This is a genomic window from Salinibacter sp. (genome assembly GCF_036626415.1).
Taxonomy (GTDB): domain Bacteria; phylum Bacteroidota; class Rhodothermia; order Rhodothermales; family Salinibacteraceae; genus Salinibacter.
This window is the reverse complement of sequence record NZ_JAZKRW010000006.1, coordinates 1-48913: the sequence shown is the minus strand read 5'-3', so window position 1 is coordinate 48913 and position 48913 is coordinate 1. Positions and strand designations below refer to the sequence as shown.

The 48913-nt window shown below is 65.1% G+C and carries 44 protein-coding genes and 1 tRNA gene; 28 read left to right on the top strand and 17 right to left on the bottom strand.

What is annotated here, in order from left to right:
* The 7 genes from accB to V5A20_RS01805 all read left to right on the top strand — a co-directional run.
* Positions 1-399 (top strand): acetyl-CoA carboxylase biotin carboxyl carrier protein (gene accB, locus V5A20_RS01835; protein WP_332326602.1); only part of this gene is annotated, 399 nt, incomplete at its 5' end.
* A gap of 240 nt (positions 400-639) precedes the next feature.
* Positions 640-2010, top strand: a complete 1371-nt coding sequence (gene accC / locus V5A20_RS01830; protein ID WP_332314802.1) for an acetyl-CoA carboxylase biotin carboxylase subunit — start codon at positions 640-642, stop codon at positions 2008-2010.
* A 154-nt stretch (positions 2011-2164) separates the two neighbouring features.
* A complete protein-coding gene (locus V5A20_RS01825; RefSeq protein ID WP_332326601.1) occupies positions 2165-3379 on the top strand; it encodes a pyridoxal phosphate-dependent aminotransferase in 1215 nt (404 codons plus the stop codon).
* 61 nt (positions 3380-3440) lie between these two features.
* A complete protein-coding gene (locus V5A20_RS01820; protein WP_332314800.1) occupies positions 3441-4685 on the top strand; it encodes a site-2 protease family protein in 1245 nt (414 codons plus the stop codon).
* Positions 4686-4763: 78 nt separating this feature from the next.
* The gene (locus tag V5A20_RS01815) at positions 4764-5297 is read left to right on the top strand and encodes a hypothetical protein (protein ID WP_332314799.1); all 534 of its coding nucleotides are present in this window, start codon (positions 4764-4766) and stop codon (positions 5295-5297) included.
* Positions 5294-6910 carry a FlgD immunoglobulin-like domain containing protein gene (locus V5A20_RS01810; RefSeq protein ID WP_332326600.1) on the top strand — a complete coding sequence of 539 codons (1617 nt, stop codon included), beginning with the start codon at positions 5294-5296 and terminating at the stop codon, positions 6908-6910. The genes V5A20_RS01815 and V5A20_RS01810 overlap by 4 nt, the downstream gene beginning before the upstream one ends.
* 44 nt (positions 6911-6954) lie before the next feature.
* Positions 6955-8022 (top strand): PorV/PorQ family protein, encoded by a 1068-nt coding sequence (locus tag V5A20_RS01805; RefSeq protein WP_332314797.1) that lies wholly within the window; start codon positions 6955-6957, stop codon positions 8020-8022.
* A 42-nt stretch (positions 8023-8064) separates the two neighbouring features.
* Here V5A20_RS01805 and V5A20_RS01800 read toward each other — a convergent pair whose 3' ends face one another.
* The 3 genes from V5A20_RS01800 to V5A20_RS01790 form a co-directional block, all read right to left on the bottom strand.
* Positions 8065-8862 carry a CPBP family intramembrane glutamic endopeptidase gene (locus tag V5A20_RS01800; RefSeq protein ID WP_332314796.1) on the bottom strand — a complete coding sequence of 266 codons (798 nt, stop codon included), beginning with the start codon at positions 8860-8862 and terminating at the stop codon, positions 8065-8067.
* Between the two features lie 86 nt (positions 8863-8948).
* On the bottom strand, positions 8949-11564 hold the full coding sequence (locus tag V5A20_RS01795) for a S9 family peptidase (protein ID WP_332326599.1): 2616 nt from the start codon (positions 11562-11564) through the stop codon (positions 8949-8951).
* Between the two features lie 28 nt (positions 11565-11592).
* Entirely contained in the window at positions 11593-12339 is a 747-nt protein-coding gene (locus V5A20_RS01790; protein ID WP_332314794.1) for an acyloxyacyl hydrolase, read from the bottom strand.
* A 58-nt stretch (positions 12340-12397) separates the two neighbouring features.
* Here V5A20_RS01790 and V5A20_RS01785 point away from each other — a divergent pair, with 58 nt between their 5' ends.
* Both V5A20_RS01785 and V5A20_RS01780 read left to right on the top strand, forming a co-directional pair.
* Positions 12398-13174 (top strand): alpha/beta fold hydrolase, encoded by a 777-nt coding sequence (locus tag V5A20_RS01785; protein ID WP_332314793.1) that lies wholly within the window; start codon positions 12398-12400, stop codon positions 13172-13174.
* A gap of 75 nt (positions 13175-13249) precedes the next feature.
* Positions 13250-14053 (top strand): SDR family oxidoreductase, encoded by an 804-nt coding sequence (locus tag V5A20_RS01780; protein WP_332326598.1) that lies wholly within the window; start codon positions 13250-13252, stop codon positions 14051-14053.
* 268 nt (positions 14054-14321) lie between these two features.
* Here V5A20_RS01780 and V5A20_RS01775 read toward each other — a convergent pair whose 3' ends face one another.
* Positions 14322-15326 carry an alpha/beta fold hydrolase gene (locus tag V5A20_RS01775; protein ID WP_332326597.1) on the bottom strand — a complete coding sequence of 335 codons (1005 nt, stop codon included), beginning with the start codon at positions 15324-15326 and terminating at the stop codon, positions 14322-14324.
* Between the two features lie 130 nt (positions 15327-15456).
* Between V5A20_RS01775 and V5A20_RS01770 the strand changes: the two genes are divergently transcribed.
* Together V5A20_RS01770 and V5A20_RS01765 are read left to right on the top strand one after the other, a co-directional pair.
* A tRNA-Arg gene (locus V5A20_RS01770) sits at positions 15457-15529 on the top strand.
* 31 nt (positions 15530-15560) lie between these two features.
* Complete coding sequence (locus V5A20_RS01765; protein ID WP_332314790.1) at positions 15561-15773, top strand: hypothetical protein; 213 nt, start codon at positions 15561-15563, stop codon at positions 15771-15773.
* A 31-nt stretch (positions 15774-15804) separates the two neighbouring features.
* Here V5A20_RS01765 and V5A20_RS01760 read toward each other — a convergent pair whose 3' ends face one another.
* The 4 genes from V5A20_RS01760 to V5A20_RS01745 all read right to left on the bottom strand — a co-directional run bounded on the left by V5A20_RS01760 (position 15805) and on the right by V5A20_RS01745 (position 21746).
* Entirely contained in the window at positions 15805-16554 is a 750-nt protein-coding gene (locus V5A20_RS01760; protein WP_332314789.1) for an exonuclease domain-containing protein, read from the bottom strand.
* A 93-nt stretch (positions 16555-16647) separates the two neighbouring features.
* Positions 16648-17115, bottom strand: coding sequence for a hypothetical protein (locus V5A20_RS01755; protein ID WP_332314788.1), 468 nt, complete (start codon positions 17113-17115; stop codon positions 16648-16650).
* Positions 17116-17140: 25 nt separating this feature from the next.
* The gene (locus V5A20_RS01750) at positions 17141-17980 is read right to left on the bottom strand and encodes a ParA family protein (protein WP_332314787.1); all 840 of its coding nucleotides are present in this window, start codon (positions 17978-17980) and stop codon (positions 17141-17143) included.
* A gap of 1639 nt (positions 17981-19619) precedes the next feature.
* Positions 19620-21746 (bottom strand): DNRLRE domain-containing protein, encoded by a 2127-nt coding sequence (locus tag V5A20_RS01745; RefSeq protein WP_332326596.1) that lies wholly within the window; start codon positions 21744-21746, stop codon positions 19620-19622.
* 524 nt (positions 21747-22270) lie between these two features.
* Between V5A20_RS01745 and folK the strand changes: the two genes are divergently transcribed.
* From folK to V5A20_RS01730, 3 genes are all read left to right on the top strand, one after another.
* Entirely contained in the window at positions 22271-22819 is a 549-nt protein-coding gene (gene folK, locus V5A20_RS01740; RefSeq protein WP_332326595.1) for a 2-amino-4-hydroxy-6-hydroxymethyldihydropteridine diphosphokinase, read from the top strand.
* An 80-nt stretch (positions 22820-22899) separates the two neighbouring features.
* Positions 22900-23553, top strand: a complete 654-nt coding sequence (locus V5A20_RS01735) for a deoxynucleoside kinase (RefSeq protein ID WP_332314784.1) — start codon at positions 22900-22902, stop codon at positions 23551-23553.
* Positions 23554-23598: 45 nt separating this feature from the next.
* On the top strand, positions 23599-23868 hold the full coding sequence (locus V5A20_RS01730; RefSeq protein ID WP_332314783.1) for a hypothetical protein: 270 nt from the start codon (positions 23599-23601) through the stop codon (positions 23866-23868).
* Positions 23869-23881: 13 nt separating this feature from the next.
* Here the strand turns inward: V5A20_RS01730 and V5A20_RS01725 are convergent, their stop codons facing one another.
* Positions 23882-24565 (bottom strand): energy transducer TonB, encoded by a 684-nt coding sequence (locus tag V5A20_RS01725; protein ID WP_332326594.1) that lies wholly within the window; start codon positions 24563-24565, stop codon positions 23882-23884.
* Positions 24566-24922: 357 nt separating this feature from the next.
* On the opposite strand from V5A20_RS01725, the gene carA reads away from it, so the two are divergent.
* From carA to V5A20_RS01690, 7 genes are all read left to right on the top strand, one after another.
* Positions 24923-26101, top strand: coding sequence for a glutamine-hydrolyzing carbamoyl-phosphate synthase small subunit (carA, locus tag V5A20_RS01720; protein ID WP_332326593.1), 1179 nt, complete (start codon positions 24923-24925; stop codon positions 26099-26101).
* Between the two features lie 130 nt (positions 26102-26231).
* Positions 26232-29060, top strand: a complete 2829-nt coding sequence (gene carB / locus V5A20_RS01715; RefSeq protein ID WP_332314780.1) for a carbamoyl-phosphate synthase large subunit — start codon at positions 26232-26234, stop codon at positions 29058-29060.
* Between the two features lie 451 nt (positions 29061-29511).
* Positions 29512-30126, top strand: coding sequence for a hypothetical protein (locus V5A20_RS01710; protein WP_332326592.1), 615 nt, complete (start codon positions 29512-29514; stop codon positions 30124-30126).
* 135 nt (positions 30127-30261) lie between these two features.
* Positions 30262-30999, top strand: a complete 738-nt coding sequence (locus tag V5A20_RS01705; protein WP_332326591.1) for a phosphatidylserine decarboxylase family protein — start codon at positions 30262-30264, stop codon at positions 30997-30999.
* Positions 31000-31015: 16 nt separating this feature from the next.
* Positions 31016-31891, top strand: coding sequence for a CDP-diacylglycerol--serine O-phosphatidyltransferase (gene pssA / locus V5A20_RS01700; protein ID WP_332314777.1), 876 nt, complete (start codon positions 31016-31018; stop codon positions 31889-31891).
* A 54-nt stretch (positions 31892-31945) separates the two neighbouring features.
* Positions 31946-32224 (top strand): phosphoribosylformylglycinamidine synthase subunit PurS, encoded by a 279-nt coding sequence (purS, locus tag V5A20_RS01695; RefSeq protein ID WP_332314776.1) that lies wholly within the window; start codon positions 31946-31948, stop codon positions 32222-32224.
* A gap of 82 nt (positions 32225-32306) precedes the next feature.
* Positions 32307-32645, top strand: a complete 339-nt coding sequence (locus tag V5A20_RS01690) for an ATP-dependent Clp protease adaptor ClpS (RefSeq protein ID WP_332314775.1) — start codon at positions 32307-32309, stop codon at positions 32643-32645.
* A gap of 30 nt (positions 32646-32675) precedes the next feature.
* On the opposite strand, the gene V5A20_RS01685 is transcribed toward V5A20_RS01690, so the two are convergent.
* Positions 32676-33872 carry a hypothetical protein gene (locus V5A20_RS01685; protein ID WP_332326590.1) on the bottom strand — a complete coding sequence of 399 codons (1197 nt, stop codon included), beginning with the start codon at positions 33870-33872 and terminating at the stop codon, positions 32676-32678.
* Positions 33873-34145: 273 nt separating this feature from the next.
* Here V5A20_RS01685 and V5A20_RS01680 point away from each other — a divergent pair, with 273 nt between their 5' ends.
* Complete coding sequence (locus tag V5A20_RS01680; RefSeq protein WP_332314773.1) at positions 34146-34355, top strand: cold-shock protein; 210 nt, start codon at positions 34146-34148, stop codon at positions 34353-34355.
* 968 nt (positions 34356-35323) lie between these two features.
* Positions 35324-35524: a hypothetical protein gene (locus V5A20_RS01675; protein WP_332314772.1), complete on the top strand. Its 201-nt coding sequence runs from the start codon at positions 35324-35326 to the stop codon at positions 35522-35524.
* Between the two features lie 287 nt (positions 35525-35811).
* On the opposite strand, the gene V5A20_RS01670 is transcribed toward V5A20_RS01675, so the two are convergent.
* The gene (locus tag V5A20_RS01670; protein ID WP_332314771.1) at positions 35812-36654 is read right to left on the bottom strand and encodes a 2,3,4,5-tetrahydropyridine-2,6-dicarboxylate N-succinyltransferase; all 843 of its coding nucleotides are present in this window, start codon (positions 36652-36654) and stop codon (positions 35812-35814) included.
* A 171-nt stretch (positions 36655-36825) separates the two neighbouring features.
* On the opposite strand from V5A20_RS01670, the gene V5A20_RS01665 reads away from it, so the two are divergent.
* Together V5A20_RS01665 and dnaG are read left to right on the top strand one after the other, a co-directional pair.
* Positions 36826-36984, top strand: a complete 159-nt coding sequence (locus tag V5A20_RS01665; protein WP_332314770.1) for a hypothetical protein — start codon at positions 36826-36828, stop codon at positions 36982-36984.
* A gap of 68 nt (positions 36985-37052) precedes the next feature.
* Complete coding sequence (gene dnaG, locus V5A20_RS01660) at positions 37053-39017, top strand: DNA primase (RefSeq protein ID WP_332326589.1); 1965 nt, start codon at positions 37053-37055, stop codon at positions 39015-39017.
* Between the two features lie 36 nt (positions 39018-39053).
* Here the strand turns inward: dnaG and V5A20_RS01655 are convergent, their stop codons facing one another.
* The 5 genes from V5A20_RS01655 to V5A20_RS01635 form a co-directional block, all read right to left on the bottom strand.
* Positions 39054-40904, bottom strand: a complete 1851-nt coding sequence (locus V5A20_RS01655) for a hypothetical protein (protein WP_332326588.1) — start codon at positions 40902-40904, stop codon at positions 39054-39056.
* A gap of 45 nt (positions 40905-40949) precedes the next feature.
* Complete coding sequence (locus V5A20_RS01650) at positions 40950-41648, bottom strand: gamma-glutamyl-gamma-aminobutyrate hydrolase family protein (protein WP_332314767.1); 699 nt, start codon at positions 41646-41648, stop codon at positions 40950-40952.
* A gap of 84 nt (positions 41649-41732) precedes the next feature.
* Positions 41733-42062, bottom strand: a complete 330-nt coding sequence (locus V5A20_RS01645) for a Smr/MutS family protein (RefSeq protein ID WP_332314766.1) — start codon at positions 42060-42062, stop codon at positions 41733-41735.
* A gap of 354 nt (positions 42063-42416) precedes the next feature.
* Positions 42417-42878 (bottom strand): SWIM zinc finger family protein, encoded by a 462-nt coding sequence (locus tag V5A20_RS01640; RefSeq protein WP_332314765.1) that lies wholly within the window; start codon positions 42876-42878, stop codon positions 42417-42419.
* A 15-nt stretch (positions 42879-42893) separates the two neighbouring features.
* Positions 42894-43634, bottom strand: coding sequence for a type 1 glutamine amidotransferase (locus V5A20_RS01635; RefSeq protein WP_332314764.1), 741 nt, complete (start codon positions 43632-43634; stop codon positions 42894-42896).
* A gap of 333 nt (positions 43635-43967) precedes the next feature.
* On the opposite strand from V5A20_RS01635, the gene V5A20_RS01630 reads away from it, so the two are divergent.
* The 3 genes from V5A20_RS01630 (at position 43968) to V5A20_RS01620 (ending at position 47479) form a co-directional block, all read left to right on the top strand.
* Positions 43968-45365: a BamA/TamA family outer membrane protein gene (locus tag V5A20_RS01630; RefSeq protein ID WP_332314763.1), complete on the top strand. Its 1398-nt coding sequence runs from the start codon at positions 43968-43970 to the stop codon at positions 45363-45365.
* 158 nt (positions 45366-45523) lie between these two features.
* Complete coding sequence (locus V5A20_RS01625; protein ID WP_332326587.1) at positions 45524-47044, top strand: hypothetical protein; 1521 nt, start codon at positions 45524-45526, stop codon at positions 47042-47044.
* A gap of 123 nt (positions 47045-47167) precedes the next feature.
* Complete coding sequence (locus V5A20_RS01620) at positions 47168-47479, top strand: hypothetical protein (protein WP_332314761.1); 312 nt, start codon at positions 47168-47170, stop codon at positions 47477-47479.
* A 204-nt stretch (positions 47480-47683) separates the two neighbouring features.
* On the opposite strand, the gene V5A20_RS01615 is transcribed toward V5A20_RS01620, so the two are convergent.
* A partial coding sequence (locus tag V5A20_RS01615; RefSeq protein ID WP_332326586.1) for a helix-hairpin-helix domain-containing protein occupies positions 47684-48913 on the bottom strand: 1230 nt, incomplete at its 5' end.

Here is a 48913-nt window from a genome sequence, read left to right as displayed (position 1 = left end):
CAGCAGCCGTCAAGTGCGCCGGCCTCCGCGGGCGCACCAGCCTCGGGCGGCGCACCGGCGGCCAACGAGGCCGCCCAGGACGACACGTCTACGGCGCCGGCGCAGGACACGACCGAGAACGGCACGGCCGAGGCGGGGGCGACGGAGGCCGCCGCGGAGGAGCACGTGGTGAAGGCCCCGATCGTGGGGACCTTCTACCGCGCCCCGTCGCCCGACGACGATCCGTTCGTCGAAGAGGGCACCAAGGTGGATGAGGGCGATGTGCTCTGCATCATTGAGGCGATGAAGCTAATGAATGAGATCGAGTGCGAGGCCTCGGGAACCGTCAAGGAAATTCTGGTCGAAGACGCCGAGCCGGTCGAGTTCGACCAGCCGCTCTTTGTGCTGGACGAAGGGTAACGAGTTTCCGTCTGTGCTTGTGGCTCCCGAGCGATCCGAAGTCGTTTGCTTTTCGAGCCTGTTCGAAGCTCTTGCTCTTGCTGACCTGAAGGACCGGGGGCGGTCTGGATTGTGATCTTCTGATGCGTGGTGCGTGAGGCCCTCCACCTCGAGCAATGACGCCACACTCCTCACGCGTCACGTTTCACGATTCACTTCTCCCGAAACCCCGCACCTCACACAGGACCCTGCTGATCCCGAATGAGTGACTTCCAAAAAATTCTCATCGCCAACCGCGGCGAGATTGCATTGCGCGTGATCCGCACCTGTCACGAAATGGGCATCAACACCGTGGCGGTGTACTCGACCATCGACCGCGACGCGTTGCACGTTCGCTTCGCCAGTGAGGCCGTGTGCATCGGCCCAGCGGCGTCCGGGGAGAGTTATCTGCGGCCCGACCGTCTCATCGCCGCCGCGGAGGTGACAGGGGCCGACGCCATCCACCCCGGCTATGGCTTCCTTGCTGAGAACGCCGAGTTCAGCCAGATCTGTGCCGACAATGACATCGAGTTCATTGGGCCTTCCGCCGACACCATCGCGCTGATGGGAGAGAAGTCGAGGGCGAAGGAAGAGATGAGCAAGGCGGGCGTGCCCATCGTGGAGGGGTCGGACGGCACAATCGACGATCTGGACACGGCCTACGAGGTTGCCACCGACATCGGGTTTCCCGTCATGGTGAAGGCCGCCGCGGGCGGGGGCGGCACCGGCATGCGGTTGGTGCGGGAGGCTGAGGGGTTCGAACGGGCCTTCAACGGGGCCCGCTCCGAGGCCGACGCGGCCTTCGGCAACCCCGCGGTCTACATTGAGAAGTTTGTGGAGAAGCCGCGCCACGTCGAGATTCAGGTCCTGGGCGACGGGCAGGGCAACGTAATGCACTTCGGAGAACGGGAGTGCTCCATTCAGCGCCGTCATCAGAAGCTGGTGGAGGAGTGTCCCTCCCCGATCATGGACGAGGAGCTCCGCGAAGAGATGGGCGCGGCGGCCATTCGGGGGGCGGAGGCCGTAAACTACGAGGGCGCCGGCACGGTCGAGTTTCTCGTCGGGGCCGACCGCAACTTCTACTTCATGGAGATGAACACGCGCATTCAGGTGGAGCATCCCGTGACCGAGGAGGTCACCGACTGCGACCTCGTAGAGCATCAGATTCGGGTGTCGATGGGGGAGACTGTCGATTCGAACGAGCGTCCCCCCATGGAGGGACACGCCATCGAGTGCCGGATCAACGCCGAGAACCCCTTCCAGAACTTCAGTCCCGCCCCGGGTGAGATTACGGCGTTCCATCAGCCCGGCGGGCATGGCATCCGGATTGACACAGCGGCCTATTCGGGCTACCGCATCCCGCCCACCTACGACTCCATGATCGCGAAGCTGATTGCCTACGGCAAGACCCGCGAGCAGGCGATCCGGAAGATGCGCCGGGCGCTCGACGAGTTTGTGGTGGAAGGCGTGGACACCACGATTCCGTTTCATCAGCAGTTGATGGACGACCAGCGGTTCAACGAGGGCAACTTTGACACCCGGTTCCTCGATGATTTTGAAATGAGCCCCGCCCCGGCGGCGGTGGCGGAGTAGGTTGAGGCCATCCCCGCAGCGTTTGGAGGGGAGGCTTCGCGCCCGATCCGCAGCACGACCAAGAGATCCGCAGCACGACCAAGAAAAGCGCGCCCGTCTCTCCACGGTCCGGGTCCGTCCGCATTCTTCTTTCAGTTGGTTCCCAGGTGCCCCCATGCCGTCCACAACCCATTCTGTACAGTTCAACAAGCGCGTGGCCGCGATGCAGCCGTCCGCCACCCTCGCCATGAAGTCGCGTGCCGAGGAGCGGCGGCGGCAGGGGCACCCGGTGGTCGCCCTGAGCGCCGGCGAGCCGGATTTTGACACCCCGGAGCCGATTGCGGACGCGGGCGTGGAGGCCATCCGGAACGGATTTACGAACTACACCGAGAATCCGGGCACGCTGGAGCTCCGAGAGGCGATCTGTCGCAAGCTCGACCGCGACAACGACCTGTCGTACACGCCGGAGCAGGTGGTGTGCTCGAACGGTGCGAAGCAGTCCCTCGCCCTCGCCATCCACGCCCTCTGCGACGAGGGCGACGAGGTGCTTATTCCGGCGCCCTACTGGGTGAGCTACCCGGAGATGGCGCGCTTCAGTGGGGCCGAGCCGGTGACCGTGTCTACGGATGTGGAGGCGGGATACCGGCTCACGCCCGAGGCCCTGGAGGACGCCATTACCGAGCGGACGCGTCTGCTCGTCCTGTGCACCCCGTCCAACCCCACGGGGACCGTCTATTCGCCCGACGAACTGGCGGCGCTCGCCGACGTGCTGCGCGACCACGAGCAGGTCTACGTGGTGTCCGACGAAATTTACGAATACGTGCTCTACGACGCCGAACACCGCGCCTTCGCGTCGCTTCCGGACATGAAGGATCGAACCGTTACGGTGAATGGCTTCTCCAAGGGCTTTGCGATGACAGGGTGGCGGCTGGGGTACATGGCCGCGCCGGAGCCAATCGCCGGGGCCGCGGGCAAGATTCAGGGCCAGTTCACCTCGGCCCCCAGCAGCATCACGCAGAAAGCGGGCGTGGCGGCCCTGGAGATGGACAAGGGGCCGGTGCGCGAAATGGTGTCCGCCTTTCGACGTCGGCGCGACGTGGTCCTGGAGCGCCTCCGCGCCATCGACGGGGTGCAGTGCCCCACCCCCGAGGGGGCATTTTACGCATATCCGGACGTGTCGGCCTTCTTCGGGGCCGCAACGCCCGACGGCTCGACGATTGAAGACGGAGGCGACCTGTGCTTTTACCTCCTCGAGGAGCAGAACGTGGCCCTCGTGCCGGGCCCGGCGTTCGGAGAGCCCGACGGGCTTCGGCTTTCCTACGCCTCGTCGATGGACGACCTCGAAACGGGGCTGGACCGAATTGAGGCAGGGCTCGCCGCGCTTCGCTGAGGGGGCGGTCCGAGCCGCGTCGGCCCCCGATCGTAGTTCTTGCTGATGTACGTTTTCGCCTGTGGAACCGAACCAGTCCGTTGGGGACGCCCCCGCGGAGGCCAACACCGACTTCGACTCAGCACCGGCAGCCGCGCCTCCATCGGCGACTGACCGCTACTGGCTGCACCTCCTCCTCTTCGTGCTCACGGTGGCGTCTACGGTCTACGTAGGGGCCTCGTGGTGGGCCAACCGACTGCTCCACTACGAGGCGCACGACCAGACGATCTCGCTCTTCTTCCTGACCCTCAATCAGGCCTGGCTGGTCGACGGGCTGCGCTACGCGATTCCGCTCGTCGGCTTCCTCACGGTGCACGAGTTTGGGCATTACTTCGCGGCGCGGTATCATGGGGTGCGCACGTCCCTGCCCTACTACATCCCCTTTCCCTTCAATGGCATCGGCAATTTCGGGGCCGTCATCAGCATTCGCCAGCGCATTCCGAGCACGCGTTCGCTCTTCGACATCGGCGTGGCCGGGCCCCTCGCGGGCTTCGTGGTTGCGCTCGGCGCTCTGATCTACGGCTTTGCCACGCTTCCGCCCCCCGAATATCTGCTCGACCTTCCGGGCCACGAGGCGCTGAAGGCGCACATTCGGCAGTACGGGACGTTTCCGGACACGCACCCGGCGTCGAGCGACGGAATGCCGGTCCTGGTGGTGGGCTTCACGCCGCTCTACTGGGCCCTGTCGCAGTTCTTCGTGAACGTGCCGCCGATGTACGAGATGTACCACTACCCGGTCCTCTTTGCCGGGTGGCTCGGGCTGTTCTTTACGGCGCTCAACCTGCTTCCGGTGGGGCAGCTCGATGGCGGGCACGTACTCTACGCCCTGCTGGGCGACAAGTGGCACCGCCGCTTCGCACAGGCCTTTGTCTTCGTGCTGCTGTTCTCGGGGGGCATCGGGTTCATGGAGGGCGTGCAGCAGTCGCTCCGCGACGTGAGCCCGTGGCTGGGGCGGTCGTCGTGGATCCTCCTCGCGGCCATCTATTACGGCTACCTGTACAAAATCTTCGGGGGGACCGACCGACGGACCTGGGCGGGGCTGGCAGGGCTTCTGGGAGCCGTCGCTGTGGCGATGACGCTCGGGGCGACGGGCCTCGGCTGGACGGGGTGGCTGGTGTGGAGCCTCTTGATTATCTTTCTCGTCCGCGTGAAGCATCCCCCGGTGCTGCGGCCCCAGAACCTCACGCCCGGGCGTCGGGTTTTGGGCTACACGGCCATCGCCATCTTCATCCTCTGCTTTAGCCTGCAGCCGCTGGGTACACTCTGACGTTCCGGGTCGAGAAGGGGGGAGGCAAAGGGCCTGGGGGGCGTCACCGTCATTCTGCTTGACTGAACTGTGTTGTCCATGCAGGACCCATTCTTGTCCATTCGGGGACGCCTGCTGGGGGCAGTGCTGCTCATGGGAGGGGCGTGGGCACTGGGCGGGTGCGACACGGTGCCGGCTCCGGAGGAGACCCAGCGGCCTTCGGTCTCGAACCTTCAGCTCGTTCCCGACAGCCTCCACCAATCGGACCTTTCCCCCGATCAGGTCCGAGACTCTCTGGCACGGGACACCCTGGTGATCGGGGTGCAGGCCACCGACCCGGACGGATCGGTCGAGCGCGTCGTGTCTGTCATTGAGCCGTCGTCGAACCCGCGAAGGGTCCTCTCGACACGATTGCCCCCGGTCGAAGAGACGCTGTACGGGGCTGGGGTGCCCCTCACACTTCCCCTCGTGGATGAGATCTACACGGTGCGCGTCTTTGCCGTGGACGACGACAGCCTGTCGAGCAACCAGGTGACCGGGCAATTTCGGTTTGTGCCGACGGATACGGCGGAGGCCACGGGGGACTCGGACGCTCTTCGCAGGCAGGTGAACGGCCGCCCAGACGACTCGTGAAACGCATTCTCATCTGGCTTTGTGTGTTGGGGTTGGGATCCGCACCGGCGTGGGGCCAAGACTCGCCGCGCCTGCAGGAGCTGCGGCCGACGATGGGCCTGGCGAGCAACACGGTCCAAGAGTTGGCGTCGGCGGGCGATTCGCTCTGGGTGGGGCCCCTACTCACGGTGTACGCGGAAGAGGACGAGCGCCTGTTCACGCCGGACGACCCGGTGGTGGAGGAGAGGCTCGGGACGGGAAGCAACATCGTGCTCTCGCTGGCCACCGAGACGGGGCGAGAGGAACGGCCGACCGTCTGGGCCGGCCTCGCGTTCGACACCGGGGGCAGCACCATCGGGGCGGGGGGATTCTTGGTCTCCACGGACGGCGGAGAGTCTTTTGCCGAGCGCCCGGCGCCGCTCGACGGCCCGGCCGACTCAACGGTGACCTATGGAACCTCGACGCTCCCGGCGGTGCCCATTACGCAGGAGGCCGGGAGTCCGCCCCGGGACCTCGCGATTGAGCCCCGGGCCGATACGGTGTGGGCCGCCGCGGGGCGCAGCGGCCTCCGGCGCTGGACGGCGCAGGACTCGGCCTGGACGCGGAGCGTATTGCCGCCGGACACGAGCACCCGCGTCGATCCGTCTACGCCCACCGACTTTCTCGTCGCTCCGCCCCTCGACGACGGGCGCGGCTTCCAGAACCATCGCGCCCTGAGCGTGCTGGTGGACGAGACGGGTACGGTCTGGGCTGGCACCGTAGCCGGACTCAACCGCTCTACGCCGGAGGACGTGGGGCCGTCCGGCGATCGGGCCTGGCGCCTCTTCCGGCCGGACGGCACGCCGAACAGCCTGCCGGGACAGGTGGTGCTTGGGCTGGCCGAGCAGCCCCGCCCCAACGGGCGCAACCCTGTATGGATCGCCAGCCTACGGACCGACGGCGGGAGCGTGCTTCAGCGCAGTGGGCTGGCGGTGACCCCGGACGGCGGCGCTACCTTCCGACAGCCTCTCGTGGGGGAGCAGGTGAACGACGTGGCGGCCCGGCGGACGCGGGTCTACGCCGCCACGGAGAACGGACTCTTCGTGTCCGACACCCAGGGGAAGACGTGGCGCACCGTCGAGGAGGTGCTGCTTGCGGAGGCGAATCAGGCCTTCCCGGGGACGATAACGGCCCGGGCTGTGGAGGTGACCCCCGCGGCGCTCTGGGTCGGCACCACAGAGGGGCTGCTGCGCCTCGATCGGGCCGATGAGCCGCGGCTGCTCGCGGAAGATCCCGAGGCGCCCCCGCCCGAGTGGCAGCTGTTCCGGACCGAGGTGCCCGTCAACCCGGAAGAGCCGACCGAGCAGGTGCCTGACGTGGAGACGTACGCTTACCCGAACCCCTTCGTCCCGTCGCGCGACAATGTAGTGCGGATCGTGTACGACGTCCCGGAGCCGCAGACGGTCGAGGTGTCGATCTACGACTTCGGAATGAGCCGTGTGCGCACCCTCGAAGAGCAAGAGCCGGCCGGTCGGCAAGAAACCGTCTGGGATGGGACCGACGCTTCGGGCCTCCGCCTGCCCACGGGCACGTACCTCTACACGGTTGAGGTGGGAGGCACAACGGTACGGGGCAAAATTTTGCTCACGAACTGAACGGTCCGCGCGCCGCCGCCCTTTCTTCACGTCCTCGTTCTTCCATGCAGAATTGGTTTCTCACATTGCTGGTTGCTCGTTCGGGGCGGCGGGTGGCCCTGAGCGTTCTGCTCGGGATCGGGATCATGGCGGGCGGACCGGTCTCGGCAAGCGGCCAGGACGTTGGCACGGGGGCGTTTTCGCGGGTTGGGTTCGGGGCCCGGGGCCTGGCGCTGGGCAACGCCCTCGTGGCCGACCCGTCTGCGGACGTGAGTCCTCACTACAACCCCGCCCTCCTCCCGTCGGCCTCCGGCCAGCGGGTCTCCGCGTCTGCCGCGCTGCTGTCGTTCGACCGTGAGCTGCAGTTTCTCGAGTTTGCGGCGCCCCTCGGCCCGACCGCGGGGATCGGGCTGAGCCTCACCCACGCCGGCGTCAACGGCATTGACGGCCGCAATGCGGACGGCGCTCGCACCGAGACGCTGTCGACCGACGAGTTTGCGCTCTCGCTCGCGTTCGGCAACCGCTTCGCGGACTGGCTCGCGGTGGGCACGACCCTCACCCTGTACCAGTCCGACCTGTTGCCCGAGGTGGATCCTGTTCGGGGCTTCGGGGTCGATTTGGGAGTGCGTGTGCAGGCGACCGATCGGCTCTCTGTGGCCGCCGCCGTGAAAGACCTGCTGGCCCGGTACGAGTGGGACGCGGCCCCAGTAGGAGGCGGAAGCCACACGGATCGGTTTCCGGTGCGGGTGCAGGTGGGCGGCAGCTACGCGCTCCTCGACGACCGCCTCCAACTACTGGCGGAGGTGGAGTCCCGCTACACGGCGCGGGACCGGCGCGTGCAGCAGACGCTCGTGACCTCTGGGGGCCCACGGGCACGGACCCGCACCGAGTCGTTTCTCCTGCACGGCCTGCGGGGGCGGGTCGGGGCTTCCTACCGTCCCCTCGAGATTCTTCGGATTCGGGTGGGGGTCGACCGTCTTGGGGTAGACGACACGAGCGGCCTCCGCCCCAGTGCCGGGTTCGGGCTGCGGCAGTCGGTGGGGGACCTGGACCTTCGTGTCAGCTATGCGGCCACGCTTGAGCCCCACGTCCGATCCATCATGAATACCGGAACCGTGGAGCTTTTCCTATAGGGCACGGGGGAGAACGCGAGCCGGGGATCCGTGATGTTCTTCTCATCCGAGCTGGGCCCAGAGCTCGAAATAGGCATCGAGGCCCTTTCCGGTTACCCCCGTCCGGATCCGGAGGGTGCACCACAGGTCGAGCAGCATCATCTGTGCGGCGTGGATGGGGACGGCGATCCAGAAGGACCGGCACCGCCAGACGAGGGCGCCCAGCGCGATGCCGCCCACGACGGAGAGCAGCGCCTCCGGCCACGGCTTCGTAACGTGGAGGGCGGCGAAGGGAAGCGCCTGCACAAAGATGGCCGACAGCCCGAAGGCCGGCGCGGTGCCGAAGAGCACAAACCCGCGCCACAGGTACTCCCAGCCGATCCAGTAAAACAAAAACAGGGCCTCGTAGATCAGGAAGAGGCCCCAGTCCCGGGTTGCCGGCTGGTAGTGCGGGTATTGCTCCTGAAAGGCCGCCCCGTCGGAGAGGACCCAGGTGCCCACCGCCACCACGGGCAGGTAGAGGGCCGCCACGACGCTTGCCACTCGCCAGTCGCCCAGGCCCAGGCCCATTTCGGCACGGTTGTCTGCGAAGAGGGCCCGGAAGGCAACCGCCGGGACCACGAAGCCGAGCAGGCCCTGCATCCCGAACCACCAGCCCCACCCCGCGAGCCCGTGCCAGTCCGGAGGAAGGAAGGAGGCCAGGTGGGTGCGAAAGAGCCCGCGATCGCCCAGAATAAACTGGAGGACGACGAGCACCGCCGCGCTCGTAAGGACGAAGGTCGTCTGCCCGTCGAGGGAGACGGCGGCCCGGTGGAGGCGGTCCCACTCACGGCGGACGCGGGCAGCTAGGGTGCGCAGCATGGGAGGTGGGGATTCGCGATCACGGGATCGGAGAGGGAAAGGCGTGGCCACTGGAGTTGTGGCCCCTATAGAGCATCCACGTGCCCTCACGGCCGGCGGGCGGACGGGGACGGGGCAACGTCCAGAAACCGCGCGAGGAACTCGTAGGTCCGTACGAGGCGGTCCAGCCGGGTGCGAGGCGAGGCCGAAGCGGACAGGTCGTGCCCGACGCCGGGGTACCGCACGTACTCGACGGGGCGATCCAGGATCTTGAGGCGTTTGTAGAGGCGCTCGCCCTGGGACGGCCCGACCCGCCGGTCGGCCCCGCCCTGCATCAGCAAGAGCGGCGTGCGGATCAGGTGGGCGTACGTGAGTGGCGAGTTGGAATGAAGCGCGGTCCAGGGGGTTTGTCCGGTCGAGTCGGGAGACGAAACGTTGGGGGCTAGCACAGGATCGCCGAGCGAAAACGGCGGGACGTCCTCCCACGGGTACCCGCCAAACTCTTGCGGCACAAGATGCCACGCATGGCCGCCGTCCAGCAGTGCCGGAAGATCATACACGCCATTGAGCGCGACGCCGGCCGCGAACCGGTCGGTCTGGCCAAGGAGCCAGGCGGTGAGGGTGCCCCCATAGCCGGTGCCGGCGAGGGCCACCTGCGTCGAGTCAATCCAGGACCGCGACGCGATGGTGTCCGTCAGGGCGAGCACGTCTCGGGCCGGGCCCGGGCCCCAGTTTTGGTCGTTCGCCCGCCGGAAGGCCGTTCCGAAGCCGGCCGAGCCCCGAGGCAGCACCTCGACGATCCCCAGTCCTCGGCCCGCGAGGTACTGCCGCTCAAACCAGGTCTCCGGCGTGTACGGAGCACTTAGTTCCGGCGGCCCGCCGCGGGCCTGCACGAGTAGGGGATGCTGGAGTGAATCCGCAGCGGCAGCCGGACGCGTGACCCACCCCGTGATGTTGAGGCTGTCATGAGACGCGGAGACGCGCTCGGAGGTCGCGACCTGCCGTTGGGCCAGCCACTCGGCGTTGGGCGTGGCGAGGGGCCGCTCGTTGTTGAAGCTGACCGTGTTGGCGTAGAGGGCGGAGGGGGTGGTGGGGTCCGTCGAGGCGTAGACGGCCGTGGCGTCGGTCACGTCGAACGCGTGCACGGCTCGCGCGGCTGGGGTCATTTGTTGGGCCGCGGCCGGTCGGACCATCGTTGAGTCAAACGTGAAGGTGTCGCGCGATGTGGGCTGGTCGGCGGTCATGCTCGGGCTCTGGGCAGGCGGGGACCCGTCGGTGGTATCCCGAGCAAAAGGGGTAAAACGGTAGAGGGACCGTCCGCCGCCCGACGGGGCGATTGCGTAGAGGTACCACCCATCGGCCGACCACTTGAACGAGGCAATGTTGCGATCGAGGGTACTCGTGACAATGCGGGGCTTCGACCGGCCGTCCAGGGCAAAGAGCCCAACCTCGGCGGGCGCGTCGCCCGGCGGGGACAGGGCCTGGAGCCGGAAGGCCACCGTATTCCCGTCGGTCGTGACGGTTGGGGCCGTGAGGGCGTAATCCTCGAGGCGAAGCAAGCGCTGAAGCCGGCCTCGGTCGAGGTCGGCCACGTACAGGTTGCGCTGGCGGACGCGGTCGGGGGGACGATCTGTGGAGGGCGTGCCGCTTACGATGACCTGCCCGCCCCCAGGCAGCCAGTCGGCCTGCCCGTACGAGCGGTAGCCGCCCGTAACCGGTTGGGGGGTGGGACGTGGCGGCTGGCCGGAGCGGAGGCCGGTCGGAACGTCGACGACGTAGTGATGCCGGTAGGTCGGGGTCGGCTGGAGCTGCCGCTCTCCGTGTATCTCAAGGCGAGACGATACGAGGGCCGCGCCGGAACGGCGATTCTGGTGCATCCACCGTCGGACCTGTGCGAGGTTTCCGTCCGGCGTGGCGGCGGTGTCGGGCCGAACGGCGACCGTCGTGGTATCGGGGCGGAGCCGAAGCTGGTCGAACAGGGCCCGCAGGCTATCGGGGGACAGGGCCGTGAGGCGATCCACGGCCGGGGCGGCGAGGGAGTCCGGGATGGAAGAATGCTGCGGGGTCCGCAGGGTGTCGGTGGTGTCTGCCGGCGTCTGGAGGCGCCCATCCGTGTCGACAGCAAGGGTGTCGAGGGGATCGAGCGTTTGGGCGTGTCGAAGCACCAGGAGCGTGTCGGGCGCGGGGGCGCGAACGGTGTCCGACGCCGTCCGGCCGGGGCGCTCACTAACCGGGGAACGGCCTGTTTGTCGGTGGATCGTCGATTCGGGGACGGGGCTCGCGAAGAGCAGTCGCTTTCCATTGGGGCTCCACTGGGGAGCCTGGGCGCCGTGCGAGAGGTCGGTCAGCTGATACGGAACGCCCCCATCGAGAGGAACCACGAATACCTGCGGGGTGCCGCCGACGGGGCGCACGAAGGCGAGATGCGTGCCGTCGGGATGCCAGGCGGGCGCGCGGACATCGCCCCTGCCTCGAGACAACAGGCGCGGGTCATCGCGCCCACTCGTTCGCGTGACGTGCAGCCGCGTGCGGGGCGTGGCGGACCGGGCCGGCGTGAGATGGCGCACCGTATACGCCACGGAGCGGCCACGGGGGGACAGTGCGACGTCCCTCACCTCCTGCATTCGGTACAGGTCCCGGGCCTGAACGGCCTGCTCCTCGCCCGAGGGGACCTGAGCGAGTGCGGGGGATGAAGGAAGGAGGCCCGTCAGGAGACCGACCAAAAGACAAAGAGCGGGCGTTGGGCGGACGCTACGGAGACACGGTGACGCCAAGTTGTAGAAGATTTGCATCAACGCCGGGATTGATTTGTCCACGAAAGCCGTTGGATAGGTGGTAGTAGCGGTAGCTGGCAGTCAGAACAAGGGCCGGTGTCACGGCGATCCGCACCCCCGCCCCCACGTCAAACATAAAGTTCAGCGACCGCCCCAGCGTGTTGGGGATGGACTGGTCGAAGAGCGCGAGGCCCGTGCTCCCCGCAACGAACGGCTGCACGCGCTCGGCGGGCCGGTAGGTAAGACGCAGCCCGGCCGGACGCACCCCGACGCCGTAGGCCGTCAGTGTCTGGGAACGGTGTCCCGGAGAAGATCCTTCCGTGCCGGATGCGTCTAAGGGGAGTGTGGGAAGGGCGCCGGACGGGATAGACACGAGGAGAACGGGAACCAGGTCCGCCATGTACGTGAGGGTCGGGCCGCGGGGAGGCGAATTTGGGGACGAGGGGGTGAGGAGGCGGTGATAGCGGAGCCCGAGCAGCCCCACATGGGCGTTCTGAATGTTTCCGATGAGACTGACGGTCGCGAATGATCCCCCAGCCCACGCGCTTACGGCGTTCGTTGAGGGGGACGCGGCGCCCGAAGCCAGGCTGTCTGCCGATTGAGCCCCGCAGGGACCAACGAGGCCGAGGCTGATCAGTACGGTGACGATGACGAGGCGGACGTGCAAGATGCAGAGCAGGTTCGTCTGTGGCGATGCGTAGAGCGGGGGGAGCCTCAGCGACACACGGCTCGGGTTCTCAAAGCCGTGCGAACGACGCGTTTTTCACTCAACCCCACCCCAAATGGAGCTTTTCTACAACCAGTACGGCGACTCCGGGCCCCCGTTCATTCTCCTTCACGGTCTTCTGGGCGCACACGGGAACTGGCACACCCTCAGCCGGACGGCGTTCCAAAACGTGGCCCGCGTCTACGCCGTCGATCAGCGCAATCACGGGCGCTCCCCCCACGCCGACGCCATGGACTACCCAACCCTCGCGGCAGATTTGCATCGGTTTATCGACCAGAATGACCTTGCCCCGGCCGCCGTGCTGGGCCACTCGATGGGCGGCAAGACCGCCATGCAGACGGCGCTCGAGTACACCGATCGGGTCGACCGGCTCATCGTCGTGGACATGGCCCCGAAGGCCTATCCGCCCCACCACACAGACCTACTGGACGCCCTGGCCCGGATCGATCCCGAGGCGTATGAAAGCCGAGACGCGATCGATGAGGCGCTGGCCGAGGACGTACCGTCTTGGCCCATCCGTCAGTTTCTGCTCAAGAACCTTGACTACGACGGCGACACCTACTCTTGGCGCATGAACCTGGACGCCATTCGTGCCCACTATGACGACATCACGGCGGCCCTGCCGACGGGGGCGACCTTCGAGGGGCCGGCCCTCTTCGTGCGAGGCGGGGCTTCGGACTACGTGGCCGATGAGGATATGGACGGCATCCGTGCGCGCTTCCCCAACGCCCGGCTCGTGACCATCGACGGGGCCGGCCACTGGGTGCACGCCGACGCCCCCGACGCGCTCGCCGAGACGGTGACCGACTTTCTGACCGACACTGGATCGTAAGTGGGGGTCGACACACAGCGTGTCAATCCGTAGGTTGGGACCGCATCGTCTTTGCACATCTCTCTACGCACACCCATGGATTTAGGACTTGCGAATCGGACTGCCTTCGTGGCCGGGGCCAGCAGGGGACTGGGCCGGGCGGTCGCCCACGAGCTCGCCCGGGAAGGGTGCAACGTGGCCCTCTGCTCCCGGAGCGGGGACCGCATTCAGGAGGCGGCGGCCGCCATCCGCGACGATACGGGCACGGAGGTGCTCCCCCTTGTCTGCGACGTAACCAACGCGGAGCAGGTCGAGAGCGCGATCGCCCAGACGGTCAACACGTTCGGGGGCCTTCATGTGCTCGTGACCAACGCCGGCGGCCCCCCGTCCGGCACGGCCGCGGAGCTGGACCCGTCCGACTACCGCGACGCGGTAGAGCTCAACCTTATGAGCACCATCTGCCTCTGCGACGCCGCCCTTCCGCACCTTCGCACAGCGGCGGACGAGGACGCTCACGCCCGCGTCATCATGGTGACGAGCGTGTCGTCGAAGCAACCCATTCCCACCCTCGCGCTGTCCAACACGGCCCGGGCCGGCGTGCAGGGCTACGCCAAAAGCCTCGCCGACGACCTGGGGCCCACCGGCATTACGGTCAACACCGTGCTTCCGGGCTACACCCGTACGCAGCGGCTCGAGGGCCTGGCCGACGACATCCAGGACCGAACGGGCCAGTCGCGGGCGGAAGTGGAAGCGAGATGGGCGGACGACAATGCACTTCCGCGCATCGGGGAGCCGGACGAGTTTGCCGCGACGGTGGCATTTCTCGCCAGCGCCCGGGCCGGGTACGTGACCGGCGTGGCCCTTCCGGTGGATGGGGGGCGGAGCAAGCATCTCCTGTAGGCCCAAACATGCTCTGAGGCCGATCCGGAGAAAACAAAAAAGCCCCGGACCGCGGGGCGGGGAGGGGAGGGCACGGCCCGGGGCAAAGAGGGCGGGAAGAAAAGGACGGAAGTGAGCAACAACCAGTGGTTGTCACCGCCCGATAATGCAGGTATTCGTAAGCGTGCGCGAAATCGTTTGCTCCACTAACTTTCGATGAAACAGGGAAGTTAAAACAAATTTTGCGGCCTCTCCAGAAAGGCTTTTCAGGAGAGGGGCCACGGGATCCTCACGAGAGGTCAAGGAACTCGTTTACGGTGCCGAAAAAGGGAGTCGGGGCCTCCCAGTGGGGTAGAAGGCCACCAGGAAGTGCCTCGTGGGATAGATCGCGCGTATTTTGGGAGAGGAGGCTGGAAAGCCGCTCGAACGACTGCACCGTCGCGTCGGGGGAGGCCGGCGTGAGGAGGAGGGTGGGACGGTAGAGGCGAGCGTAGACGTCCTCCGCAACGTTTTCGATGGAAAGGGTGCCGTCCACGAACCGGAGGGGCGCCCGGTACGCCCCGCGGACCTGGGCGGTCTGTTCGGCGTAATCGAGCAGCACGCTGGGGATGGCATCGGGGGCGAGAAAGATCTGCCGGGCGTAGTAGTCGCGGAGCGACGTGCGCCGGGTGAGGCGGTGGTAGAGCAATTCGAACGTGCCGGTGCGGTCGGCCAGCGCGAGCCCCAGGCGGCCGGGGGCGGACGGGCCCTGGGTTGGAGCGAGGCCGGTGGGGGAGATGAGCACCAACCGCCGTACGAGCGGGGCGGCCTGCAGGGCGACTTGAGCGGCGTACTCTGCCCCCAGCGATAACGCAATGATGTCGGCCGGCCCATCCGGCACCTCGGTGAGAAAGTGGTAGAGCTGCCGCTCGTACAACGTCGGAGAGTAGGCGCGGGGGCCCCGATCCGACCGCCCAAAGCCGAGCCAGTCAAGGGCATAGATGGGCCGGTCGGTCGTCGTGGCCAGGTGCTCGGCGATGGGCTGCATCTCGCGACTCGACGCCACGGCATTGAAGCTGTGGAGGAGTATGACCGGTGGGCCGTTGCCGGGCCGAACGTAGTACTGTGCGCGGCCGTCTGGGCCCTCGATCGGCCGCGGCTCCAGGTCAAGCGCTGGTGGAAGAGACAGGGGGGACGGCAGGGTTCGCCGGTACGCCCACCTCGCGGCTGCAAGGCCGGCGTAGGTGCCCAATAGGGACGCGCCGGTGGCGAGGACGGTGCGCCCGTAGGAGTGAGACGAAGAGGGCTCGGCCATCGAAACGGAGGTGGGGATGGAAGAATAGACTGCATTCTCGAACGTCGCTTCGTCGACGACGTTCGAAGCGGAACCGTTTTCGCCCCATCGGCTACGCCCTTATGCGCCGTTGGTCCGGCGGCCCAACTGTGCCCCTGTAGCTCAACTGGAGAGAGCGGTGGCCTCCTAAGCCGCAAGTCCTGGTTCGAGTCCAGGCAGGGGTACCGCGCTTCCCAGCCACGCTTCAGTAGCCACATGGGCACCTGTGCAGCCACGAACCAGGACGGATCCTCTTGCAGCAACGACGCGATGGAGGGCAGCGACTTCTGCCACGTGCACCGCGAGTCGTCGGGGTCGACCACGGCCGTGCGGCCGGAGGACGAACACGGATTTTGGGCCATGCTGGCGGGGGCCCTCGCCGTCATCCTCGTGACGCACTTCCTCCTGCAACTTGTCTTGGGCGCATAAGAAATTCCGCGAGCCCTCCACAGCTTGGGGGCTATTCGAGGACGTCGTCGATGTGCGGGCGAAGATCGTCGATCGTCTCGTACATCCAGTCGAAGTAGTCGGGGTGATCGGACTGGATCTCACGGAGGGTCTTCCCGTCGTGCTTCCCGAAGCACACCACCACGGCAGACCCGTCTTGTTTGAGGCGCCGCTGGTCGTCGAGATAGTCGCCCCGAATCTGCTGGGCGAGGTCGGCCGGGGTGCCCTCAATGTCATGCTCGGCGAGTTGTCGTTGCAAGACCATCCCGGCCGCCTCTACGTCGCGGAGGGCGTCGTGGGCGTCGTCGAGCGTGCGGTCGGTGTATCGCTCGTAGAGCGCGGAAAGGGTGCGTGGGCGCAACACCTGCTCCAGGCGGTACGGATCAAGAACGACGCGGTCGTCGGGGCCCGGAAGCGTCTGTCCGTGTCGCTCGAATTCGGCCTTGAGGAGGGGCACATCGTACGCGAGGGCGTTGTACCCGGCCAGGTCGGCGTCGGCAAGAAGGGGAGCAATCCGACCGAGGTGAGCGTCGAGCGGAGGGGCCTGCCGTACCGCTCCGGGCGAGAGGCCGGTCAGGTCGGTCACGGCCGCTGGAATCTCCTGCTTGGGGTCGACGAGCACGTCGATGGTTTCGTCGAGTGCCGCCCCCTGATCGTTTGGGACGAACCGTTGCAGGCCGATCTGGATAATGCGAGCGGTCTGGGGGTCCGTGCCGGTGGCTTCGAGGTCGAAAAAGACAAGGGGCCGTTTGAGATGGAGCACGAGCGGGGGCGAGGGTGCATTCGACGAGCAACGAACACGCCCCCATATGCGCGAATCGGACGAAAGATCGCCGGTCTCTCGACGGGTCGGGTGCTAGTGGCGGGGGAGCACCGAATCGAGCCACTGCACGAGCGCGCTCTCATCGCCCTGGGTGCGGAGCTGGAGGAGCATTCGCTGAAGTGCAAACTCCAAGAGAAGCCCCCTCGATACGGTCGTCGTGTATCGGGACTCGAGGACCGACACGGCCTTTTCGAGCTGCCGGGAGAGGTCCGCCCGCACGGACCCGACAGGGGTCGGCTGTAGGGACGGATTCGGCTCGGGCAGATCGGACGGGTCGGCCATGGAGAGGGCCAGCTTCTGGTCCAGGGGCGACGGCTCGACGTCTGCACTCGTTTCGTGGGGGGCGTCCCCCGAAATTCCGGAAGGGGAAGACGGGGGGCGGGACGGCCGGTCGGCGGTGGGGGGCGGAGCATCGTACGCCATGTCCGGGTCCACCGCCTTCATCCATCCGGGGATGGCACCGTCGCCGTTGAAGGAACTGGGCGAGGAGGACGTGCTCATGGGAACCGTCGGAATCAAGCAGAGATCATGCGGCAGTCGCGACGCGAGAGCGTTCCACGACTTCGTCGGCGAGGGCGAGATAGTAGGAGGCTGCGTCGGAGGCCCCGTCGTATTCCATAATATTCTTGCTGTAGGTGGCCACCTCGTTGATCTTTGAGCGCCATGGAATGGCGGTGTCGAAGAGAACGTCGGAGTATACGTTCTCGAACTTCTCCTGCATGTCGCTCACCAGACCGGAACGCAGGTCGAGGTCATTGGGCAGGAGGCCCAGAATCCGGAGGCTGTCGTTGTGCACCTTGCGAATTTGTTTGATGGTGTCCTGGAGCTGACTGACGCCCCGCATGCTGAACCGGTCGGCGTGGATGGGGACGATGATGCCGTCGGCCCCGGCGAGGGCGGTCGCGATGCTGCGGCCGAGCGACGGTGGGCAGTCGATCAGGCAGTAGTCGTGCTTCTTGGGGGAGCTGGAGTTGCGCTGGACCTGGGCCGTGCGAAACTCTTGGATGCGGCATCGGAACTGTTGGGGGAAGACGGGGCTCCGGCCGATGACCGAGTCGAAGCTTGCCGCCGCCATGCGCCGGTCGGACGGAATGAAGTCAACCCCCACGGACTCGGAGGTGCGAAGAACATCGGTGAACGTCCAGGCGTCGGATTTTTCGCCATCCCAGGTGGCGAGCGAGTCGAAGATCGTCGCATCGTCCTCGGTCGCCTCTCGCCCCATCAGCCAGTCGGTGGCATTCATCTGGGGGTCGTAGTCAATGACCAAGGGGTCGTGCCCCTTATGCTGAAGGGCTGAGGCCAAATTGACGGTCGTGACGGTTTTCCCGACCCCGCCCTTCTGATTGATGACAGCAATGGTGTACATGGGACCTTGAGGCATCGACGAGGAACAAACGCTGTGGTCTTCGGCGGCGTCTTGGTAGGCCGCAAAGAGCGTTCCGAGACCGCGAGCGCCGTCGTGGCGAAATTTTTGGGGACCCAATGAAAAAAGTACTCACATTGATGGGTGCATATGTACACTATCGAGGCTGCCCTGTCCAGACGGGGGCGCCGGGCACGTTGAGGCCCCAACTGCCCCTCACGCGGTCGCGGGCCTATTTTCGATTTAGGGGGCCACTGGACAGATGCGGCGACCGGAAGGGCGAGTCGCGGTTTGCGCCCACATCGTTGTTTTTGAGCAGTTAAGGATATTCTGCCTCGAAGAGGGCAAAGATGTGCGACGTGACCGGTCCCAATGGTGCAAGAATAAATCGGCCGGGGGCGCCCGAAGAAAATCCCTGAAAAGGTTGAGGGGGAGACCAGGTGTCTTCCGGAGGGGAACCCAAACGAGGATGGAGAAACCGATCCGCGCTGAATCTCAGGCCGGATTGCCGAACACCTCGACCAGGAGCTCGACGTAGACGTTGAACCAAATACGGTCCGAGATGGACTTTCCCGATTACAATGCAGCTGGACCCGTCCGGGGCGGGAGCTTCCCCGCACCGACCTGGATGCCTATTAGAAGCGCCTCGTGGTCATCATAGTGGCAGTGGCCGAGGGCGCCGATGAAATTCCTCTACTGTAGAGGACGAGACGATTCTCAGGCAGTTTCCCCCTCTTCGGTGCCTGGGGGAGACGTTGCGGAGCGGCTGTGTCACTCTGCCCACTCTCCCTCGCGTCGAACGAAGTAGGAGAGCAGGTCGGGATCGTGCTCTACCAAGCTCAAATATACCATGGCTGAGGCGCAGCTTTCCGACGGGTCTCTGCAGTTCCGAACGCTCCGCTCGTATCTCGAAGCGCTCCATCCTGTCCCTCGTGGGGGGCTGTTCTAGCCGCGGGCGTATCGCCGCCAGACACCTTTTCCTTAATCCCGTCCACGAACTCACTCAGGACCTCGGAACGTACAGAGTTGCCGGTTTCTACGTATCCGGACACGAGACGGGTATGGCCTCCACAGCCCCGTCACGCCGAGTCGGCTCCCCCCTCATTCCGGCGTCCCTGTAGACCGTGACGGCCCCGCTCAGCAATCCTCGGTCGGGGCGAAGATCGAGCAGTGTGCCCGAGAGCGCTCCGGCGCGCTGCAGGCGGACGGCCCCGTCCTCCCTGTGCCGCCACACCGAAAACGGCCGGGACTCGCGACGACTGTCGAACCAAGAGTATGCGTCGTACACGACGGCCCCTTCGCCTGTGGATGACGCCCGGGTCGTGTCCAGTTCGACGATCCCTGGTAGAGCCCCAGCCGGCAGCCAGGCCCGAAGCGAATCCCGCTCGGCACCTTCCGACGTGAGGCGAAGCCTGAAACATCCAGGTGGCTGGACGCGGACCGTATCCTGTTCGGCACGTTGACTCGTCGGGGTCGTCCCCTCTTCGGTATGACGACACCCCTGGAGGGCCGCAAGGCCGGTCGCCAGAAGTCCGAAGCAAAGCGCGGCAGCCAGTCCGGTGGTACAGTTCCTCATTGACCCCATGGCGCGTGTCAGGAGTGACTTGCTCGAAGACGGTTTGTCGGGCGCTTCCCAATCAGGCTACCGAAGGCGCTCCGGACGAAGGCGCTCAGTCCGCACGACGCGCCCCTCCGGGTCAATGCCAATGAGCGGCCCGCTCCGGATGTCGTTCCCGAGGGGAATTTGCTCTCTGGTCCCCCGCCCTTCCTCCTGCACCTGAGGACGGGCCCTCAGGCTGCTCGACCCGGTCCCGGCGAAAACAACCAGGGCCGGCCGCCGGAATAGTCGCTGCGGAATTCGATCGACGTGCCGGCTAAAGAACCCGACGCTAAAGGTTGAGTCCACAGGCGCGTCGGGCGCTCGGAGCGCAATGCCGTGATTCTCGGCGCTTCCGGTGAGCCAGTCGCGGGCCAGGGCCGTTACGTTCGGGGTACACCGCTCGCAGGACTCAAAATCAAATGCATCGATGGTGTCCCGGAGTGTGGGTCGGCTGCTCCACGTCACCTCCCCCTCCACCCAGCTTTCCGCAACCGGAGACACCGTGATGTCGTGATCTGTGGTTTCCGCATTTCGGTCTGTGACCACGAAGTTCCCCACTGCACTGTTAACGGTGACCCCCATCGGCAGCGAGGACGGAACGTCAAACCGTACGAGGCTGGAAAACACCTCGCCCTCCGGGTCGTCCGTCGACCAGAGCATATCATTGTTGGAACCGGCCACAAGAACATCGGCGAGTCCGTTTTCACCGGGGACGCCAAAGTTTTCGTCGGATGATGCAGGCCGGCTCAAGGTGGCGTCTGCAACGGGCTCCCAGAGGGCCTCTTGTGGCGTGGGCAAGTCAAACGGATCGGCGGCCGACAGGTCCACCTCGTAGCCGATATCTTGGAGTGCCGCAAGGGTTACGCGGCTCAGGGGCAACTCCGAGCTGGCGTTGATGAATCCTGTCATCAGTTCTGTCTCGAAGTTATTCCCACCGAAGGCGCCCTGTCGCCAGTGGGCTCCGGCCGTCCCGCCCCCACCGATATTTTCCAGGGGAACGCCCTCACTCAAATATGCGCTGCTTCCGTCCAGCTGGTTGAAGGCCTCCGTGGTGTTTTCCCCCGTGTGAGACGGGTCCAGAGTATTGAGGTCGGTGGTGTTTTCGCCCCATCCCTGAATAACTCCAATGCCAATGCCCAGAGCGTGGCCGACCTCGTGGGTGACGATGCTCTTCAGCCTGGGGTTGTCGAGATCGGCCGCGTCGATTGTGACGATGCCCGACGCGGAGGTGGCAAAGTCTTCCGTGTTCGCCGTTCGCACAAGACACGGCCCCGCCTGGGCAAGCGTGCCGCCGGGCCCGTCGAGGTTTGCCTTCTGAACGGCGACGGCGAGATCATCGATGCCTCTCTCTTGAAGCTCACATTCCTCCGCCTGGCCGGATGGGGGGAAGAGGGGACGAAGGTCCCCCGTGATCGCGCTTTCCCAGGGAGTGAGGGCCTCTCGTACCGTTTCCTTCTGGCCCTCCGTAAAGTCGCTCAAGAAACGGAGGCGAGTATTGAATCCGGGCTGCTCGACGACGACGTCCGCCGTGGCGGACGCCGTATTGCCGTCGCGGTCAGTGACTGTCAGCGTCAGTGCGTGAGGACCCGACGACAGGCCCGGCGACAGGCTGTCCCCGACCCCCAGTGACCCGTCCACGTCGGAGGACCACGCCAGGCGATCCCCCACCAGTTCTCCACCGACGGGGTCGGCCCCGGTGCCTGCAAGCATGATGGCGCCCTCGTCGATGCCCGATTTGTTCGCTGGCGAGGCGATGCTGGCGGAAGGCGGCCCGTTCACTGCAACTGAGGTGCTGTCCTGATCTGTTCTGTCCGCACTGTTGGTCGCGGTCAGGGTTATCGTGTGTGATGCCGGCGACAGATTCACCGTCAACGTGTCGCCGGTTCCGAGTCGTCTTTCTTCGACGGTCCCGAGTCGGTCGTCGACCCTCGTCGTCCACACCAGGTCCTCTCCAGAAAGGGTCCCGTCTTCTGGATCGCTGGCCGTTCCGATGAGGGTTATGGTCTCGTCCTCGTCGAGGGTATCGGCCTGTGCCGGCGACGAAATGGTAGCCGTGGGAGTCGGGGAAGTGCCAGAATCTTCCATCCCACTTCCAGAGGAATCACATCCTGACAGGCCGACGGCCAGAATGACCAGAAGGAGGGACGATCGGAAGAGAGTAGAGTTCATGGCGCACCACTTCGGTGGAGAAGTATTTGGAAGCGTCGCAAGATCTACCTACATGGTCTCGTGGAAAGCCGTTCCGTCGGTCGGCGCGCTGCCGGTGATAATCGTGCTCCTCCTGCTCCGAGAGCTGGTCTACCGACTCGCTGGAGCCCTCTGTGCAAAGACGCATGCCGATGGCCATCGGGGGGGCGATGCCCGGGCATGAACGAGTACTCCGGCCGGAAACCCGCTCAACATGAGAAGGGGGGTTCTTGGGCGGACATCACAACGGCGAATCTGCTTCCGAGCAAGGTTGAAAATCAACCGAGGATCGCGATTCCGGATTGTCGCGGGGCCTGCAGCTTAGGTTCTTTCCACTCAGGTTTCAACTCGCAACCTGCACGGTATCGTTGGTGGAAAGTCGTGGTTGGGGGACAGGACCAAACCGGCGGTGAGGGCGCAAGATGGCGTCCGGACCGCCGGCGGACCATCGTGGGGACTGGAGTTTAAAACCAAAGCTGCGCCTTTTCGCAAATCCATTCAGTCCATTGACGTCTGCCTATCTGGGGCTTGGGTCCAACGAAGGCGACCGCCTGAGCCACCTGCGCGGGGCTGTTGAACGGTTGCACGGCCGCGAGGCCCTCCATGCAACCGGGGTTTCGCCCGTGTACGAGACCGAGGCCCACACAACCACGCCGGACGAAACCCAGCCTCCATTCTTGAACGCTGTGCTCTGTGTGACCGTCGAAACGGGGCCGGAGTCCCTCCTCCGGGGGGCACACGCAGTGGAGCGAGCAGAGGGCCGTACCCGGGCTGCCGAGCAGCGGTGGGGACCGCGCCCGCTGGACGTTGATCTGCTGGCGGTGGGGGCCCTCACGCGAGACACCGAGGCCCTCACCCTTCCGCATCCCCGCCTCGCGGATCGCCGATTCGTGCTCCGGCCCTGGGCCGACCTCGCGCCAAACTTCGTCGTCCCGCCGCCGTTCGACCGGTCGGTTCAATCGCTGCTCAATCAGTGCACCGACCCGGCTTCCATTCAGCGGACTGAGTACACGCTGGAGGAACAAACGTCCTCGACTGGCGACACCGGTCCCTGAGTTGCCGAAGGGATCGGTAGGCCCGAATGGACGATTGGACCGCCCGCCCCTTGACACCCGCCTCGAATCCGCCCTGCGTAATGCCTTCGTCGACCCCCCCGGACGCCCTGGACTACGTGGCCATTGAGGGCGCAATCGGGGCCGGCACCACGACCCTTACCGAGCTTCTATCTGACCGCTTCGAAGCCGACCCTGTGCTTGAGCGGTTTGAGGAGAATCCCTTCCTGGAGCGCTTTTATGAGGACCGGGAGCGGTGGGCGTTCCAGACGCAGCTTGCCTTCCTGGCCAGTCGATTCCGACAGCAAAAAGAACTGGCCGAGCGGGACCTCTTCCGCGACTTCGCGGTGAGCGACTACACGTTCGACAAGGACCGAATTTTCGCCCGGCAGACCCTCGGCGGCGACGAGCTGCAGCTCTACGAGTCCCTCTTCCGCCTCATGGAGCCGACGGTCCCGTCGCCCGACCTCGTGGTGTACCTGCGCTCCTCTCCCGAACGGCTGCTGCACAACATTGAGGAGCGCGACCGGCCATACGAGCGCAACATGGATCCGGACTACATTGCGAGCCTCCACGAGGCCTACGACCAGTACTTCCGCCAGTACGACCGCACCCCGCTTCTCGTGGTGAACGTCGCGGAGATGGACTTTGTAGCACACCCGGGCGACTTCCAGGCACTGGTGCAGCACATTGTCGCCCCGTCCGATGAGCGCACCCGGTACGTCCAGCCGTCGTAGCGATGCGGCTCGTTCCGACAGCACGGCCCTTTGTGGACTCGTACGATGGAGTATCTCGTCTTCGGCATCATTTTGTACTTTATCCTGCGGGCGTCCGGAAACCTTGTCCGCCTCATGGGGGGAGACGAGGGGACCTCGCCTGAGCAGGAGTGGGGGCACGAGCCCTCGCCCCGCCAGACTGAATGGGAAGGCCCCTCGCCCCGGCAGCGGACGGGAGCAGCACGAGACGAACCGACGTTCTGGGGCAAGGACGTTGAGGATGCGACGTGGCGTGACCTCGACGGGGAGACGGACCCCCAGAGGGCGTCGCGCTGACGTCACCACCACATCATTCGGAGACGCCGAACTCGAAGGTGAGGGTCGTCTGGCTGGCGACCGGCCGGCCGCTCTGCTGTGCGGGACGGAACCGGGACCGGCGGGCGGCGACGAGGGCCGCTTCCTCCAAGCCGTGGTCGAGGTGGGCTACGGCATGGAGGCGGCCCCCGCTCGCATGGCGCCAGCGCTTGAGGACGGTGGCCTCCGTCACTTGTCCCGTCTCGGATACCTGCACAGCGACGCGAACCCGTGCCCGTACGCCCTCCTCCCGGGCCGCATCGGGATAATCGGGCTGCACGGCCCGGAACAGGCGAGCGTTGGTTTCGGGCGTGCGCGCCGGTATGGGCGTGTCGGAGGCCCCCTCTCGGAGTCGATCGTCGTCCTCGGGGTTTTCAACGGCCAATGCGGACGTGCCAAACTCAAGGTCTTCCTCGATCACGACGTCGTTGGGGACGACCTCTGGGGGCACCGGAGCGGGCGGGGGCGGCGCCTGCTCGCGGGCCTGGGCCGTGGGCTGCACCTCGTTGACCTGAATGCGGTCCGGATCCCGCTCGCCAAATGGGCCGTCCGGGGCCGAGGGGGAAGGTGCCGGCCACCAGCGCACGAGGGCCACGCCAAGCGCCAGGACGACCGCCAGCGCCCCCAAGAACCGGCGCCGGTACGCATGGTCCGACATGGAAATGGTAGAGCGAGACATGAGCGGACGGTGACTGGGCCTCAACACCGCATCTTTAAAAATGGGGCCCGAACATCTGTTTCTGGCCGGTCGGCCGGACCGTCCGGCAGTGTGAGCGCAGACGAGATGTCGAAACCCTTCGAAACGAGGCTGCGACTGAGAGATGCGGTTGGGAAACTTCCCCGCCAGTTTATACTATGACGAACAGTTCCTGCAAACGCTCTCGCCCTCGCACGTCATGTCTCCCGACGTTCCCCCGGAGCCTGGGCCTTATTCATCGGAACCGGCCCCACTGGAATCGTTCTTCTGCCCTCCCCATTTGGGGAGGTTTTTTTATGGACCCAGCCGCCGCTCGTTGCTGAATCCTCTCCCCACACCATGAGCCCCACTTCGTCTTCCTCTTCGTCCCGCGACCCCGCGAAACTTGTCCTGGCCGACGGCACCATCGTCGACGGCATTGCACTCGGCCAGCGAGGGCTCACCGGCGGGGAGCTGTGCTTCAACACGAGCATGACCGGGTACCAGGAAATTATGACGGACCCGTCCTACTACGGCCAGCTCATGATGATGACGCAGCCGCACATCGGCAACTACGGGGCTTCCCGCGAGGACATGGAGGCCGACGCGCCGATGGTGGCGGGCTTCATCGTCCGCGACTACCCGCGCCGCCACTCCAACACCCAGGCCGACGAGACGCTCGAGGACTTCATGCAGCGCCACGACCTGGTGGGCATTGCGGGCGTCGACACGCGGGCACTCGTGCGGCACGTGCGGGAGAAAGGGGTCATGAACGCCGTCATCGCATCGGAGAAGTTGGACGAGGAGGCCCTCCTCCGGAAAGCGCGGGAGTGGCCCAGCATGGCCGGCCGTGAGCTGGCCTCGAAGGTGACCGCCGACCGCTCCTACACCTTCTGTGAGGGCCCCGGGCCCCGCATTGTGGTGTACGACTTCGGGGTCAAGAAAAACATTTTGCATTCCTTCCGCCGCCACGGCTGCACCGTGAAGGTGGTGCCGGGCGACACGGACCTGGGCGACGTGCGTGCCTGGGACCCTGACGGGTTTTTCTTCTCCAATGGCCCTGGGGACCCGCGTCCGATGACGGACGCGATCGAGACCGTGAGCGCGGCCATCGACACGGGCCTGCCGATCTTCGGCATCTGCCTCGGCCACCAGCTGATGGCCCTCGCGGAGGGGTTTGACGTCTACAAGATGTACGTGGGCCACCGCGGGGCGAACCATCCGGTCAAAAACCTCGACACCGAAAAGGTGGAGGTGACGACCCAGAATCATGGCTTCGCGGTCGACCCCGAGTCGATTGCGCCGGAGACCGCCCGCGTGACGCACGTGAACCTGAATGACGACACGATCGAGGGGCTTGAGTTCAAGACATTTGCCGGCATGTCGCTGCAGTATCACCCGGAGGCGTCCCCCGGCCCACACGACAGCCACTATCACTTCAACCGCTTCATGGAACTGGTGGCCGACGAGCGAGACGTTACGATTCCCGAGACATCGGTCGAGCCCGCGACGGTGACGGCGCAGTCCGTCGAAGGTTGAACGTGAGAAGGGAAAATGGAAGGGGGGAAACGTGTACGGCGAGGCGGCAAGCGAGAATCTGCGGTCCCAACCCTTACCGTCGTGGAGTAGGCGACTACGAAATACGCAATCCGAAATACGCAATCCCCAGATGCCCAAGCGCACCGACATCGAGACCGTTCTTCTCATTGGGTCCGGTCCCATTGTGATCGGGCAGGCCTGCGAGTTCGACTACAGCGGCAGCCAGTCGGCCCGCGCCCTGATGGACGAGGGGTACCGGGTGGTTCTGGTGAACTCGAACCCGGCCACCATCATGACCGACCCGTTGATGGCCGACGAGGTGTACCTCCGACCGCTCACCCCGTCGTCCATCGCACAGATTGCGCGGGAGGAGGAGCCCGACGCGGTGCTGCCCACGATGGGCGGCCAGACCGGCCTCAATGTGGCCCAGGACCTGAAGGAAGACGGCTTCTGGGCCGAGGCAGGCATCGAGGTGATCGGGGTCGACATCGACACGGTTCAGATTACGGAGGACCGTCAGGAATTCCGGAACCTGATGGACGACATCGGCCTCGATCAGTCCCGCAGCGAAACGGCCAAGAGCCTGCTGGAGGCGAAGGAGATCACGCAGGCGCTCGGCGGGCTGCCCATCGTCATCCGGCCGTCGTATACGCTCGGCGGGGCAGGGGGAGGCATTGTGTGGGAGGCCGACGAATTCGAGGAAATGGTGACCCGCGGCCTGGAGCTTTCCCCGGCCCACCAGGTGCTGATCGACGAGTGCCTCTTCGGGTGGAAGGAGTACGAACTGGAGCTGCTCCGCGACCCGAACGACAACGTCATCATCATCGCGTCCATCGAAAATGTGACGCCGATGGGCGTGCACACCGGCGACTCGGTGACCGTCGCGCCGCAGCAGACGCTGACCGACAAGCAGTTCCAGCGCATGCGGGACGCGGCGATTCGGGCGATGAACTCGATCGGGACCTTCGCGGGCGGCTGCAACATCCAGTTTGCCTTCGAGCCGGGCACGGGCCGCATGATTGTGATCGAGATCAACCCGCGGGTGAGCCGCTCGTCGGCCCTCGCGTCGAAGGCGACCGGCTACCCGATTGCCAAGGTGGCCTCGAAGCTCGCCGTCGGCTACACGCTCGACGAGCTGCCCAACGAGGTGACCGGCGACACGAGCGCCTGCTTCGAGCCGTCGCTCGACTACGTGGTCACCAAGATTCCGCGCTTCAACTTCGACAAGTTTGAGGGCGTGGACGAAGAACTCACCACGCAGATGAAGGCCGTGGGCGAGGTCATGTCCATCGGCCGCACGTTCAACGAAAGCCTGCAGAAGGCGTGGCAGAGCCTCGAAATCGGGTATTCGGGGCTCGGCGCCGACCGGCCCGACGCCGACCGCGAGACGGTGCGGGAGCGGCTCAAGGCCCCCCGGTGGGACAACCTGCTGCACGTCCGCCACGCCTTCCGCTACGGGGCGAGCGTGGAGGAGGTGCACGACATCACCCAGATCGATAAGTGGTTTCTCTACCAGATCAAGGACCTCGTGGCGCTGGAGGAGGAGGTGCGGTCCACGCCGCTCCGCGAGATGGACGACCGGTTCCTGTGGGAGACCAAGCGCGCCGGGTTTTCCGACGAGCAGATCGCATACCTCGTGCCGGACGACGTCTCCGACCGCGAGGTGCGTACCCACCGAAAGGCCCAGGACGTGACGCCGGCCTATCAGCTCGTCGACACGTGCGCCGGAGAATTTCCCGCGGAGACGCCCTACTACTACTCCAGCTACGAGACGGTCAACGAGAGCACGGTCACCGACAAGCCGAAGGTGCTCATCCTCGGCTCCGGCCCGAACCGGATTGGGCAGGGCATCGAGTTCGACTACTGCTGCGTCCACGGCGTGAAGGCCGCCCAGGAGATGGGCTACGAGGCGCTCATGCTCAACTGCAACCCCGAGACGGTATCCACAGACTTCGACGTGGCGGACAAGCTCTACTTCGAACCGGTGTTCTGGGAGCGGGTGCAGGACGTGATCGACCTGGAGCAGCCGGAGGGCGTGATCCTACAGCTCGGGGGGCAGACGGCGATCAAGCTCGGCGAGCGGTTCGAAGAGGACGGGATCCAGATCTTCGGCACGACCTACTCGAAGATGGACCTCGTGGAGGACCGTGGCAAATTCACCGACATCCTTCAGAAGCTCGAAATCCCCTTCCCGCCCTACGGCGTGGCCCACTCGGTCGACGAGGCGCTTGAGACCGCCGACCGGCTCGGCTATCCCACCCTCATCCGGCCCAGCTACGTGCTCGGCGGCGAGGGCATGCGCATCGCCATCAATGAGGACGAGGTGGCCGAGTACGTTCAAAACGTGCTGGACATGTACCCCGACAATGAGATCCTGCTCGACCGCTTTCTCGAAGACGCGATCGAGTTGGACGTGGACACGATCTGCGACGGGGATGAGGTGTGGATCGCGGGGATGATGCAGCATATTGAGCCGGCGGGCGTGCACTCCGGCGACTCGACCGCCGTCCTCCCCCCGTTTAGCCTTTCCGACGAGGTGGTGGCAACCATCGAGCAGTATGTTCGTGACTTGGCGTTTGAACTGGACGTGCTCGGTCTCATGAACGTGCAGCTCATCGTGAAGGACGAGACCGTGTACGTGATCGAGGCCAACCCGCGGGCCTCCCGCACCGTGCCCTTCATCGCGAAGGCGGCCAACATCCCGATTCCCGCCATCGCCACGAAGGTAATGCTGGGCGAGAAGCTGGAGACCTTCCGCAAGCGTGGCGATCTGGAGTCGGACCTGGAAGACTACGCGATCAAAGAGCCGGTCTTCTCCTGGGACAAGTTTCCCGAAGTGCCCAAAGAGCTGGGGCCGGAGATGAAGTCGACCGGCGAGTCGATTGCGTTCGTGGAGTCGCTGGACGCCGACCAGTTCGAGCAGCCCTACGAAATGAAAGACCTATACCTGTCCCGGTAGGCTGGCACATTCGCGCTGGCACCGCGGATGAACGCAGAAGGCCTTTTTGGAAGTCAGAGGGCGAAGCGGTGCCCCCGACCAGCTTCTCCTTGTCCGGATGGGGCCTGTCGAGGCGCCCTCTCCGAACGGGCGGTGACTTCGGGCTTCTGTTACCAACGGAGGGGGACCTGCGGCCCAAAAGATCCCATGGTTTTTGGATCTTTGAGCCCTACAGAAAATGGTTCTTGGCCTCGTCCGTCGGCCTAGTCGCCGAAAGCGCTGGGGGAGAGCGCCCACGTCCACGACGTGTCCGTATCTCCTTTTGGTCATTGTCTGGGCGTGGGGGGCAGTTCCGGTGTCGGGGCAGGCAGTGTACGCCCCGCTGTCTCGTGACGTCCCGTCCGTGAACGAGCTCGCCCACCGTGCGATAGACGAAGATGAGCCCAGGGGACTGCACGCGAGGAGGCCTTTCGTGGGAGAGAGCCCGTTTGGACGCTCGCCCCTTCGAGGGCCGGCTCCCGCCTCCCCGCCGACCGACCCCGAGTCCCTCCCCCGGTTTCGAGACGCCCTCCTGGGCGGTGTAGTTGGGGTTTCGGTCAGCGTCGGGATGCTTGCGCTGCTGTCGGACACCGATCTCTCCGACCGCCGTGCCCGAGCGCAGTACGGGGACAACGAAGAGCTGCGGGCCCAGGGCGTCGCGTTGCTGCTGATTCTGGGAAGTGCGCCGATTGGGGCTGTGATTGGGGCTGGGCTTGCGGACGATGGGCTTCCGGGCGAGGCCCTTTTCGCCGCGGGGCTCGGAGAGCTCATCGTTGGTGGAATGGGAGCCGTGGTGGGCATCGGCGGAACGGCCCTCGTGGGCGGTGGGCCTCAAACGCAACAGGTGGGGGCGGGCGTAGGGGCCGGGATCGGAGCGGCGGTCGGGGCCGCCCTCGGGGCCACGCTTTCTGCTCGGGACGAGCACGGTGCCCTGTCGCTCCGAGAGGGAGGATGGTCCGTCGGGGTTCCAGACATCACAATTCGTCCCGCTCCGCAACGCGACCTGCCCGTGGTTGCGCGCATCTCTCTCGTCACGGCCCGCTTTTAGGACGCCAGTCATTTCCGGACAACGTTCACGGAGACGGATGAACTTCTGTCTCCCCCGAAGGTACAGCGAAGTGTCGATTGAGCGCAGCGCTTCTGCAGTCTGCGGCTCCATCCTGTCCCGAATGTCGACACGCTCGTGATTGCACGTGAAGGATACACCATCATCGCCCTCGTGATGGGCCTGGCGCTCGCGCTGACTGTCGGGTCGCTTTGGGTCGATTCGTGGCTTGTGCGGGGGCCGATGCTCGCGCTCGCGGCGGGAGGCCTCGCGTTCACCCTTTACTTCTTTCGGGACCCGGAGCGCACGCCGCCCCCGGACGCCCTGGAGGCCGGCATCGTGGCCCCGGCCGATGGCCGTGTTGTAGAAGTTGCGGACGAGGAGGAGCCCTTGTACCTGGACGGCCCGGCGCGGCGCATCTCCATCTTCCTCTCGCCGCTGGACGTGCACGTGAACCGGGTGCCGGCGCGGGGCGTGATCGAGCACGCCGAATACCGCCCCGGCGACTACCTGGTGGCCTGGCACCCCAAGGCCAGTGAGAAGAATGAGCGATCCGAATTTGGGCTGCGGCACCCCAGCGGCACGATGCTCTTGTTCAAGCAAATCGCCGGGGCCGTGGCCCGCCGCATTGAATATGATCTCCAAGAAGGGGACACTGTAGAGACGGGGCAGCGCTTCGGCATCGTCAAGTTCGGATCGCGGATGGACCTGCTCGTGCCGCCGTCGGTAGAGCTTCGCGTGGAAGAAGGGCAGACCGTGCGGGCAGGCACGACCGTCCTGGGCCGCATTCCAACGACCGACGCTGACCCCTCGCAGGTCCCCAAGGCTCCGTCCGCATCTACGGACGCGTCCGCACGCCGCTCGTCTACTCCTTGATTGCTGACTGAACGGGATGATCGACCTCTTTGGGGCCGACCGTGTGGACAGTGCGGCTCGGGCAGACGATCGCTCCTCCCGGCCGGCGAGCGTCCGGCGTCGTCTCCGGGCCTACCGGAGTGCCCGTCGCGAGCAGCGGGGCGAACGGCCGCCGCCCCGGGTGGCCGTGCCCTCCTTCTTCACGCTGATGAACTTGCTTTGCGGGTTTCTGGCCCTCACACAGGCGGCGAACGCCACGTTCGTCATGGCCTGCTGGCTCATTGTGCTGGCCGGCTTCTTCGACCTGCTCGATGGCGTCATGGCACGCCTCGCGGGGGCGGACAGTCCCTTTGGGGTCCAGCTCGACTCCCTCAGTGACATCGTCTCGTTTGGGGTGGCGCCGTCCTTTTTGCTCTACAGCTACGTGCTGAATGGTTTCAACCCCCTCGGAATGATCGTCGCGGCCCTCCCGGCCCTCTGCGGGGCGGTCCGGCTGGCCCGCTACAACATGACCGCCGACGAGAGCGACAAGCAGGGCTTTGAAGGGCTTCCCATTCCGGGCCAGGCCATTGCCGTCGTGGCCCTCATCCTGGCCGCGGAGAACTCGACCTGGGACGGTCGGTTTGCCCTCGACAGCCTCCGCGTCGTGGTGCCGGTCGTCGTGGTGCTTTCGGGGCTCATGGTGTCGAGCATCCAGTTCGACGCAATTCCGATGCCGTCCCTACAGACCATGCGCTCGCACCCTCAAAAGATCGCTGCCTACGGCCTTGCCGGACTGCTCATCGTGGGGCTTCAGGAGCAGGGGCTTTTGATTGTCCTGACGGTGTACTTGGTGCACGGCGTAGGGCGGTCCCTCTACCGACTCGTCCGGGCCCTTGTCACCCCAGTGCCGGACGAGCCGATCAGTTCCTGAGACCCATCGCGGCCCCCTCGTCCCTCTTTGCTCTCATCCGCAGTTGACCCGCTCATGTACAAGGCCACAATCTCGATTACCCTCCGACCCTCGATTCTGGATCCCGAGGGCAAGACCATCCAGCATGCCTTGACGAACCTCGGGTACGACGCGGTGGATCAGGTCCGCATGGGCAAGCAGGCCGAGGTGTGGATCGATGCGGAGAGCAAGGCGGACGCCCGTGCGGTGGCCACGGAGGCCTGTGAAAAACTGCTCGCCAACCCCGTTACCGAAAACTTCGACATCCAAATTGAGTCCGCGTCCCAGGATGCGGTCGAAGAGGGAACGGCGTGACGACGCAGCCGTCATCATCCTATTGAGGCCTGGTGCCTTTGCCTACGACGATCCGTTCACAAACGCTGTTCGATTGGCTGACATGACTGAGGGTTTTCCGCTACGCACGCTTGGTGCACCGGCTGAGCCGGACGTTCAACCGGCGCCCCCGGAGGTGGAAGAGGTCGAGCAGGAGGAGGAAGGCGGGGGAACCGACGATCCCTGGTTCGTCGTTCTCTTCAATGATGAAGTGCATACCTTCGAGGAAGTCATCGGGCAACTGGTGAAGGCCACGGGCTGCAGTCGTGGCGAGGCGGAGGACATGGCGTGGACGGTTCACAACGAGGGGAAGGCCACCGTCTACGAAGGCACCTTCGAAGAGTGCTTCGAGGTGCAGAGTGTCTTGAAGGAGATCCAGCTCGTGACGGAGATCCAGGGGTAGAGATCCAGAGGTAAGACGGCTCGGCCGGGCCTACGAGGCGGGGCGGCGCCACACGTGAAGGAGGGTCGCGGGGGCAGGGTGGGCGTAGCGGGTCGTTCCGTTCAGGGACTGCACTCGCACGGAGTCTGGACCCGGCACGACCACTGATCGGTCGTCGAGCCAGCCCCACACCGCCCCGTCTACTGGCCCGAGGCGTCGGGTCTGCCCCTGCACCCGCACGGCGGCCTGTGAAGAGGCATCGGTCCGAAGGGTAAACGCGATGCGCTCGCCTGAGGGGGACCATCGGGGACGCTCCTGGTCGGCCGTCGTCTCGTTGGGAGGGACAAGGAAAGTGGGCCGTGAGCCGTCGTAGATCACCACCTGACGATGCCCGGAGTCCTCCACCCGCACGTCGAGGGCCAACTCAGCCGCCTCCGGGGCCCAGCGATGGTGGCGGGCGCGGCGCTGGTCGCCAAACAGCGTTTCGGCATTGTCGCCCCGAGGGCCGCTCAAGACGAGTGAGGAGTCGGGCACGTACTCTCCGCGGTCCCGGTCGTATTTGAGCTCCCGGTAGATGTAGGCCATTCGTTGGCCGGTGGGGGCGTACCGAATACGATGCATGCGGCGAACATCGAGCGATGCCTGGGTGGCGCAGTCGTCCGTGTTCACCACGTACAGGTCGTCGTCGGTCCGGGCGGCCAGGGAGCCGTCCGACATCCAGTGGAGCACCTCGCGGACACTGTTGCAGCCCACGTCTCGGGTGGTGCCGTTGGGAGCCGCGATCTGGATGCTTCCGGGGCCGCGCTCGCCGTTGTCGGTGGGGCGGTAGTGGCCGACGGCGAGGCGATCCCGGTCGGGGTGCCAGGCCAGAGAGTACGTCACTGCCGGTCCGGGCACGGCGTGCACCCGCCGCAACTGTTGGGTCGTCAGGTCCAAGAGTGCGAGGTGAGACGAGTCTGCCGTGGCGTAGCTAAAGGCGAGGTAACGGCCGGACGGAGAGACCGCCCGGGCCGGTTTGGCCGTGGCCCCGGAGACAAGAGTCCGGGGGGCGTCGGCGCGCGCCTCCTGGAGGGTCAGTTCCCCGGCGGAGGACGTGTACAGCAGAAAGAGGGCCGGGTCAGGCGACGGGGCATCGGTCTTGCTCGTGGGATCGGGGGACTGTGAGGATGAGCAGCCCAGCCCGACTCCCAGAATGCCCACGAGTGCAACGGAGACGAACCAGCGGAGCGCCGACGGCGGATGGTGCATGGACTGAGAGCGGCTTGGAAAAGTGCAGCAATAGACAAAACGTATGGGGACGATCCATGAAGGTCAGGCAAAGCCCCCGGGCGGCCCCTCCCTTCCGAACTTGGCCCGCGCATCGAGACGGAGGGCGTTCCAAGAGCGTTCCACATAGTCGCAGAACAAGTCCCAAGAGACTGCATAGAAAGCCGACGTAAATAAAAATCCGAATCCTTTTCCTTTAAGGAGAGGGAATCGGAGGTGCGCTGAACGCGAACATGAGAAGATTTTAACCGAGTTATGGAGACAGGAACCGTAAAGTGGTTTAGCCCTGCCGAAGGATATGGATTCGTTGAGCCCGACAATGGAGAGGACGATGTCTTTCTCCACCACAGCGAGGTGCCCGACGAAGACCTGGAAGAAGGCGACCGTCTCGAGTTCGAAATTGAGGAGACGGAGAAAGGACTGAACGCCGTCAACATTCAGCCCATTACCGAGCCCGAGTGGTAAACTCAGTTCGGTTCACTCGAATGCCCCTGGGCGTCCTGCCCAGGGGCATTTTTTATTTCTGGACACTGCATTTAGGGGCGAGATCTGGGCAGCGGTGCGGTCTCAGGCCCTGCCCTGGAGGGACAAAGTCCGATAAGGCGGTTCGTCTCACTGTTCAACGCGTTGGGGGAGCGCTTTGCGCCGAGCACCCATGCCGAGTCCCTTGCCGTACTGCGTGGAGAAGACAGGCGCCGTCCGTAATTTGGTTTTTGACCTGGGTCTCGCCCGGAAGGGTGTCGATGTGGGACAGACCGGGGACGCGACCCGCACGCTGCTTTCTGGATGCGATCTGCGCAGGATGGTCCGGTTGAGCTACCTTCCCCCGCCCGACCCAGTTGGGGGCTGTTCGCGATATGTGTCTGTCCCGCCTCGGCACCAGGACGTACACAGACATCTTTAAGGTCCAGTCGCCATGGGCCGCATGCACTCCGTCGGCGCTGCGCCTCGTCACACGGTGCGCACGGCCGCTGGGTCTCTTGTTGCAGTGGCCCACGGATGTCTATCAGGCCGCGCGCGTCCCTTACTCTTACTCTCGGGAGCGCATCGAGGACCAGGAAGGAGACGCCTGCACATCCCTGAACCGGCGGCTCAGAAAGTCAAAGTTGTGCCCAATTGATGCGGCGAGGGCCGCCTCCAGGTCACGCACGTGATGCGTGTGAACGGGCGGATGGGAGCGCCGAGCGTCTGTGTCACGGCGGAAGGGAGACCGATAGGCAGAAGGAGAAACGTGCATAAGGGACATTTTTGATGCTAGATTGACGTGTTTCGTGTCCGGACGCACAATAATTTATCCGAAAGGATTAATAATGTTCCTGAACAGACTTTGAAGCCCCTAGTGCCCAACGCATCACGGAAATGAAACACAAAAAACTCAAGTGACTATGCAACTTCCGTTTTGAACACAAAATCGCTCACTCTTTCCGTTCGTCATGACCATCAAGGAGCTGCAGTCTCTGAAGCCGTACCTCAAGATCTCAGCGCTGGCCGATGAGATCGAGGGGATCAACAAACATACGCTGCTTTCGAAGGTGCGGCGGGGGACCGAGCTTACGATTGTGGAAAGCGACAAGCTAGAGGCCAAGCTGGAGGAGGTAATGACCCACGCCGGGTTTTCCCTGACGCGCCGGTAACGTGCGCAAGACACAGGCATGATTCTCTGGCCAGGACCGATGAAGGGTTGAGAATAACAGGGCCCGACGTCGAGCGACAAGAAGAGGGATAAAGAAGGGCACGAGTATCGCCCCGTACCCCCGCTGGCGGGGTGTAAGCGAGAGGCCGTCCACCGATGACGTCATCACCCATGCCGGACGTACGGCCCCAGAGGGGCAAGGAGGACGCTTGAGGCCGGGGGCAAGGCGAAACGGTCACACAAAGGAGGGCAAGCGGTGTACAGACACGGCTTTTCCTTCCCCCGCGGTTACCGAAGCGCATCCTCCAGGACCGTCGCGGCGTCGGTGTCGGCGTCCCGGTACTTAACAATGACGGGGGTCGACAGAGAGAGGCCGTGCTCTTCCCCGAACGCCGAGTCGACGGACCGAGAGCCCGGCACGACCACCGCCTTTTCGGGCACCTCCAGCGACTCATCGTCGGAGGCCGCGTGCACCGTTTCCTCCACGAGGTCGTATAGCCGCGTGGAGGAGGTGAGGGTGACCCCTGCGGCCAGCACGGCCCCTTCCCGCACGATGCAGCCCTCATAGAGCCCTGCGTTGCCCCCCACGAAGACATCGTCCTCCACGATGACCGGGGTCGCGTGCACCGGCTCCAATACGCCGCCCACCTGCGCCGAGGCCGAGAGGTGCACCCGTTTGCCGATCTGGGCGCAGCTCCCCACCAGCGCGTGGGAGTCGATCATGGTTTCTGCGTCGACGTACGCCCCTACGTTTACGTACATGGGGGGCATGCACACCACGCCGGGCGCCACGTACGCCCCGGTTCGAATGGCTGATCCGCCCGGCACGAGGCGCACGTCGTCGGCCTTCCGGAGCGGCTTAACCGGGAATGTGTTTTTGTCGTAGAATGGAAACCGGTCGCTTGAATAGTCGACGGTCCGGCCAATGCGAAACCCCAGAAGGATGCCCTCTTTCACCCATTCGTTGGCGTGCCACGTGCCGTCGGCGGCGGGCGCGGCGGCACGAACATCGCCGGCGTTGAGGGCCTGAACGAGGTCGGCCACGGCGTTGCCGGCGACGCCCCGATCGACGCCCGATGGCTCTGTGGATTGCGCCACCAGCGACTCGATGCGGTCTTGTAGGTCGGTCATGCGTCGAAAAAACAGTGTGTGGACAGACGGTGAGGGGCAGACATCCTTGGTGCGCATTCGCCATGAAGCTCCGAAGCGGCGGACACATTGTAAACCCGCATCCCGTAGCATTTTTTGTGCAAAACTGGCTTCCCGCCACGCTCTTGCGTTCCCCCAACTTTGTTATTGCCCATGAAACGGTTGCTCGTCATTGTCGCCCTGTTTCTCTGCACCAGCCTCGCGTCGTGCCAGTGCTCTGAACAGCCTGATGTGGGGCCGGTCGAAGGAGAGGAAGAACAGGCCCATCGGATGCAGGACACATCCAGCGTGGAGGCGACCCGGCTCGCGTAGAGCAGAACAGTACATTGAACATATTGTACACATGTGTGTCGCGTCCCTTGGAAGGCGTCTTTTGACCCATGCCCATTCCGGACGAAAAGGTGGAGGAGGTTCGTACCGCGGTTGACCTCGTGGAGGTGGCGGAGGACTACGTACAGTTAGACCAGAGCGGCTCCCGGTACATGGGGCTGTGTCCGTTTCACAACGAGGACACCCCCTCCTTTAGCGTTGATCCGGAACAGAACCTCTACTACTGCTTCGGCTGCCAAAATGGGGGGGACGCGTTTAAATTCCTCCAGGAGATCGAAGGCGTGGGCTTTTTGGAGAGCGTGCGAATGCTGGCCGACCGGTACGGCATCCCGCTGCCGGAAGAGGAGACGGATCCCGAGGCGACCAACGAGCGAGAAGGCATTCTGCATGCCCTGCGTTTTGCGGCGCGCTTCTTTTACCGTCAGCTCACGCAGTCGGACCGGGGCCGGCCTGCGCTCGACTACCTCCGCCGACGCGGCTTTACGCCGCAGACCATCAAGCAGTTTGGGCTCGGCTACGCCCCCGACGAGTGGGACGCCCTTCTGACGACTGCGGAAGAGGAGCAACTTGATCTGGAGACGCTGAAGAAGGCCGGACTCGTCATTGAGCGCAACGACGGGAGCGGGCACTACGACCGGTACCGGGGCCGCATCATCTTTCCCATCTTCTCCCACATTGGCAAGGTGCTGGCCTTCGCCGGGCGCATCCTCGATCCCGACGATGAGCGCGACCAGCCCAAGTACATCAACTCGCCGGAGACGGAGGTCTACCACAAGAAGGAGGTGCTCTACGGCCTGCACCAAGCGAAGCAGGCCATCCGCAGGACCGACGAGGTGCTGCTCGTGGAGGGGTATACGGACGTGATCAGCCTGTCGCAGGCCGGGGTTGGAAACGTCGTGGCCTCCAGCGGCACAGCCCTCACCGAGCAGCAGATCAGCGTGCTGGATCGGTACGCCAAACGGGCGGTCATGCTCTACGATGCGGACGAAGCGGGGGAACGGGCGGCCCTTCGAGGGATGGAGCGTGTCCTGGAGGCCGGTTTGGGGGCCTACGCCGTAGAACTCCCCACGGGCAGCGACCCGGACGAGTACGTCCAGGAGCATGGGGGCGATCCCTTTTCCGACTACGTGGAGGAGCACCGGCAAGACCTCCCGTCCTTTGCCTACCAGCGCGCCCGCCGCAACGGGGGGCTTGAGACCCCGGAGGATCGAGTCGACGTCCAGCGCGAAATCATCGAGTCGGTGGCCCGGATCCCAGATCCGAACCTTCGGCGCGAGTACGTCGCCCACACGAGCGAGGTAACGGGCGTGCCGGACTCGGACCTGTTCCGCATGCTGGAAGAGGAGCGCGAGCAGCTGGAGCGTCGGGCCCAGCGGCGACGAAAGCGGGAGCAGAAGCGTCAGCAGAGGCCGTCGGAGGAGGCTGCGCCCTCCGCCGAAGACGGCGCCGCCCCGCCCGCCCGCAGCGGCGCACCGTCCTCGACGTCCAATTCCGCAAACGGGACGACGTCGGGCCCCGCCCTGCTCCCGGAAGAGCAGGTGCTGTTTCGCCTCATGCTCGAAAACGGACGCCGCATGGTGGGCCTCGTGCTGGGGCACATGGCGCTGGACGAGTTTACAGAGGGGACGCCCCGCCAGCTCGCGCGCACCTTCGCCGAGATGTACGAGGCCGGCACCGTGGAGCCCCAGCAGATCCTGGGTGGCGAGCATGGAGAGACGCTCCAGCAACTCGGCGCGGCCGTCATGATGGACGAGCACGAAGCCTCGGAGCACTGGGCCCAGAAGGAAGACATTCCGGTGCCCCACCTCAATGACCGTCCTTACGATGCGGCCCGAAGTGCAATGAAGTTCCTGAAGATGGACCGCGTGGACGAGGCCATCGAGGCGGTGCGGGAGCGGATGTATCAGGCCACGCAAGAGGGAGCAGACGATCAGGTCGAGCGCCTCCAGCAGAAGATGATGTCGCTGCAAGAACTCCGGAAAGGCATCAAGCGCGGCGCGTTTCTCGACGACTGATGGGGCTGCTCCATGCCCCCGCGCCAGATTCGGGCGTTACTGTGGGGGCGGCAGTGAGGGGAGTGTGTCGGGAGCCCCCACAGCTTCGGGGTGAAGGTCGAGGGGGCGGCCCTCAATCTTCATGCGGCCCGTGGCCCGGGTCGTTGCGTCGGCCAATTCCTGCCAAGGGTTCGACATCCAGAGCCGCCGGTGGGTACTGATGATTCGAAGCTGACGGCGGCGGTACCGGGTCGGGCGCTGCTCCGCAAGCGTTTCGAAGCGGTCGTGGAGCCGAAGCAGGCGCTCGCGGTTGGCCTCGGTGAAACCAAACTGCGCGATGTCGTCGACCAGAGACTCGTACTGCCGGTCCCAGGGCGTCACTTGATCCGCGGTGGGCCCCGCATAGGTGGAGGCGTCGTACCGAAAGGTGGCGGTGGAATCGAGCGCACTGACGCCCGCAGCGCGAAGGACGGCCGGGGCCTCCAGCGGGAGAAAGAACCGCACGGCCTTTCCGTCGATGGATGCGACGAAGCGCACATTGCCCGCCTCCGGAATCGTGCCGTCGGGGGAGGAGGGCAGGTCGATGTGGGGGTTCAGGGCTCGAAAGCGATCGTAGAGCGCGGTGGCCGTATCGGCCTCCGGCCCCCAGTCAAACGAGCGGTCCAGGGAGTCGAGAGGAGCCAACAGTTCGCGCAGCGTGAGTGCGGATCCCCGTGACACCTGCAGGCGGGCGGTGCGGAGGGGCGGCGTCTGGTCTACCGGGCGATCGTCGCGGGCCTGCAGGGCGCCGTACGCGGCCGGCACGTAGCCGCGGGAGTCACTTCCGAACGTGGATCCGTCACGCACCCTGTCGAAGCCCTCCGTGACGGCCCAGGCGTAGGCGTCTGCAACGGTCGAGGAGGCGGTAAAGCGGTCCGAGGTGTAGAACCCGCGATACAGCTTGAAGATGTTGCCGGGCCCGGCGTGGTAGGCCGAAAGCCCCGGAAGTTCGTGTCCCACGGCGTTGGCGTAGCCACGGAGCAGCAAAAAGGCGGGCTCCAGCACGAGGAGGGGGTTCTCTTCCTCCTCCACGTGCACCCAGGCATCGCCCTCGGTCGGAAGCGTGTACTCGGTCACGCCGCTCCGGCGCAGGACCCAGGGCAGCATCTGGTAGCGACTCACGGCCCCGGCCGCCGACACGAGGCGGTCCTGGTTGAAGGTCTCGACGGTGCCAATCTCCGTGGCGAGCAGACTCAGCCCGAGGTGCTCGGCGAGCCGGCGTTCGTAGGCGCGGTAGGCTCGGTCGCGCTCGTGGGCGGCCCGCACCTGGTGGGCCCGGCCCCAGCGGACGATGATGTCGTCGAGCGGCACGCCCTGTCGCTCGTACTTGTCCACGAGACGATCCATGGCCTCGTGGCGCCGCTCGTCCACGGCCCTCCAGTCGGTGGCCTCTCCATTTTCGTACTCCGCCCGGAGCTCCGTCAGTTCGAACAGCTCCAGCACCTCGTCTGTCCGGCGGTCGATGACCCGGATGGTAAAGTTGTCGTCGTGGACCTGCCGGTGCACGTACTGGTCCAGGAGCGTGTGAAATTGCCGGAGGACGTTCGGGGTGCGGGCCGACGACAGCGAGGCCGTGGGGGTGAAGTAGGGAGCGAGCTTCGTCGAGGGGTGAGAGGAACGATCCGCCAGGGTGGGGGCCGTGCTTGTGGCCGAAGGAGCTGAGCCCCGAAGCAGGGGGAGGGGAAAGAACGAAAGGTCGGAGAGAACCTGTGACTGTCCCGAATAAGAGGGAGCGATTGCACTCAGAGCGACGAGCAGCGTCATGCCGCTCAGCAGGGCCACGGAGAGACGACGAACGAGCTGCCCCGCGTCGAGAGAAGACGCATCGGGGGCCTCGTCGGATCGGCCGGACCAGAAGGGAATGTGCATGACAGAACGAGCGTGAGGTCCGAGGTGCAGCGCGGTCGCAGAACGTCAGGCGGAGGCCGCAGCGGATGTCTTCTCGGCCTGTTCAAGGAGTGCGTGGAAGAGGGGCTGAGTTACGGAGCCCATCCGTTCGGGATGGAACTGAACGCCAAACAGCCGTCCATTCTCGTGCTCGATCGCCTCAATCACGCCGTCCGGGGCCGTTGCGGCCACTGAAAAGCCCGTTCCCACGGTGGCGATGGCCTGGAGGTGGCGTGTGTTGACCGTCAGGGTGTCGGTGTCGAGCCAGCGACGCAGGCGAGAAGACGGCTGTAGGGCGACGGGGTGGGTCGTGGCCCCACGTTTCTGACTGTGGGTCTGTGCGCCGTCGTGCTCGGCCTCCACGTCCCCGTAAATCGTGCCGCCCGCGAGGGCGTTGAGGCGCTGCATGCCGTAACAGATGCCCAAGATGGGCCGTCCGCTCTGCCAGCAGGCCTCAATCCAGCGACGGTCCGAGTCGGCACGCAGCGAGTCGAGCCGATCCAGGTCTTCCGGAAGGTCCCCGGTACAGCCCTCGGACACGGCCGGGCCGCCCGGCACCACGAGTCCGTCGATCTGACCGAGCAGTCTCTCGACGGTGCGGGCCGATGTGGTGGTGGGGAGCACGATGGGGACCCCACCAGCGCCTTCGATGGCCGTCACGTACCGGCGGTCCAGGCGCTGGGTCCCATCCGTGTAGGAGGTCGTAAGGCCAATGTGAGGGGGCATGGGGACAGTCGGTCGGGAACGAGACAGCGGGTGGACGGGACCCAGGACCCACCTGGGTGCTGGCAAACCGGTGGGCTGGTGGGCTCAGGGCCGTACGTCGCGCAGCGTGATCGGGGTAGGGTCGGAGGAGGCCGTCAGGTCGAGGGCCAAGGTCAGGGTGTCGCGGGCCCGAACGACATTCGTGGCATGGGCCCCGAGAGACCCGCGATCGAGTTGGTCGTGCAGGGCACTTTTGATGGTGCGGCGCTGGCCCTGCGTGGTGGAGGAGCCGTGAATGACCTTCAGGCGGCTCCGCCCGCGGTCTTCGGCCAGCCGGAGCGTGCTGAACGTCACGTCGAGGGCCTCGTCGACCGACAGGCCGTGTAGGTCCAGGGTCACGGTGGTGCCGTCGTCGTTGAGCGTGGGGGAGGACATGGGCCTCGAAGGACGATCGGTGTAGTGCGTGATACATTCCAGGCCGGAAAGAGATTCCGTGAAGCCCCCAGTGCGGAATTGCTCTTGCCAAGAAACCGCCAGTTTGCAGGCAGGGGGCGCGGGGATTGCCTCGACCGTTGGGGCTGCCTGAGAGATCCGACGGCCGCGTTCGACCATGCCGGGTTTTGGTCGCCAAGGGGCGTGATGGTAAGGCAGTGCCCGCGGCGCGTTTCCACGTCGTCGAAGTGCGTCGGGGACATGGGCCGTGTGCTCGGTTGCCCGACTGCGCCACGGCCTCCATAGGATCAGTGGGGCCGAGAACCGGCTGCCCGCGCCCCAACGCGAAAGAATGGTCTACGAAGGGCCTTCAGACCGTACGGCCTCCCCGGTTAGGCGGGCCCGCTCCCGCTCGATCTGGTCCAGCAGGCGCGGGTCGTGCTCCGCGAGGCGTTCTATGAGCGAGATGAGGTCTTGCCGGGTCAGGTCTTCTACGAGGGTGGCCACCGCGGCGGGCTCGGACTTGGGCACGTCTTCGTCGGCGAGCACCTTCAGGAGCGTAGCCACGACGTGCTTACACCAGGAGCCTTCGTAGTACGGACACGTGCATTCGACGCCCGCAATGTGATCGGTGTCGAAGCGGACAGTCACCAAATACGGATGCACGTCACTGCCCTGCACCTTTGCCTTGAGGGTCTGTTCGTCGGTTTGTTCTACGGACCGCACGGCACCCTCTTGGAGGTACTGTTGACCGCGCTCGAACGACCCACCAGCGGTGTGTTCCCGAAGGGCGTCTTTCGTGAAGGGAAGATCAGTCATGGCTGAGAGAAAAGATTAGGCGTTTAGCGCGGAGGAGGGCGCCTCAGCGGCGGTGGCGGATACGTGATCGAGAAAATTATCGAAGATGCGACGGGTGGGCTGGGCGGCTTCTACAGTGGCGTCAGTGCAGGTGTCGAGGGCCTGCTGAATGGAGTCCGCGGACAGGTCTTTCGAGCGAATCATGGCTTTGGCCGTCTTCAGGTCGTACTCGGGGTGGAACTGCACGGTGTACACCTGCTTGTATCGGAGCGCCTGCACTCCTGTCTCATTAGAAGCCAGGAGGCGGGCATCGGATGGGAGCTCGACCACATGGTCGGAGTGGGTCGCAAAGACGGTAAATGGATCTGGGAGGCCCTGCCAGATCGGATCCTCTTCTTCCTGGTGCACCTGGACGTATCCGAGTTCGTAGGAGCCGCCTCGCACGGTGCCGCCGAGAATCTGAGCAAGCAGCTGGTGGCCCCAGCAGACGCCGAGAATGGGTAGGCCATCGGCAATCGCTCCCTCCACCCACCGGGCCAGCTCTTGGATCCAGGGACGGTGGTCATCATAGACAGACGACTGCGAACCGCTAATGATCACCCCGTCGAAAGATTGGAGGGGGCCGTCGTCCGTCTGAATGGGCTCGGTAGCGCCGATAGGGGGTGGCATCTGCCCCTCATTTACATCGTAGACGGTGAGGGACGCGTCCACCTCCCGCTCAAAATTGCGTTGGGCATGAGGGGTGCCGAGCGATGCGTCGATGAGAGCGAGGTGCATCTCAGGAAGTCACATTCGTTTAACAGAGCCTCATTCTGATCACCGCCGAGAACGAAGTGCGTTCCAGCTTCTGGAAAGAGAAAAGGCCTTGACTGAATGTCGACTTTTCCGTAGCGTCCATATCAGGAGTTCCAAAGCAGTCGTGCCGGGGGCTTCAACCATGCGTGGGCGTGCGCCAATCCGTAGTCGAAAGCGGATCGTGAAGTGCAAAGAGATCCGGGAACGAGCCGACCGGCTCTGCTCCCTCCGTGAAAACTTTTTATACGGCTGATCGTGTCAGCCCCTGTATTCTCAATGTTGCTGCGCTGGTGGCCTTCATCCTTCTCCATTCGTATGACCACTGTGGCCTGCGGGTGCACCGGTCGCGTCGCCGCTTTCGGAGGGGCACTCGTGACGGCCCTGGTCTTTGGGCTTCTCTCGGCAGAGGGGACGGCCCGAGCTCAATCGGCAGCACAACCGGGGCGGACAGAGGCGGTTGCCGACCCGACCTCGAACCGAAAGGCCGGGTCTGACACCAGCCGGGCGGCCCGGTGGCGTGACGCGCGTCGACGGAAGGCCCAGTCGATGGAGGCGCACGAGCCGACCTTTGCGCAGCGCGCCACGTCGTTCGTAACCAATATCGGTGGGGCCGTCGTGCCGCACCGTTTGATTCTCGACGTGCCTCGGTTGGAGATCGCAGACTTTCATCCGGTCTTCGGGGGGCTCAGCGGAGATGCCGGGACGACGGCGGGGGTGCTCTACGCGCCCACATTTTGGGAGGGCCAGCAGCGCCTTGCCGAGGCCGAAGTTCTCGGAAGCCTCCGTGGGTATTATGGTGCGGGCGCGCGGTTCGGCGGAGTATCCGGGCCCTACGTGGGATACGCATACGCCCGGTACCACCACCGCCCCCGCGAGAGCTTCTACGGAGTTGGGGCCGACAGTCGTGTGGATACGGAGGCAGGGTTCCGTCTGGACCAGGGCATCGTGGGAGGACTTCTGGGATGGAGGCCAAGGTCCGGTGCACTGCTTGGGGGGCACGTTTCGTATCAGGCAAACCGGTACGGAACGGGGCAGGGCGATCGGCCGACGGTGGCGGAGCAGTTCGGGGCAACGCTCCCGGGGGTGGGGACCGACATGGATTACTTGATGCTCGGGGCCTTCTTCGAGCTTGACGTTCGGGATGCGCCGTACACCCGGGCGTTCGGGCACCGGTTTGCCCCGACGAAACCGCGACTGCGTGGCGTGTCCCTTGATGCGTCCCGTGGGTTTTACCTGGCGTCCGAGGTGACACACAACTTTAGCATGCGGGGACAGGATGTGGACTTCACCCGCTTTACGCTCGACGTGCGGGAGTTCATGCCGATTAGCGAAGGATTGCTTCATGGCTTTTCCTTCCGCCAGTTTGCATCGGTCACCCACTCGGGCGATGGGCGCGTGCCGTTTTATCGATTGCAATCAGTGGGCGGGGCCCGATCGCTCCGGGGGTATCCTACGGGGCGATTCCGCGACCGGAACGTGCTCCTGGCGAACGCGGAGGTGCGCTGCCAAATCTGGCACTGGATCGACATGGCGGTCTTTGCCGACGCGGGGCATGTATTTCGCACCTTTCGGGACGTAAACGTTGCGGACCCGCGGGTCGGATACGGGCTTGGGTTTCGAATCAAGGACGAGGGAAAGACGCTGGGACGCATCGACGTGGCACGGGGACAGGAAGGGTGGGAGCTGCATCTTGACTTGGGCTCTCTCTTTTAGCCATCATGCACCGTGCGTTCTCCGGGTCGACACGAGAGCCGTGGGGCCGGTACGCTGGGGCTCTGCTGTGCCTGCTGACTCTTCTGGGAGGAGAGCCTTCGCCCGCGGTTGCACAGCGGTTTCTCTCGGACGACCCGCTGTGGCACGATCCCGATCGCATGGACATGCCCTTTCCGGAGCCGACGCCGTCGGCCCACGGGATTGGGCCCCTGGAGTTTTTTAAACGCAGCTTTGGGGTGCCGGGCGACTACGCTGTGCCGGCGCAGAATATCAACACGGTGGGGGGCGTGCCGAATTCGTCCTGGTACACCAACCGCCACTACCGGTCGTCCCTGTCGTCGGCGGCCCTTCAACGGGGCCCGAACCAAGAGCCCGGGCCCTCTCGCGAGTCCTCATGGCGCGTGGTGAATCTGTTGACAGGAGGCGAGCTCCCGCGTGCCGTCATCCGAGACACCACCGGCCGAACATTTCGGATCCTTTTCGACGCCCCTGCGCACCCGGAGATGGCGACGGGCGCCGCCATGATCAGCAGCCGTTTGCTACACGCGCTTGGCTATAACGTGCCTCAGCATTGGCTGCGTCGCGTGCGGGCCGGGCGGTTGGTGCCGGAGCCGGACAGTGGCGTCACGCAGTCTCGGGTGGACAGCCTTCTCACATCGGCCGCCCAACGTCCTGACAGTACGTATCGAGCCCTCGTGACCCGGATCCCGAATGTTGAGCGTCGCATCGGGCCGTTTCGATTCAAAGGAACCCGTGCGGACGACGGGAACGATGTGTTTCCGCACGAGGACCGACGTGAATTGCGGGGCCTTCGGATCGTTGCGGCCTGGATTCACCACAGCGCGCTCCGTCCTCGCCATACGCTCGATGTCGGGGTAAAGGTGGAGGGACGTCGGTTTGTGCGGCACTACTTGACGGACCTGCACCTTACGCTCGGCAGTGGCGGGGCCGCCCCGAAGCCGGCGTGGGCGGGACACGAGCACGTGCTGGAACTGGATCGTGTGTTTGAGCGCATCGGGACGCTCGGACTGAGTGGTGGAGAGTGGGCCGAGACGGAGGTCCCCAACGACTCGACCGTTGGGCGTTTTAGCGCGAGTGGGTTTGATCCGCGGACGTGGCGCCCCGAATGGCCGAATCTTGCGTTCCAGCGCATCACCCCTGCCGATGCATTCTGGGCCGCGAAGAAGATTCGGAATTTCTCCCGAAAGGAATTGCGCACCATCGTGGCCACGGCAAACTACTCGTCGGAGGGGGTCTCCGACTCCATTGTTCGGACGCTCCTCGCGCGACGAGACGCCATCGGGCAGGCGTTTCTGGACTGGGGCGGCGGCCTCGACCGGTTTTCCGTCCAGTCCGGGCGTCTCACCTTTGAGGACCTCCGGGCGGCACACGGACAGGCCCCCGACACCCTACAGCGAACCGTCGAATGGCGAGCGTACGACAACCGAGCGGAAGAGGTGGGGCCGGTCCTGCGTCGTGCGTCCTCAGACCGAGTGTCGCTGCCCATTCCCCGCTACTCCCCGCCCTACCTCCGGGCCACTCTGGTGACGCCCCAAGCGGGCACGACCCACGTCTTCGTGCGTCAGACCGAGCAGGGGCGGGCGTCGCCGGGAGGGTCACTGCGTCGGCGGGTGGTTGGCGTTGAGCGCACGGATGGCACTGGGACGCAGGCGCCTTGACCGGGCCTGTGTGACACGAAACTGAGAGGCGAAGCCTCTAAGTGTACATGAAAATTGAAATTCTCCTTACGATATCTCATCATACATGGTGGTTTTTCTCCCCAAACAAAAATCACCAACCCTATGTCACTTACAAAGGTCTGGGTCATCCCTGTTCTGCTCCTCGTCGTGGGGTGTGGAAGCGCGGAAGACTCCTCAATGGAGACGGATGCCTACAACGGGACGATCACAGAGGTGAACGCCGAGGAGCGGAAGGTCCATGTTGAGGTGCCGGACGAGGGAACCATGGAGTTCGCGTTCACGGACACGACGCGAGTGTTGAAGAACTTCCTGGAAATGCCGTTCGACTCTTTGGGTGTCGACCGAAAGGTGCGCGTGGAGGTTGTGGAGACTGGAGAGCAGCCAGCCCCAACGTCGGTCACCCTTTTGGAGTGAGCCACCGCTTGGGGCTGAGATATGGAGGGCAACATTCGAGGGCTGGGCGCCAATTCCATCCTGTCCATCTGCTCCGGGTGCTCGTAGCACCGAAGGCGCGCGCTCTCCTTCTAGTGTGCTTCGTGCCAGAAGGGCGGCCGGAGGGGACGCTGATCGTCAAACACGGTGGCTTGGACGAACGCCGTGCGAAGCGCAAACGGGCCCTCAGTTCCCCTTCAGGGCGATGTTGTCGGGGCCGAAAATGCGCTGCGCCCCGCGCATGAACTCGGCGGTCGGCTCCACGACGTAGGCCCGGCTGCGGAGGCGCTCCTGGCCCCGAAGCTCAGGGGCGTCCACGTCGAAGTAGAGCGTGCAGTTGCCCTCCGTCCGTTCGCAGAGCTGCCGGAAGGTCTGGAGCTCGTCGGGCATCACCTGGTCGAGGTCCACCGTCAGGATCACCTCGCTCACCATCTGCTCGCGGACCTTCCACATCGGGGTGATGTCTTTGGCGAGCACCTTTACGGTGCCGCCACGCACCTCCACGTTGCCCTTCGCGAGGACGACGTTGTCGACCTCCAGGTAGGGCTGGACGCGGTCGAGGATGCTGGAGAAGATGACCATCTCGCCCTGGCCGGTGAAGTCCTCGATCGTGGCGAACGCGATGGGCTTGCCGGACCTCGTGGTGTTGCGGTCCACGTCGGTGATGATGCCGCAGAAGGTGCGGACGGGCCCCCGGTTGCGGCCGTCGCCCCCGGCGGCCTGCTCGATCACCTGTTCGAGCTGGTCCGGCTTGCCGAAGTGGGCGGTCGCAAAGGCGTCGGCCTCGGCGCGATATTCGTCGAGCGGGTGGCCGGAGACGTAAAAGCCGAGCACCTCGTGCTCTTCCTTCAGGCGCTGCGCCTTGGCCCAGGTCTCCACGTCGGGGAGTCCCGGCTGCATCGCCTCGGTGCCCGCGTCGCCGTTGCCGAAGAGCGAGTTTTGGCCGGCCATGCGGTCGTGCTGCACCTTCTGGCCGTAGCGCACGGCCTTGTCCATGATCTCCATCAGCTGTGCGCGGTGGCCCTCCAGGTCGTCGAGGGCCCCGGCCTGGGCAAGGGCCTCCAGGGTGCGCTTGTTGACCGTGCCCAGGTCCACGTTCTTCGTGAGGTCGAAGATGGAGTCGAACGGGCCGTGCTCCTCCCGGGCGTCGATGAGCGCGTCGATCGCCTTCTCGCCCGCGTTCTTGATGGCCGCGAGGCCGAAGCGGACGCGGTATTCCCCGTCCTCCCCCTGTTCCACCGTGAAGCGCGACTGGCTGCGGTTGATGGACGGCGGGAGCACCTCCAGGCCCATGCTTCGCGCCTCCTCCAACACCTTCGACAGCTTGTCGGTGTTGTCCATCTCGTTGGTCATCGCCGCCGCCATAAATTCCGGCGGGTAGTGGGCCTTCAGGTAGGCCGTGCGGTAGGCGACCAG

Bases quoted from the DNA above. Each gene is read 5' to 3' on its own strand.
- accC (WP_332314802.1), top strand. From the start codon at position 640: ATGAGTGACTTCCAAAAAATTCTCATCGCCAACCGCGGCGAGATTGCA.
- V5A20_RS01825 (WP_332326601.1), top strand. From the start codon at position 2,165: ATGCCGTCCACAACCCATTCTGTACAGTTCAACAAGCGCGTGGCCGCG.
- V5A20_RS01815 (WP_332314799.1), top strand. From the start codon at position 4,764: ATGCAGGACCCATTCTTGTCCATTCGGGGACGCCTGCTGGGGGCAGTG.
- V5A20_RS01805 (WP_332314797.1), top strand. From the start codon at position 6,955: ATGCAGAATTGGTTTCTCACATTGCTGGTTGCTCGTTCGGGGCGGCGG.
- V5A20_RS01800 (WP_332314796.1), bottom strand. From the start codon at position 8,862: ATGCTGCGCACCCTAGCTGCCCGCGTCCGCCGTGAGTGGGACCGCCTC.
- V5A20_RS01785 (WP_332314793.1), top strand. From the start codon at position 12,398: ATGGAGCTTTTCTACAACCAGTACGGCGACTCCGGGCCCCCGTTCATT.
- V5A20_RS01780 (WP_332326598.1), top strand. From the start codon at position 13,250: ATGGATTTAGGACTTGCGAATCGGACTGCCTTCGTGGCCGGGGCCAGC.
- V5A20_RS01775 (WP_332326597.1), bottom strand. From the start codon at position 15,326: ATGGCCGAGCCCTCTTCGTCTCACTCCTACGGGCGCACCGTCCTCGCC.
- V5A20_RS01765 (WP_332314790.1), top strand. From the start codon at position 15,561: ATGGGCACCTGTGCAGCCACGAACCAGGACGGATCCTCTTGCAGCAAC.
- V5A20_RS01755 (WP_332314788.1), bottom strand. From the start codon at position 17,115: ATGAGCACGTCCTCCTCGCCCAGTTCCTTCAACGGCGACGGTGCCATC.
- V5A20_RS01750 (WP_332314787.1), bottom strand. From the start codon at position 17,980: ATGTACACCATTGCTGTCATCAATCAGAAGGGCGGGGTCGGGAAAACC.
- V5A20_RS01745 (WP_332326596.1), bottom strand. From the start codon at position 21,746: ATGAACTCTACTCTCTTCCGATCGTCCCTCCTTCTGGTCATTCTGGCC.
- V5A20_RS01735 (WP_332314784.1), top strand. From the start codon at position 22,900: ATGCCTTCGTCGACCCCCCCGGACGCCCTGGACTACGTGGCCATTGAG.
- V5A20_RS01730 (WP_332314783.1), top strand. From the start codon at position 23,599: ATGGAGTATCTCGTCTTCGGCATCATTTTGTACTTTATCCTGCGGGCG.
- V5A20_RS01725 (WP_332326594.1), bottom strand. From the start codon at position 24,565: ATGTCTCGCTCTACCATTTCCATGTCGGACCATGCGTACCGGCGCCGG.
- carA (WP_332326593.1), top strand. From the start codon at position 24,923: ATGAGCCCCACTTCGTCTTCCTCTTCGTCCCGCGACCCCGCGAAACTT.
- carB (WP_332314780.1), top strand. From the start codon at position 26,232: ATGCCCAAGCGCACCGACATCGAGACCGTTCTTCTCATTGGGTCCGGT.
- pssA (WP_332314777.1), top strand. From the start codon at position 31,016: ATGATCGACCTCTTTGGGGCCGACCGTGTGGACAGTGCGGCTCGGGCA.
- purS (WP_332314776.1), top strand. From the start codon at position 31,946: ATGTACAAGGCCACAATCTCGATTACCCTCCGACCCTCGATTCTGGAT.
- V5A20_RS01690 (WP_332314775.1), top strand. From the start codon at position 32,307: ATGACTGAGGGTTTTCCGCTACGCACGCTTGGTGCACCGGCTGAGCCG.
- V5A20_RS01685 (WP_332326590.1), bottom strand. From the start codon at position 33,872: ATGCACCATCCGCCGTCGGCGCTCCGCTGGTTCGTCTCCGTTGCACTC.
- V5A20_RS01680 (WP_332314773.1), top strand. From the start codon at position 34,146: ATGGAGACAGGAACCGTAAAGTGGTTTAGCCCTGCCGAAGGATATGGA.
- V5A20_RS01675 (WP_332314772.1), top strand. From the start codon at position 35,324: ATGACCATCAAGGAGCTGCAGTCTCTGAAGCCGTACCTCAAGATCTCA.
- V5A20_RS01670 (WP_332314771.1), bottom strand. From the start codon at position 36,654: ATGACCGACCTACAAGACCGCATCGAGTCGCTGGTGGCGCAATCCACA.
- V5A20_RS01665 (WP_332314770.1), top strand. From the start codon at position 36,826: ATGAAACGGTTGCTCGTCATTGTCGCCCTGTTTCTCTGCACCAGCCTC.
- dnaG (WP_332326589.1), top strand. From the start codon at position 37,053: ATGCCCATTCCGGACGAAAAGGTGGAGGAGGTTCGTACCGCGGTTGAC.
- V5A20_RS01655 (WP_332326588.1), bottom strand. From the start codon at position 40,904: ATGCACATTCCCTTCTGGTCCGGCCGATCCGACGAGGCCCCCGATGCG.
- V5A20_RS01650 (WP_332314767.1), bottom strand. From the start codon at position 41,648: ATGCCCCCTCACATTGGCCTTACGACCTCCTACACGGATGGGACCCAG.
- V5A20_RS01645 (WP_332314766.1), bottom strand. From the start codon at position 42,062: ATGTCCTCCCCCACGCTCAACGACGACGGCACCACCGTGACCCTGGAC.
- V5A20_RS01640 (WP_332314765.1), bottom strand. From the start codon at position 42,878: ATGACTGATCTTCCCTTCACGAAAGACGCCCTTCGGGAACACACCGCT.
- V5A20_RS01635 (WP_332314764.1), bottom strand. From the start codon at position 43,634: ATGCACCTCGCTCTCATCGACGCATCGCTCGGCACCCCTCATGCCCAA.
- V5A20_RS01630 (WP_332314763.1), top strand. From the start codon at position 43,968: ATGACCACTGTGGCCTGCGGGTGCACCGGTCGCGTCGCCGCTTTCGGA.
- V5A20_RS01625 (WP_332326587.1), top strand. From the start codon at position 45,524: ATGGACATGCCCTTTCCGGAGCCGACGCCGTCGGCCCACGGGATTGGG.
- V5A20_RS01620 (WP_332314761.1), top strand. From the start codon at position 47,168: ATGTCACTTACAAAGGTCTGGGTCATCCCTGTTCTGCTCCTCGTCGTG.